Origin of the sequence: Lachnoclostridium sp. An118 (genome assembly GCF_002160985.1) — a bacterium.
Taxonomy (GTDB): Bacteria; Bacillota; Clostridia; order Lachnospirales; family Lachnospiraceae; genus Claveliimonas; species Claveliimonas stercoravium.
The window spans coordinates 1-54939 of sequence record NZ_NFLQ01000020.1 but is presented as its reverse complement, the minus strand read 5'-3'; the positions used below and the strand labels follow the sequence as shown (position 1 = coordinate 54939).

The window sequence follows — 54939 nt, the reverse complement described above, 5'->3', positions numbered from 1 at the left end:
CTTTTGTGTGCTGTCAAGGGTGGCGTGAGCTGCCATCAAACTTCATATCTGCGATTTTCAAGGTTCAATCGGAGCCTATTTTTTAGGCTTCGCTTTTTCATAACTTATTTGACACTACCAAAGTTTAAAAACCGATTTCTAGTTTCTTCCAACACACCTTCCTTTTTATCATAATAATCCATACTCAGCACAAGGGCCGCCGCATCGTCGATCCTGTGGACTGCCCGGCCCAGTTTTTTCAAAAGATGCTCCGAAATCCCCACCGAATACTGCTGCAGGATGCGCACCGCTTTCTTCTGTTCAGCCATAGGCGTAAACCGGTCTTCCAATGAGGCAATCGCCTTCTGCGCCGCTTCGTCATATGGTATGACAACCGTCACTTCTGCATTCTCGTCAATGACTTTATATTCTTTCCCGGCTGTTGCGAATGCCTGACACATACGGGGCATTCCGGCTTTTCCTTTATGTTTTCTCTCAAACTGTTTGCGGCCCGGCTCATTTCTTCCTAACAGCTCATCCAGGGTTGTCCCTAAGGACGGAATCGGATACTTTGTAGGAGCGGTCCCCGCATCGCGAAAAAATTCCTTATAGTATGCAGTCACGGATTTCTCGGAATCCAGAGAACCGTCAAACGCTGCAGGGTTCTCCTTAAAATAGTACAAAAACTTCCCTGCTGCCCCCTGCGCCCGGCTGATATCGTGAAGTTGCTTCAACTGTTCCACTTCATACGCCATTTTCACGATATAGACCTTTCCCATCTCTACTTCTTTATGGCGGTTGCAACGCCCCGCCGCCTGAACAATGCTGTCCAGCCCGGCCAGAGATCGGATCACACACCCAAAGGACACGTTCACCCCTGCCTCGATGAGCTGCGTGCTGACACAGATTACAGGTTCTTTATTTTGCAAATCCCGTTTCATCGCCTCCAACTCATCTTTTCTGTTTTTGGGACACATCCGGGTGCTTAGGTGATATAGTCTGCATGCTTCATCACAGGACCTGTTTAGCTCTTCGTAAATCTGTTTCGCACATCTGGTCGTATTGACAACGATCAGCACCGAACCGTATTTCCGAAAAGCCTTCAGCGCAAATCCGCTGATATCTTCTGGCTGCATACCGCCTTTTACCAAATCCGTCGCATCCTCGATTTCTACCCGTTTGAACGCAGCCGCGTATCTTTTGGACGAGCCCGCCATCTCCCCACAGCCGAACAGATTGTTTTCTTTCAATCGCGCAAGTGACGGCTGTGTCGCCGAGCACAGGACGACTGTTGTATGACAAAACGTAGTCAAGAAATTCACTGCCAAATGGAACAACTCCGTTCCTCTCACCGGAAATGCCTGCACCTCATCAAAAATAATCACGCTGTTGCACAGATTATACATTCTGCGGATACTGCTCTTTTGTCCAGAAAACAGAGTGTTCAACATCTGTACCGCCGTAGTGACGATCACAGGAGAATTCCAGTTTTCTGTCAGTTTCTTATAAACTATCTCCCTGTTTTCGTCTTCATAAAAGATATTGCAGTGATGCTCCAGCACAAACTCACTATTGCCCACCGCCTTTCGGATATCCTCTGCGTTCTGTTCCAGTATAGAATTGAATGGAGCTACATAAAAAATATGTTTCTTATGGTATTTCTGCGCATGGTAAAGGGCAAACCGAAGACTGCTGAATGTCTTTCCCGCTCCGGTGGGGACTGTCAGGCGGTACAGACTTTTCTCTTCATGTGCCGCCCGAAAGCATAGGTCCGATATCTCATCTCTATATACATTGAGCGGACTTTTCTTGCCTGATTCAGCTATCTCCTTCATGTGCGCTTCAAAATGCGCAATTGCCTCCTGCCAGATTTCCTGTGTCCTCTCCTCTGTGATCCGCTCCGGGTGGGACTCGTTCTGGCAGAAACATGCGGTGTCTGTCCAGTCACTGTCGATCAAAACAGACAATGTCAGTCTCTCAAACATTCCCAGATAGAAATCTTTGCTCCCACAGTCCTTCCCTCCAGCACTCTGCACAAAATCATCAATCTGTTTGCATATTTTTCTTAAATCTGCATGTGCTGCGGCAAGATATCTTACCAGACATTTTTTATCAATGATTTGAAAGTACCTCTGTCGTACCGTTTCAAAGTCAATCTCTTTCTCCCGCCTCTTTTCAAAAAGAGTGGTGCCTGTTTCCATCTCAATGCCATCCTGCAACCCGTGATGCGAATACACTGCCATCCCGATGAATTCAGATAGTGTCCCTCTACCTGTTATGTTCTCCAATACCCTTCCGCCGGCAGACGTATGGTCGATCATCTGTTTTCTTGCATTCTCGCCATTTTTCAGGACATCCTTCATATACGCATAGAATTCTTCACTCAGTTTTCCTGCATCATGGAGCAATGCTCCCGATATGACTATGTTTTTCAGGATTTCCAGGGGGCAGTTTCTTTCAGCCAACTCCTTTGTCCCCGAAAGATGCTCCTTTTCGCTTTGCGTTGCTCCGCTTTCCGAAACCACATGCGCAAGATATGGGTCATCCCCTAAAAAGACAGAATCTCTTAGTTCCTCGTAATCCATGATGATCACCCCCGTTTGCTTCCATAGCCAACAGCTAAATGGACATGCGAACATGTCCATTTAACGACTGCCTTGAATGTCTAATCCTCAATGCCTGCATTACTGCCAACTTGATGCCTTGTATGCTTGCATAGGAACTTTTATTTTTGTGCTTTTTATATATTTATTTCGTATATTTTTATATTTTTTATGCACTTTGTATAATTCTATCACATTATAAATCCACATACAAGAAGCTGATTAAAGCTAGGCGTAAATCCAGGTATAATATACTTCTGTCTAGCAACGAGGAAGCTTAAGGAGATTATCGTCCGGAGTAGAATTCGGTGTAGAACGAACATACTTCTCACCCTGCATACTGATAGCAGGCTGAAGAAACGGATAAGGGTAAATATTCACATAAATTGTTTTCGGGTGTTTCACGAGATGATCATGGATATCCTCTTTTGAGATAAATCTTTCCATCTCTTCCAGATAGATTGAATCGATCTCGCAAAGATCTTTAGAGTTGTTACATCCTGATTTCATTTTGATTTTACTAGCTTTCATTATAAAGCCCTCCTTTGATTAAATAAAATGTTAATAGGAATAGTGAGTTGAAAACTCGTTGGAAAATTTTGAAAGCTTGACAAATCAAGATGGAATGAACTAGAATAGTGGTGTTAGTTGTTTCTGTCAGTCCATCTGATTTGAAATAGCTTTTTCAAGTTCGAATGGACCGCCATCCATTCGAACTTGTTTTCTATTACGATAATATCACATCGTCTTTTCAAAATCAACATTAAATAAATATTTTTAAATAATTAAAAACATAAATTTATTTTATATTATTAATGATTTTTCTTGTAATCTTTTTTTCTATATGATATTTTTATAGCGTCGGGGTTTCTCCCGTGAGTTGAAAAATGTTTTTAATTATTTATTTTGCAGAAAAAGCGACAGGCTCATGCCTATCGCTTTTTCACATTCTCTCTATTTTTCCTTACACACCTGGAAAATATAAAACTTCAGATAATAGCTCTCATCCGCCGCCCACAGGATGGGGTGGTCCGGCGCCTGGGTCCGGAACTCCACCTGCCTGAGGCGCACATGGGCGCTTCTGGCCGCTTCCCGGATGGTCTTTGTGAACAGCTCAAAATCCATAAAATGGGAGCAGGAGCAGGTGGCCATAAAGCCACCTTCCTTCACCAGCTTCATGCCCCGGATGTTGATCTCCCGGTAGCCCTTCACCGCATTTTTGATGGAATTCCTGGACTTTGTGAAGGCCGGCGGATCCAGGATCACCACATCGTACTGCTCCTCTTTCTCCAGCAGGGAGGGGAGCAGGTCAAACACGTCTGCCTCCCGGAACTCCACCCGGTCTGAAAGCCCGTTGAGGGCTGCGTTCTCCCGGGCCTGGGCCACCGCAAGGCCGGAGGCGTCCACACCAAGGACGCTCTTTGCCCCGGCGACCCCCGCGTTCAGGGCAAAGGAGCCTGTGTGGGTGAAGCAGTCCAGCACCCGGGCGCCCCGGCACAGCTTCTGGATGGCCAGCCGATTGTATTTCTGATCCAGGAAAAATCCGGTCTTCTGCCCGTCCTTTACGTCCACGATGTATTTGACTCCATTCTCCTCAATATGGACAAAGGTGTCAAAGGGTTCACCGAGAAAGCCCTTTGTCTTCCTCATGCCCTCTTTTTCTCTCTCCTTTGCGTCGCTCCTCTCGTAGATGCCCCGGACCTCAACGCCGTCCTCTGCCAGGAGCTCCTTCAGCATAAAGAGAAGCTTTTCCTTGTACCTGTCCATCCCAAGAGCCAGACACTGGAAGACGAGCACGTCCGAAAACTTGTCCACCACCAGCCCCGGAAGGAAATCCGCCTCTCCGAAGACGATCCGGCAGCTTCCTGTGTCCACCGTCTTTTTCCGGTACTCCCAGGCATCCCGCAGGCGTTCCCGGAAAAACTCCTCATCGATCTCCTGGTCCGGGTTTCTCGTCAGCATCCGGATGCGTATTTTGGAGTGCATATTGATAAAGCCCCGTCCCATGGGATAGCCGTCAAAGTCATGGACCATCACAACATCCCCGTTCTCAAAGGCTCCTGTCACGCTGTCTATCTCATTGTCAAAAATCCAGGCGCCTCCCGCCTTCAGCGTGCGCCCTTCTCCCTTTTTCAGTACTGCTAATGCTAAACTCATATCTTTTCTCCTATACTCTCTGTCTTATACTTGGACCTGTACTCCTTTTTCTGTTTTCTGTCCATGTCATCATACCATATTTCCCCGCCTTTTTCACTCTGTATCAGAGGCGCGCATGTCAAAAATATGCCCGGGAGACAGGCATATCCGGGCTTGAGTTTTCCGACTGACAGAGCTATACTTATAGGCGGAAAATACAGCAGCTTCCCCTGCGGGAGATGCGGATACAAAAGGAGATGCGTTACATGTTAAACGAAAAAGTTGCAAAGCTGTTAAACGAGCAGGTAAACAAGGAATTCTATTCTGCCTACCTGTACCTGAGTTTTTCCAATTTCTATAAGGAGCTGGGGCTGGACGGATTTGCCAACTGGTACAATGTGCAGGCTCAGGAGGAGAGGGACCATGCCATGCTCTTCATCCAGTATATGCAGAACAATGACGTGCCCGTCACTCTGGAAGCCATCGACAAGCCGGACGCCGAGCTGAAGGAGAAAATGGACGCTCTCAAGGCGGGATACGCCCACGAGCAGTATGTGACCGGCCTCATCCACAATATCTATGAGGCTGCCTACGAGGTGAAGGACTTCCGCACCATGCAGTTCCTGGACTGGTTCGTCAAGGAGCAGGGCGAGGAGGAGACAAATGCAAGCGACCTGATCAAAAAGATGGAGCTCTTCGGGGACGATGCCAAGAGCCTCTATATGCTGGACCAGGAGCTGGGCGGACGCACCTACGCGGCTCCCTCACTGGTACTGTAATAAGTCCTGCGGCGGGAACCCAAGCCAGTGGCGGCACCTGCATACATGAGAGACAAGCCGTATAGAATGACAGACGGCGCAGCCTTTCCTTCCGGAAGGGTCTGCGCCGTCTGATTTTCTATTGTCTGCCGGGGCTATGTTCTTTCTCTTACTCTACTGCCCTTTTTACCATACATTCCTTCCTGTAGAACGCCACTCCGTATTTCAGGATATCCTGGTATCCCTCCTGGCGCAGTGACTCCTCATACTCCTGCTCCTCGATCTGCCTGAGAGCCTCGTCGCATTTTTCCTCAAGCCCGGAAAAGGTGTCGGCCACCTTGATTTCCAATATGACCGCCTTCCCTCTCACGCTTGGATACTTCAGCAGGATGTCCGGCCTTCCATTTCCCGACTCCCGGTTGGACAGGACAATATAGCTTCCGATATTTTTCAGCATTCCCGCAAGGAAGCCATGGTAATAGCTCTCCTGGTAGTCGTAGAAGCTGATCGTCTCCATCAGATTTTCGGACAGGATCCGGGACATCCTGTCTGTATCTCCCTCCAGGATGCTCTCATAGAGGGGCGTCAGCTCTTTTTTATCTGTCTTTTCCTCAAACCACCGCAGGACTGTCGTCTTGTAAATATAGCGGACCTCCCTGTTGGGAATGGCCATCTCAATGTAGATATTTTCCCCCTCCTGGTATTCGCTGATCTTCTTCAGGTAACCGGTAAAAAAGAGAAAATTCCACAGATTTTCCTGGGTAGAGTCTATGTCTTCATAGGTGATATCCTCATGGATGGGCTTGGTGATCGTCTTCCCTTCTATCAGCGCCTCTATCTCCTGCTTGACGGAGAGGTCCGCCCTCTCCACAAGGGAGCGCACAATGCTGTTGGAACTGGTGTTGGACCAGTAGGGCCTGGGGAGAGCCTGTCTGTCCCCGCAGCAGGACTTGACATAGCTGATCACACTCCACGGATTATACACCTCCGCATTGCCAAACTTGTAGCCGTCATACCACTGCTGCACGGTGTCCCGATTTTCCTCCAGCCCATAGAAGGACAAGAGCGCTTCCACCTCCGGCTGTGTGAAGCCAAAGTTTTCCCCGTAGAGGGCCGTCGTGATAGAATTGATCTCCAGGTTATTCAGCCCGGTAAAAATGCTTTCCCGGCTGATCCTCAGGCACCCCGTCACCACGGCAAACGCCAGATTGTCATTGGTCTTCAGGGCCGACTCGAACAGGGAGCGTATAATGCCGGTCATTTTCTCGTAAAATCCGGCAAAATAGGCATTTTCCAGAGGCACGTCGTACTCATCTATGAGAATGACCGTCCTCTCACCCTCTGAAATGCGCAGACACTCTGAGAGGAATTTAAGGGCGTCTGCATAATCGCTCTCCACCCCTCTCAAATCCCTTATGCGAAGGTATCTCTCCTTCTGAGCCTGTGTCAGCTTTCCGCTCTCCTCCACCTGCCGCCAGTGTCTGGCAAACTCGCTGCCCACTTCCTTTTTCAGCATCTCAAAGGACAGCTCACAGGACGGCTGCTTCATGGATTTAAGCGAAAGGCTGATGACCGGATATCTCCCCATGAAAGCCAGGTAGCGCTCCCCCGCCTCCATGATCTGAAGGCCGCGGAACAGCTCTGCCTGCCCCGGCATATCCTTTTCAAAGAAACACCGCAGCATACTCATGTTCAGCGTCTTCCCAAAGCGCCTCGGACGGGTAAAGAGATTGACCTCTCCCTTCATGTCCAGCAAATCCTTTATAAAAAGAGTTTTATCGATATAGTAATACTGTTCTTTTCTCAGCTTTTCAAAATCATCCACCCCGACAGGCAGCGGGCTCCATGTCATGACAAAACGCCTCCCTTCCGGATATAGTTCCATTCTACTACATCCAAAAGGGAGGCGCAATTCATAAAATACTTCCTCTACTGGGCTGTGCAGCTCACCGGCTCATATCCGGCTTCCTTCACCGCGTCCATCAGCACCTGGTCAGCCACGTCCTCTGCCATGGAGACAGTGGCTGTCTTCTTCTCCAGGTCCACCTGGGCGCTGTCCACACCTGCCACGCCCGCCAGGGCCTTCTCCACGTGCATCTTGCAGTGCTCACACATCATGCCTTCTACTACCAGTGTCTTTTTCATCGTTACCATTCCTTTCTCTTCTTGCTCTTCTTTTCTATCCACACCGGAGTCTCCCGGAATGTTCTCTGTCATAGAGTCTGTTTTCTCTGCGTCTTTCTCCGCTTTCTCCGGCCCGTCTGCCTGGTCTCCCAGGGCCGGCTTGAAGAACCGCAGCCGCAGCGCGTTGGTCACCACGCACACGGAGGAAAGACTCATGGCCGCGGAGCCGATCATAGGGCTTAAGCGCAGGCCAAAGGCCGGGAACAGGGCTCCCGCCGCCACCGGGATGCCGAGGATGTTGTAGAAAAATGCCCAGAACAGGTTCATGTGAATGTTCCTCACGACAGCTCTGCTCAGCTCAATGGCTGTCACCACATCCTGTAAGGAGTCCTTCATCAGCACCACGTCTGCCGAGTCAATGGCAATGTCCGTGCCGGCTCCGATGGCAATGCCAATATCCGCCCTTGTGAGGGCCGGGGCGTCGTTGATACCGTCTCCCACCATGGCCACCTTATGCCCCTTTTCCTGCCAGGAGCGGACGCAGGCCTCCTTCTCTGTAGGAAGCACGTCGGACACCGCCTCCGCAATGTCCAGCTCCTTTCGGATAGCCTCTGCCGTCACTTTGTTGTCACCTGTCAGCATGACCACGGTAAGGCCCATCTCTTTAAATTTCCGGATGGCCGCCCGGCTTGTTTCCCGGACCGTGTCAGCCACCGCGATGATACCCGCGGCCTGTCCGTCCCGCACAAAGAGGAGCGGCGTTTTCCCCTGGGAGGCATACTGCCCCATCTTCTCCCTCACCAAAGCCGTCTCCTGCTCAGGTCCCATTGCCTTTTCTTCTTCCATAAAGGCCAGGTTGCCGGCCAGCCAGGTCTTTCCGGAAATCCGGGCTGACACGCCCCGCCCCGTCCGGGCCTGGAAATCCTCTGCCTGAACTGAGGATACACCGTCTCCGTCTCCCTTCGCCTTCTCCACCACCGCCTGGGCCAGGGGATGTTCACTCCCCGCCTCCAGGGCAGCCGCCTGGGCCAGGAACTCCTCCGGGCTCATGGAGGGGTCCAGGACCTCTATGTCTGTCACCTCCGGGTGGCCGGAAGTGATGGTGCCGGTCTTATCCAGGATAACTGTGTCGATGGAGTGGAGATTTTCCAGGCTCTCCGCCGACTTGATGAGGATGCCGTACTCCGCCGCCTTTCCGGTACCCACCATGATAGCCACCGGGGTGGCAAGTCCCAGCGCGCAGGGGCAGGAGATGACGAGCACTGCAATGGCATTGGACAGGGCAAATTCAAAATCCTGTCCCGCCACGATCCACACGATGGCTGTCAGGATGGCGATGCCGATGACCACCGGCACGAAGATGCCGCTGACCTTGTCCGCCAGCCTGGCGATGGGCGCCTTTGAGTTTCCCGCCTCATCCACAAGCCGGATGATCTGGGAGAGGGTGGTGTCCTCCCCCACCTTGGACGCCCGGAAGCGGAAGGTGCCGTTCTTGTTGATGGTGGCCGAGATGACTGTGTCCCCGGGCATCTTTTCCACCGGGATACTCTCACCGGTGATGGCAGCCTGGTCCACATAGCCGGCTCCCTCTGTCACAACGCCGTCCACCGGGATGCTTTCTCCCGGCCGGATGACCACAATATCTCCGGCCGCCACCTGCTCGGCAGGCACGGTCATTTCCTGGCCGTTTTTGATGATAACCGCCGTCTTGGGGGCCAGGTCCACCAGCTTCCCGAGAGCGTCGGAGGTCTTTGACCTGGACCTTGCCTCCAGATATTTTCCCACTGTCACAAGGGTCAGGATCATAGCGGAGGACTCAAAGTACAGAGCATGGGCATACTCGTGGACCACCGCCATGTCCTGGTGTCCGAATCCCCAGGCCATGCGGTACATGGCAAAGAGGCCGTATACAAGAGAAGCCCCGGACCCGATGGCCACCAGGGAGTCCATATTGGGGGCCCGCTTTACCAGAGCTTTCAGTCCCACCTTGTAAAATTTACGGTTCAGCACCAGGATGGGCACGGTCAGGATGAGCTGCGTCAGGGCTGAGATCATGGCGTTCTCCATGCCGGTCAGGATCCCCGGCACAGGCAGGCCCATCATGGAGCCCATGGCCACATACATCAGGGGGAGCAACAGGGCGATGGAGGCCACAAGGCGCACCTTCATGCTATGCTGCTCCTCCCGGGCTCTGCTCTGGCGGACTTCCCACTCACTGCGGAAGCCTCCTCCTTTTGCGTCAGGCACGGCGTCCGCGGGGGAGGCTCCGTAGCCTATCCCCTCCACCGCCTGGGCGATGGCGGCGCTGTCCAGCTTCGTCTCATCGTAATCTACTGTCATCTGGCCTGACAGGAGGTTGACATTGACTTCCTCCACCCCATCCAGCTTCTGTACACACCGGGTTACATTGGCCTGGCAGGCTGCGCAGGTCATACCGGTGACGTTATATTTTTCTTTTTTCATTACCAGGGTCACCTACTTTCCTCGAACGATGTCTTTATACCCCCTATTGGTATTTCAGTGCTATTATATACCCCGGTACGGTGTATTGCAATATCTTTTCCGCATTTTTTCGAAAAACATTCTCATTTACCGTCTTCAGACTCCTTTTCTTCGGCAGGCCCGGCCGGCTCCGGTCGGCGCAGGCTCAGCACCCCATCCGCCAGAATCCTCACATCATCCAGTATATAATCAAAGGCACCTGCCTTATACAGGTTGACGACGAGAAGACCGATGGGCACGGCCAGGATCATCCACAGGATGCCTCCGGCCCGGTACCCCGCGTACAGGAGCACCAGGGTAAACAGAGGATTGAGCCCCATGCTGTCTCCTACCAGCTTGGGCTGGATCAGCTGCCGTACAAGCTGGGTCACTGCGTACAGTACCGCCAGAGCTACCACCCGCCTGTAGTCGCCGGTCAGGAGCTCATAGAGCGCCCACGGCAGGAGGGCGGTGCCTGTCCCGAAGAAGGGCAGGAAATCCAAAAAAGCGATGCCGATGGCCAGCAGGACGGAAAAATGCACGCCCATGATCCCAAAGCCCACCAGGAGTATTGCGAACACGACAGCCATGATCTTGAACTGAGCCTTAAAATACCCGCCCACCGCATACTTCAGGTTGTCTGTCACCATGGTCATCCTCTCCACGATAGGCTTGGGAAAAATCTTCTTGGCCCACAGGATGATATTTTCTCTGTCAGCAATGAAGAAATAGGCGGAGATGATGGTGACGATAAAGGAGATCAGGATAGAGGGGATGCGCTTGGCAAAATTCCCCGCCGCCGCCACCGTTGGCTCACTGATGCTGCTGATAATGCCGCTCATGGTCTCATCCAGATTGGCGGCAAAGGTATTCAGTCCCTCCTGCACATTTCCCGGAAGAAGCGCAAAAATCTGGGAGGTCCTCTCCCCGATCTGACGAAAGCCCTTCTCCAGGTCCCTGTACATGGACGGGAAATCCTGTATCAGAGAGCTGACCTCTCCCCATATCCTGCTGACTGCCAGGTAGATCAGCCCGATGCAGGCTGCCAGCACGGCTATGATGATGATGGCGGACCCCAGCTTTTTGATGATCTTCAGCCTCTTTTCAAGAAAGACCACCAGCGGGCTGGCAATAAAAGACAGGAACCAGCCTATCACAAAGGGCATGAAATAGAACAGCGCCTTCACGCCCACATAGATAAATAGGATTGTCCCGACCAGACTGAAGGCCAGGCTGACGATCACTTTCCAGTAGGGCCTGTTGTCCTTTGCGGCAGTCCCTTCATTTCTCCCCATTTTCTCCACCTCTCTTACCCTTTATTCTTCCTTTTCGCTGTCGAGAAGCTCTGTCTCCACAAGCTCCCATATCTCGTCCCTTCCCTGCTTTGTCACAGAAGAGAAGGGGATGATCCTTGTGCCTGGCACCAGCTTCAGCCCCTGCCGGAGCATCCTGACATGCTTGTCTATCTGGCTCCTCTTGAGCTTATCCTGCTTTGTGGCAATGATAATGGGATTGTAACCCTGGCTCACCACCCAGTCATACATCATCTTGTCATTTGCTGACGGCTCATGGCGGATGTCAATGAGGAGGAACACCGCCCGCAGCTGCTTTGAGCTGTGGAGATATCTCTCGATCATCTTTCCCCACTTTTCCTTCTCCTGCTGTGATACCTTTGCGTAGCCGTACCCCGGCAGGTCCACCAGATACAGCGCATCGTTGATATTGTAAAAATTGATGGTCTGGGTCTTTCCCGGTGTGGCCGAGATCCGGGCGAAGGACTTCCGGTTCATAAGCGCATTGATGAGGGAGGATTTCCCAACATTGGACTTCCCCGCAAATGCGATCTCCGGCTTGTCGTTCTCCGGGAGCGTACTGGTGATGCCGCACACTGTTTCCAGACTGATGTTTCTTATTACCATGATCTTCACCCTCTGCTTACTCTTTTACAAACGCTTCCTCGAGGACCTGCTCCATGCGGGACACGGGGATGATTTCCAATCCCTTTGTGATCTCCGGCGACAGCTCCTCCACATCCTTTTCATTTTCCTTTGGCACAAGCACGGTCTTCATGCCCGCGCTTCCCGCTGCCAGGAGTTTTTCCTTCAGGCCTCCGATGGGCAGGACCCTTCCCCGCAGGGTGATCTCCCCTGTCATGGCCACATCCGCCCGGACTTTCCGGCCAGTGACAGCGGAGAGCATGGCCGTGGCCATGGTGATGCCCGCCGAAGGTCCGTCCTTTGGAACAGCTCCCTCCGGAATGTGGATATGGAGGTCATGTTCCTCAAAGAAATCCTCCTCAATGCCGTATGTACTGCCGACAGAGCGGATATAGCTGATACCGGTGCGCGCGGACTCTTTCATCACGTCCCCAAGCTGTCCGGTGAGGATCAGCTCTCCTTTTCCGGGCATCACATTGACCTCGATCTGCAGGGTGTCGCCCCCCACGCTTGTCCAGGCAAGTCCCCGCACAATGCCCACCTCGTCTGTCAGATTGGCTTTCTGGTATGTATACTTCTCTTTTCCCAGATACTTGTGCAGATTTCCCTCTGTCACCCGGACCTTCTTCTTTTTCTCCTCCAGGATCTCCCTGGCCGCCTTCCTGCAGATGTTCCCTATTTCTCTCTCAAGCTGGCGAACGCCGGCCTCCTTTGTGTAATTCCGGGCTATCTTCCAGACAGCGCCCCTGCTGATGGTAAGCTGATCCTCTTTCAGGCCGTGCCTGCCGATCTGCTTGGGTATCAGATGCTCCATGGCGATGTGGAGCTTCTCGTTCTCTGTGTAGCTGGACACTTCAATGACTTCCATGCGGTCCAACAGAGGCCGCGGGATAGTCTGCAGAGTGTTGGCCGTGGTCACGAAAAGCACTTCCGAGAGATCCAGCGGCACTTCCAGATAGTGGTCCCGGAACCGGTAATTCTGCTCGCTGTCCAGCACCTCCAGAAGGGCGGAGAAGGTATCTCCCTTGTAGTCGTTGCTCACCTTGTCGATCTCGTCCAGCAGCATGAGGGGATTCTTCACCCCGGCGCTGCGGATGCCCGCCGCGATGCGCCCCGGCATGGCGCCCACGTATGTCTTCCTGTGGCCCCGGATCTCCGCCTCGTCCCGCACGCCTCCCAGTGAGATGCGAACATAAGGCTTCTTAAGCGCCCGGGCCAGGGACCTGGCGATGGAGGTCTTGCCGGTTCCCGGCGGTCCCACCAGGCAGAGGATGGGGCTCTCTCCCTTTCTTGTCAGAGCCCGCACAGCCAGAAATTCCAACACCCTCTCCTTCACCTGCTCCAGGCCGTAGTGATCCTCCTCCAGCACCTGCTTCGCGTAGGCAATGTCCCTGTGGTCCTCCGCAGCCTTGTCCCAGGGCATCTCCAGCATGGTCTCGATGTAGGTCCGTATCACACCGTTCTCTGCCGGGCTGTTCAGGGTGCTCTTGAAGCGGTTTATCTCCTTTTGCAGCTTCTCCTTCACCTCGTCGGGGGCCTGCAGCCTGTCTGCTGCCGCCTGGAACTCCTCTGCGTCGGAGATGGTGTTCTCCTCCCCCAGCTCCTCCCTGATGAGCTTCAGCTGCTCACGCAGGATATATTCCCTCTGGTTCTGGTCCACTCTCTCCCGCACCTTTGTCTGGATCTCCTCCTTGATGTTCATGATCTGCATCTCATTCACCAGTTTAAAGGCGAGCAGCTGGTACCGTTTCATGAGGTCCGTCTCCTCCAGGAGCTCCTGCAGGTCCCTCTGCTCCAGAGGCACATTGGCGGCGACCCAGTTCACCACCTTTGTCAGATCTGTGTACTCCTGCACCTGCTTCAGCATATCCTTGGGATATTTAGGCAGGCGGGCGGCATACTCCGCATAGATTTCTCTGAGTCCTCTGACCATGGCCTCCTGGCTCACCTGGTCCGCCGCAGCCTCCAGAGCCTCCTCCCCGCTGTCCGGGAGAGGGCTCACCAGGGCCCGCATGTAGGGCGTCTCAAATTCCACATTCTGGATGACCGCTCTCTCCTCCCCGGATATCAGGACCCGAAGAAGGTTCCTGGGCAGCTTGATGACCTGCCGGATGGCGGCGATGGTCCCCACCTGGTACAGGTCCTCCGCTGTCGGCTCCTCCACTTCTATATCTCTCTGGGCCGTCAGAAATATCTTCTGACCTTCCTCCTGCATGGCCTCCTCGATGGCCTCGATGGACCGCTCTCTGCTGACGTCAAAATGGGTCACCATCTCAGGCATCACCGTCATGCCCCGGAGCGCCACCATGGGGAGGCTCTTTATTTCTCTATCCGTCATTTTATCTTCTCCTGTCCTGTAGTTTTTCGAAGTCAAAAAAGCAGAAAGCGGGCGCAATCTCTCTTGCACCCGCCCCGCTCACGCGCCCTTACGCACTTTCAATTCTCAGGTCATCATGTCCGCAGATCGGCTTTCCTGTGCCGTTCACCACGGATTTGGTGATGCGGCATGTCTTCAGCGTCTCGTCAGATGGGGCATGATACATGGTATCCATCATGATATTTTCCATAATGGCACGGAGCCCTCTGGCTCCGGTCTTCCTCTTCAGGGAGGTATCCGCAATGGCCTCCAGGGCCTCCTGGTCAAAGGTCAGCTCCACCCCGTCCAGCTCCAGCATCTTCTGATACTGCTTGACAATGGCGCTCTTTGGCTCTGTCAGGATGCGGATCAGGGCATCACGGTCCAGCATCTCCAGGGATACCGTTACCGGGAGACGTCCCACCAGCTCGGGGATCAGTCCGAACTTCACCAGGTCCTGAGGAAGCACCTGCTTTAAGAGCCGGTCAATATCGTCCTCGTGGCCTGCGGCAATCTCCGCGTTAAAGCCGATGGACTTCTGGTCGATCCTCTTCTCGATGATCTTCTCCAGGCCCTCGAAGGCTCCCCCGCAGATAAACAGGATGTTGGTGGTGTCTATCTGTATCAGCTCCTGATGGGGATGTTTTCTCCCTCCCTGGGGCGGCACGTTTGCCACAGTGCCCTCGATGATCTTCAAAAGAGCCTGCTGCACGCCCTCTCCCGACACATCTCTCGTGATGGAGGGATTCTCCGATTTTCTTGTTATCTTGTCTATCTCGTCAATATAGATGATCCCGTACTCTGCCCTCTCGATATCTCCGTCAGCAGCCTGGATGATCTTCAGGAGGATATTCTCCACATCCTCGCCCACATAGCCCGCCTCTGTCAGGGCTGTGGCATCCGCAATGGCAAAGGGTACATTGAGGATCCTGGCCAGCGTCTGGGCCAGCAGCGTCTTGCCGCAGCCTGTGGGACCCAGCATGAGGATGTTGCTCTTCTTCAGCTCCACGCCCAGGTCCTTCTCGGCCATGATCCGTTTATAGTGATTATATACTGCAACAGACAATACCTTCTTTGCCTCCTCCTGGCCGATGACATACTCGTCCAGAAAGGCCTTTATCTCCTCCGGCTTCAACAGATTGATATCGTCAAAGGGATTGATATTTCTGGTGTTTTCATATTCAAATTCTTCTTCCATGATCTCGGCGCAAACATCAATGCACTCGTCGCAGATGTACACGCCGCTCGGTCCTGCGATCAGCTTGCGCACCTGTGACTGGGGCTTGTTGCAGAACGAGCATCTGATCTGGTCGTCATTTCTTCCTGCCATACTCTCACCTCATCTTATCGATTTTCAAAAGGCCGGAGGATACTCCCTGCGCTTCTCCGGTCCTTGAACACAAACGAAGGACCGGCATACCAGGAGGTTCTCTCCTGTGTATGCCCGCCCCCGGTCTTATTTACGGCTTACTATGATCTCATCTACTAATCCGTATGCCTTGGCCTCCTCAGCCGACATGAAATTATCGCGGTCCGTATCAGCACAGATGACCTCCAGCGGCTGCCCTGTGTTCTCCGCAAGGATCCTGTTCAGTGTATCCTTTGTCTTCTGGATATGCTGGGCTGCGATCTGGATCTCTGTCGCCTGACCCTGTGCTCCGCCGGAGGGCTGATGGATCATGATCTCCGAATGAGGCAGGGCAAAGCGCTTGCCCTTGGCTCCCCCGGCAAGGAGGAAGGAGCCCATGCTTGCCGCCATACCGATACAGTATGTGCACACATCGCATTTAATATACTGCATGGTATCGTAAATTGCCATTCCCGCTGTGACAGATCCCCCCGGGCTGTTGATGTAGAGATGGATGTCCTTCTCCGGGTCCTCAGCCTCCAGGAACATAAGCTGTGCCACGACCACACTGGCGGACACGTCTGTCACTTCCTCTCCAAGGAAGATGATCCTGTCTTTCAAAAGTCTGGAATAAATGTCGTAGGAGCGCTCTCCACGGCTGGTCTGTTCAATGACATAAGGTACTAAACTCATGCAAACTCCTCCTGTCTATATGCACGGCTGTCCGCTTACTCTGTAACTGCGTTCTCCACCAGGAAGGTCACTGCCTCCTGTACAGCCATGTCTTCTTTCATCTGTTTTTTCTCGTCTTCGCCCATGTACTCTTTCAGCTTGTCAGCCTCCATCTTGTACATCTCGGCCATCTTCTGGATCTCCTCATCCAGCTTCTCATCGCTGATCTCAATGTTCTCAGCCTTTGCAACAGCCTCCAGCACAAGGCGTGTCTGGATGCGGTCCACTGCCTGGGGCTTCAGGTCCTCAAGCATCTTGTCTGTTGTCTGTCCTGTGAACTGGCAGTACTGCTCCATAGTCAGACCCTGCTGCTGCATCCTTCTTGCGAAGTCGTCCAGCATCTGTCTTGCCTGTGTGTCGATCATGGCATCCGGGATCTCCATGGTTGCGTTGGCAACTGCCTGCTCTACAGCCTGGTTCTCCTGTTTTGTCTTTCCTTCAGACTCTTTCTGCTCTTTGATCTTTGCCTTGATGTCTGCCTTGTATTCATCCAATGTGTCAAACTCGGAAACTTCTGCCGCGAACTCATCGTCGATCTCCGGGAGCTCTTTTGCCTTGATCTCGTGGATCATGCATTTAAATACAGCTTCTTTGCCCTTCAGATCCTCTGCGTGATAGTCTTCCGGGAAAGTAACCTTCACTTCTTTCTCCTCGCCGGAGTTCACGCCAACAAGCTGCTCCTCAAATCCCGGGATAAAGGAACCGGAACCAATGGTCAGCGGATAGTTCTCTCCTTTTCCTCCCTCGAAGGCCTCGCCGTCAACAAATCCCTCGAAGTCGAGGATCACTTCGTCGCCATCCTGTACCGGACGGTCCTCAACTGTGATGGTCCTTGCGTTCTTCTCAGCCTCCTCCTGGAGCTTTGCGTCGATCTCCTTCTGTGTCACGCGGTTGGAAACCTTGTCAACCTTCAGTCCCTTGTACTCTCCAAGTGTCACCTCCGGTTTCACGGCAACTTCTGCTGTAAAGATAAACGGCTTGCCCTTCTCGATCTGCACGATATCGATCTTCGGCTGGGAAGCGATCTCCAGCTCGCACTCGTCGTAGGCGTCGGAATATGCCTTCGGGATCAGCGCGTTTGCAGCGTCATCATAAAAAATCTCAGCTCCGTACATTTTTTCGATCATCTGGCGCGGAACCTTGCCCTTACGGAAGCCCGGGATGCTGATCTTGGATTTCTGTTTATTGTAAGCAGTCTGAAGCGCTTTTTCCAGTTCTTCAGCAGAAACCTCGATGGTCAGCTTCGCCATGTTTTTCTCTAATTTCTCTACCTGTAAACTCATGAAAATATTCCTCCTGTTTCTAACCTGCCGTCGGCCCTCACAAAGCGCCCCTTCCAAAAAAGTATGCAAGGCAGGCACTTTTGCATACACTCATTTAAAGAGTATAACACAAACCCTGTAAAATAGCCAGCTTTATTTGAGATAAATAATCGACTCAGCCACTTCATCAGCCTTCAGCTTGTCGGACAGTACCTCCACCAGCTTCAGTCCGAAATCGATGGCCGTCCCCATCCCACGGCTGGTGATGATGTTCCCGTCCTGCACTACGGGCGCCTTGACAAGCACAGCCCCGGAGAGCTTCTCCTCAAAGGAGGGGTAGCATATGGCTCTCTTCCCTTTTAAGAGTCCCATATTTCCCAAAATACTGGGAGCCGCGCAGATAGCGCCCACATATTTTCCGCCTTCGCAGAAGGCTCTCACCACCTTCTTTACTCCCGGGTGCGCTTCCAGGTTCGCGGTGCCCGGCATGCCTCCCGGCAGGACTACCATGTCAAATTCTTCAAAATCCACTTCACCAAACAGGTCCTCTGTCTGCACGTTGATCCCGTGGGCGCCCGCCACCATATACTCATCCGATATGGAGACAGTGTCCACATATATCCTTGCGCGTCTGAGCAGGTCTACTGCCGTGAGCGCCTCAATCTCTTCAAAACCGTCCGCAAGTAACACTGCTGCTTTTTTCATTGCAATTCCTCCTCTTTTTTTCCATATTGTTATAGTAGCAGACTGCTTCTTAAAAAGCAATTCATTTACATTTTTCATTTCTTATGTTATCTTATTCATAGATTTACAGTAAGCGGCACCTCCGCCGGTGCCGCCTTGGAAAGGAGATCATATTTACTATGGAAATCGAGCGCAAATACCTCATCCCGGATATCCCCTCCGGCCTGGACATACAGAAGACCCGCCTCATCGAGCAGGGTTACCTGTGCACCTCTCCCGTGGTCCGCATACGGAGGGACAACGATGAATATTTCCTCACCTACAAATCCAAAGGTCTGATGGTGCGGGAGGAGTACAATCTCCCCCTGACCCGGGAGGCATATGAGCACCTGAAAGGGAAGATAGACGGGCGGCTCATCGAGAAGATCCGCCATGTCATCCCTCTGGAGGGAGGGCTGTCCATAGAGCTGGACATCTTCAAAGGAGACCTGGCCCCCCTCGTGCTGGCTGAGGTGGAATTCCCCACCAGAGAGATGGCTGAGGCATTCTGCCCGCCGGATTGGTTCGGAGAGGATGTGACTTTCTCTTCCCTCTACCACAACAGCACCTTAAGCCAGCTCTGACGAAAAGCAACAATCCGTTGCTTTTCGTCCGCAAAAAGTCACGATTAGTTGCATATAGAGCCATTGATCTGGTTACTTGCTATACTATGTGTTACAAAAAATCACGGAGGTACAGCAATGGCCGGCATCAATCATCTTGCAACCAATCTGAAATTTCTGCGGACCATGACCGGCAGGACCCAGGACGACCTGGCTGCCTGTCTGAGCATCTCCAGGCAGGCTTACTCCCATTATGAGACATCTAAAAGGACTCCTGACCTGGACGCCCTGCTGTGCCTTTCTGACCTGTATCATGTCTCTGTAGACGTACTCCTGGGAGTTGACCTGACTGCCCGCTCCGCGGAGTCCGCCGCAAAGGGCATGGTCATGGAGGATATCCCGTCTTACGGCGCAAAGGCTTCCGGAGAGGAGGCACGCCTTTTTCTGCTCACAAAAGAAGAAGCGGAATTTATCACTAAACTCCGCGTTCTCCCGTCATCGGAAAGGGAAAGGCTCCTTGCCCTCTCCGGTATCTTCTTTAAAAACCCCTGACCTGCCTTACTCAACAAGAGCGAGGGCGAAGCCTTCATGCACTGCGTTCATGGCCTCTTCTATGTCCTTCTCGTCAATCAGAACTGTGATGCGGATTTCTGATGTGGAGATCATGTTGATGTTGATGCGTGAATTGTAGAGCGACTCAAACATCTTCGCAGCCACACCCGGATTGCTCATCATACCTGCTCCCACAACGGAAATCTTCGCCACCTTGGCATTGTATGTGATCTCCTGGATGGTCAGGGCCTCCTTGTGCTCCTCCAGGACTTCCAGTGCGCGCTTCAGCTCGTCCTCAGCGACTGTGAAGGAGATATCTTTTGTCCCCTCTCTTCCGACAGACTGGAGGATGATATCCACATTGATATTGTTTGCGGCAAGTGTATTAAAGATCCTGAATGCGATGCCCGGCTTATCCTCCACGCCTATGACAGAGATCCTGGCTGTATTTTTGTCGGCTGCAACGCCTGTGATTAACATTTTTTCCATCTTTACTTTCTCCTTGATAATCGTTCCTTCACTGCGGTTCAGGCTGGACCTCACTACCAGCTCCACCCCGTATTTTTTCGCCATCTCCACGGACCGGTTGTGCAGCACCTTGGCTCCGAGTGTTGCCAGCTCCAGCATCTCATCGTAGGTGATGGCCTCCAGCTTTCTGGCTGTCTTCACGACTCTCGGGTCCGCAGTGTAAACCCCGTCCACATCTGTGTATATCTCACACTTGTCTGCGTGGAGGACAGCTGCCAGCGCCACTGCCGTGGTGTCGGATCCCCCTCTCCCCAGAGTGGTGATGTCCTCGTACTTGTTCACTCCCTGGAACCCGGTCACGATGACGATCTTGCGGGAGTCCAGCTCATGGCGGATCCGCTTTGTGTCAATGGATTTGAAACGGGCATTCCCGTAGCGGGATGTGGAGTTCATCTTCACCTGGAACGCGTTCAGGGAGACTGCCGGCACGTGCATGGCGTCCATGGCCATGGCCATCAGCGCCACTGACACCTGCTCCCCTGTCGTCATGAGCATATCCAGCTCCCTCTTTTTCGGCTCAGGATTGATGGTTTTCGCAAGGGAGATCAGGTCATCCGTGGTGTCTCCCATGGCGGACAGCACGACCACCACGTCGTGTCCCTCCCTGTAATCCTCAATGCAGCGCTGGGCCACATTGTAGATCCTGTCTTTATCAGCGACGGAAGTCCCGCCGAATTTCTTTACAATCAGCATCTTCTCTTCTCTCTTTCCTTTATCTTTCATCCAGCTCCAGCAGATGGTCTATCAGCCGGAAGCCCTTCGGCCAGACAAGGCCGCTGCGCCTGGCAGCGCTCTCCCCGTATGTATGGCCGCTGTTCCCCAGGAGGCGGCGGCTGTCATATATCATATAGGGGACCGGGTCCTTTGTGTGGGTCCTCACCCGGATGGGTGTGGGATGGTCCGGCAGCACCATGATCCGGTAATCCTCACCGGCCGCATCCAGCCTGCCTGTGATCCGCCCGATGACCCGGGCATCCAGATACTCGATAGCTTTTATCTTATCCCGGACGCTGCCCTGATGTCCCATCTCATCCGGCGCTTCCACATGGACGTAGGCAAAGTCATAGCCGTCCTCCAGCAGGGCCTTCACCGCCGCGTCCGCCTTCCCCTCATAGTTGGTGTCAAGCCCTCCGTTGGCTCCCTCCACGAGGATACGGTCCATCTGCGCACCTACAGCCAGCCCCTTCAGAAGGTCCACCGCCGAGATCATGACTCCCCTCTTCCCTGTCTTCCCCTCAAAGGAGGTGAGGGCAGGGCGGGTCCCTGCACCCCAGAACCAGGCGGAATTCGCCGGATGCAGTCCTCTCTTCTCCCTCTCCACATTGAGGGGATGGGAGGACAATATCTCATAGCTCTTCTCCATCATCTCACGCAGCACCGGATCCTGGGGCAGATAGTCACCTATCCGCTTTGTCAATATATCGTGGGGCGGCGTCAGCTCCATCACCTGTCCCTTGCTCCACACGAGGAGATGGCGGTAGCTGGTCCCCCTGTAAAAGGTGTAGCCCTCTCTGCCCAGCCCCTGACTCAGAGCCTCCAGGAGAACACCCGCATCCTCTGTAGATATCTCACTGGAGCTGTGATCCACCATATGTCTGTCCCCGTAGGAAGCCTCCTCACCGGACAGAGTCACCAGATTGCAGCGGAAGGACACGTCATCGTCCGCCATATCCACGCCTATGCTCAGGGCCTCCAGCGGAGAACGGCCCGTGTAGTATATCTTCGGGTCGTATCCCATGACGGACAGGTTGGCCGTGTCACTCCCCGGCGCCATGTCCTCCGGCACCATGGAGGCCGTCCCTATTTCCGCATCTGCGGCGAGCCGGTCCATCACAGGGGTGGAGGCCGCCTCCAGAGTTGTCTTTCCTCCCAGTTCCTCCAGCGGCCATCCCGCCATTCCATCTCCTAGAACAACTATATATTTCATCGCGTCTTCCTTTCTGATACAGGGAAACTACTCTTCCACGCGGATCATGCCAAGTATCTGCCCGTCAAACTGACCTGCCTTCTCCTCGTAGCTGCCCTCCGGCATCCTCTCTGTCACAAAGCCGAACTCGCCGGGCACACCCTCTGCCCGGACAAACTGCACCATGCCAAAGACTGATGCCACTCTATCCTGCAGCTCTTCCCGGCTGCCTTTCATACGGACAAAGAACCGGCGCTCCACATCCCTGCGGTCCTCGAGAGCCAGCTTCTCGCTGCTCCACATCACGCCCAGGTTCCGCTCCAGATTGCGGGCCTCCTCCACGATATCGCCCACCACAGCGCTGGCTGTGGGGAGCTTGCCGGCGCCGCTTCCGTAGAACATGGCGTCGCCCAGCATATTGCCGTGGACAAAGATGGAGTTGAAGACGCCGTTGATGGCAAAGAGAGGATGCTCCGCCCGCAGGAGGCAGGGCGCCACCATGGCGTTCAGCTTCTCTCCGTCTCTCTTGCATGTGGCCAGGAGCTTGATGGTCATGCCCATGGCTTTGGCGTACTTCATATCCTCCGCCGTGATCCTTGTGATGCCCTCACAGTAGATGTCCTCAAAATCCACCTGCTTTCCGGAGATGATGGAGGAGAGGATGGCGATCTTGCGGCAGGCGTCATAGCCCTCCACGTCCGCCTCCGGATTGCGCTCGGCGAACCCGTTGGCCTGAGCCTCCCTGAGCACCTCGTCATAGTCAGCACCCTCGTAGAACATCTTTGTCATCATATAGTTGGTCGTCCCGTTGAGGATACCTGTGATCTCCTCGATCACATCCCCGGTGAGGGAGGAGTGAAGGGGGCGCAGGATGGGTATCCCGCCGCCCACGCTGGCCTCAAAGAGGAAGTTCACATTCTTCTCCTTCGCGATCCTCAAAAGCTCCGCGCCGTGCTTTGCCACAAGGGCCTTGTTGGAAGTGGCCACGCTCTTTCCCGCCTCAAGGGAGCGCTTTACAAAGGTACAGGCAGGCTCAATGCCGCCCATGACCTCCACCACGATCCTCACTTCTTCGTCATTCACGATATCCTCAAAGTCGTGGGTGATAAGCTCCTGCACAGGGTCATCCGGGAAATCCCGCAGATCCAGCACATATTTGACGCGGAGCTCCTCGCCCAGCCGCTCATCGATGACTTTCTGATTGGTCCGGAGCACTTCCACTACGCCGGATCCCACTGTTCCATAACCAAGTACTGCTATCTTTACCATAATTCCTCCCTTTTACTGCTGTGCCTTTAAGTACGCGTTCATAAACGGATCCAGATCCCCGTCCAGGACGGCCGAGACATTGGCGCTCTCCTCCCCTGTCCGACGGTCCTTCACCAGTGTGTAGGGCTGCATGACATAGGACCGGATCTGATTCCCAAATCCTATTTCCTTCACCTCGCCCCGGATATCAGACACCTTCTCCGCCTGCTCCTGCTCCTTGAGGAGCTTGAGCTTGGCCTTCAGCATCTGCATCGCCTTCTCCTTATTGTGGTGCTGGGACCTCTCATTCTGGCACTGCACCACGATCCCCGTGGGCAGATGGGTGATGCGGATAGCCGACGATGTCTTGTTGACATGCTGGCCCCCTGCGCCGCTGGCGCGGTAGGTATCGATCTTCAGCTCATCGTCCGGGATCTCAATATCCCCCACATTGTCCTCCATGTCAGGTATGACATCGCAGGAGGCAAAAGAGGTCTGCCTCTTTCCCGCCGCATTAAAGGGGGAAATGCGCACAAGGCGGTGGACTCCCTTCTCTGACTTCAGATATCCGTAGGCATTCATGCCGTTCACCTCAAAGGTAACGTTCTTGATGCCCGCAATGTCTCCGTCCAGATAGTCCAGCACCTGGAGGCTGAATCCCTTCTTCTCCGCCCACCGGGTGTACATCCGGTAGAGCATGCCGGTCCAGTCGCAGGACTCCGTGCCCCCCTCCCCCGCGTGGAGGGTGACAATGGCGTTACACCCGTCATACTCTCCCGACAGCAGCGTCTGTATGCGCAGCTCCTCAAATCTTTCCGTAAACTGCTGCAGCTCCGAGGCGATCTCCGGGAGGACTGACTCGTCGCTCTCCTCCTCCGCCATCTCGATGAGCACCTCTATGTCCTCGTAGGCTCTCTGCAGCCCGTCCACAGTGTCCAGCAGGTCCTTCAGGTCCTTGAGCTCCTTCATCACATGCTGGGACTTCTCTGTGTCATCCCAGAATCCGGGCTCCTCGATCTTCCGTTCCAGCTCCTCTACCCGTTTCTCCTTGCCGGGGACGTCAAAGTGAATCCCTCATTCCGGCAAGAGGCTCCTCGTATGCACTCAGTTCGCTTTTATACTGATCCAGTACGACCACTTATCCTTCACCTCTTTCATTTCTATAATTCATCCGGCTGCCCTACGCGCTCTGTTTGCGCCCGCAGCACTGCTTATATTTCTTTCCGCTTCCGCAGGGGCAGGGATCGTTGGGATATATCTTCTTCTCCGCCCTCTTCTTGGGAGCTCTTGCGGACGTGTCGTCCTTGTTGGTCCCGGTCACCTTGGCCACCTGCTCTCTCTCCACCTTCTGCTCGATCTTGATGTGGAACAGCGTGCGGATGGTGTCCGCAGTGATGGCCTTCGTCATCTCGTCGAACATCTCGTAGCCAAGCATCTTGTACTCCACCTTCGGGTCACGCTGGCCATAGGCCTGCAGCCCGATTCCCTGACGGAGCTGGTCCATATCGTCGATGTGGTCCATCCACTTGGCGTCGATCACCTTCAGGAGGACAACCCGCTCCACTTCTCTTAAGTGCTCCGGCTCCGGGAACTCTGTCTCCTTCATCTCGTAGGCCTTGACAGCCTTCTCCTTCAGGAAATGCTTCAGCTTCTTCTGGTCCATCTTCTTCACATCTTCCAGGGTCACAGCCTCGATCATGGGGATGGTGTTCTTCAGCGTTACGTTCAGCTCGGTCAGATCCCAGTCCTCCGGTTCCTGGTCAGCAGAAATCTCCGTATCCACCATATTTTCCACATACTCGCTGATCATATGGTAGATGGAATCACGCATACTCTCCCCGTCCAGGACCTTGCGCCTCTCCTCATAGATGATCTCTCTCTGCTCGTTCATGACCTGGTCATATTCCAGCAGGTTTTTGCGGATACCGAAGTTGTTGCTCTCGATCTTCTCCTGGGCCTTCTCAATGGCGCTGGAGAGCATCTTGTGCTCGATCTGCTCTCCGTCCTCCACACCCAGGGCGTTGAACACGTTCATCAGACGCTCGGAGCCGAACAGCCGCATCAGATCATCTTCCAGAGAAATGTAGAATCTGGACTCGCCCGGGTCTCCCTGACGTCCGGAACGTCCCCTGAGCTGATTGTCGATACGGCGGGACTCATGCCGCTCTGTGCCGATGATCTTCAGCCCGCCGGCTGCCCTGGCCTCGTCGTCCAGCTTGATATCCGTACCACGGCCCGCCATGTTGGTAGCGATGGTGACCGCACCGTGCTGTCCTGCCTGGGCCACGATCTCCGCCTCCATCTCATGGAACTTGGCATTCAGCACATTGTGCTTGATGCCTCTCTTCTTCAGCATGCTGCTCAGATGCTCGGACACTTCGATGGTAATGGTTCCCACAAGGACAGGCTGCCCCTTTGCGTGGGCTCTCTCCACCTCGTCGCAGACAGCCCGGAATTTCTCCTTCTGGGTCTTGTAGACGGCATCCTCCATATCCACGCGGATCACCGGCATGTTGGTAGGTATCTCCACTACGTCCATGCCGTATATCTCGCGGAACTCTTTCTCCTCGGTCAGGGCAGTACCGGTCATACCGCTCTTCTTTGCGTATTTGTTGAACAGGTTCTGGAAGGTGATGGTGGCAAGTGTCTTGCTCTCCCGCTTCACCTTCACATGCTCCTTGGCCTCGATGGCCTGGTGGAGGCCATCAGAGTAGCGCCGTCCGGGCATGATACGGCCTGTGAACTCGTCCACGATGAGCACCTCATCATCCTTCACCACATAGTCCTGGTCGCGGAACATGAGGTTGTGGGCCCGCAGGGCCAGGATGATGTTGTGCTGGATCTCCAGGTTCTCCGGGTCTGCCAGGTTCTCGATGTGGAAGAATTTCTCCACCTTTTTGACGCCATCTTCCGTCAGATTGACGTTCTTTTCCTTCTCATTAACAATGAAGTCTCCGGTCTCCTCTATCTCCTCTCCCATGAGAGCGTTGATCTTGGAGAACTCTCCGCTGGCCTCTCCCTTTTCCAGCTGCCGGGCCAGGATATCGCAGGCCTCGTAGAGCTTTGTGGACTTTCCGCTCTGTCCGGAGATGATAAGAGGCGTCCTGGCCTCGTCGATGAGCACGGAGTCCACCTCGTCGATGATGGCAAACTTCAGCCCTCTCTGCACCAGCTGCTCCTTGTAGATCACCATGTTGTCGCGGAGGTAGTCAAAGCCCAGCTCGTTGTTTGTTACATAGGTGATGTCGCAGCCGTAGGCGGCCCGCCTCTCGTCGTTGTCCATGCCATTGAGGACAACTCCCACAGTCAGTCCCAGGAACTCGTGCACCTGTCCCATCCACTCCGCGTCACGCTTTGCCAGATAGTCGTTGACCGTCACGATGTGGACGCCCTCTCCCGTCAGTCCGTTCAGGTAGGCGGGCAGGGTGGAGACGAGGGTTTTTCCTTCACCTGTCTTCATCTCCGCGATACGTCCCTGGTGCAGGATGATACCGCCGATGAGCTGCACCCTGTAGTGGCGCATGCCCAGCACCCGGGCTGCGGCCTCTCTCACAACAGCAAAAGCCTCCGGAAGTATATCATCCAGAGTCTCTCCTTTTGAAAGACGCTCCTTAAATTCCCGCGTCTTGTCCTTCAGTTCACTGTCTGAGAGCTGCTTCATCTCCGGCTCCAGGGCCTCAATATGGTCAACAATGGGATAGATGCGCTTCAGCTCGTTCTGGCTGTGTGTACCGAATATTTTTTCTATTAAACCCATGGTATTGTATTACTCCTTATCCAAAAAATTACTCTATTCCACATTCTAACACTATCATCCGGTCAATTCAACATGTTTATAAAGTGTTCATAATGTTCACAGACCTGTCATATTTTCGCCTTTACCTGGCTTTGTCTGCCCCGCTGTAATTTTTCACTTCCTCGTAAGGGATGGTCCCGCCGTAGAGATCCAGGCCGCTGCCGATGGTAAAATCCAGTCTTCCTCCGCTCAGCTGCCGGAAACGCTCCAGCTCCTCCAGGCTGTTGATGCCGCCAGCATATGTAATCGGGATATTCTGGACAGATGCCAGCATCTCCACCAGAGCATCCTCCACACCTGATGCTTTTCCCTCCACGTCCACGCCGTGGACGAGGAATCCATCGCAGTACTCTCTCATCCAGTACAGGATTTCCTCCCCCAGCTGCACCTTTGTAAATCTCTGCCACCTGTCTGTCACGATATAGTACTTTCCGTCCTTCTTCCTGCAGCTCACATCCAGGACAACATGCCCGGCTCCCACTGCGGAAGCAAGCTTTTCCAGATTTTTCCACTGGACCTCACCGTCCTTGAACACATAGGATGTGACGATGACATGGCTGGCTCCCGCTTCTATATAAGAAGGGGCGTTCTCCGCAGTGACCCCGCCTCCGACCTGGAGTCCTCCCGGCCAGGCCTTAAGAGCATCCGCCGCCTGCCGCCTGTCCGCCTCGAAATAAGGGGAGGAGGGCGGATTGAGCAGGATCACATGTCCCCCCTTGAGATTGTCCCTGCGGAACAGGTCCGCATAGAAGGCCGCGGAGCGCTCGGAGACAAAATTTTCCTGCGCCCGGTCCCTCTCATCCTGCAGGCTCCCTCCTACGATCTGCTTCACTTTCCCATTATGTATATCGATGCACGGTCTGAATTTCATGGTCTTCCTCCTGCTATACTGCGTTCCATTCATCTGCCAAATGATAATACCACAGGCGGAAAGGAAATCCGCCTGTGGCTTCTTTCACTTTTTTTCATTAATTCTTGATATCTTCCATTCCGTCCCGGACTTCGTCAGCCATATCATCCGCCTCATCCCGGACCTCATCTCCCGCCTCGTCCAGGACTCCTTCCTCTCTTGTCCCGTCCGTGGCATCGTTCATGTTCTCATCCTCCTGCTTCACCGCTCCGTTGTCATTGCTGCCGCTCCCGCAGGCTGTCAGAGAGGCGAAGGACATCATGCATAAAAATAGAAGAAGGCCTCTTTTTAACTGTTTCATAGCAATCTCTCCCTTTCATTGTTTTCTCTAGATACTATCCGCAGTTAAAGCTGTTTTATGCGCGTCCCGGCAGGGGAATTTTTTCCTTTTTTCAGAGCTTTTCCGGGATCAGGCCGCTCCTGTAGGCAGCAAGGAGCTCGTTCAGGTCCCGTATCTGCGCCTTGAGCCCGCGCCCGATATCCGTGTCGCCCACCGTCTTCCTGGCCAGCGTCCTCTTCACCACAATGCTGTCAGAGTGGATGTCGCTCTCCTTCTCTATGGCTGCCTCCGTGGATTCAAAGGGCTCGTGGGCCGCCAGGATCAGGCCGTAGGAATTGTAGATGAGGGTGTAGCCGGCAATTCCCGTCTCCTTCTGGTAGGCTCTGGAAAATCCGCCGTCGATGACAAGCACCTTTCCCCCGCATTTGATGGGGCTCTCACCGGCCTTGGACTTGACCGGCACATGGCCGTTGATGATGTGGGACCCCTCCGACGGCAGTCCGAACTCCCGGAGGATCCGGTCCACTACCGCCTCGTCCTCCAGAAGCTCGTAGTAGGGATTTTTCTTCTCCCTGTGGGTCTCCTTCTCAGCCAGGAAATACCGCTCAAAGGTGGCCATCTTATCCTTGCCGAAGAGAGGGGAGTTCTCGTGGAGCCAAATATACCACATCATATCCTTCCCCCGCTCCCGCTCCTTTTTGTCCAGGGCAAAAAAGCCCTTTCTCACGTAGCTCTCCAGCACCTCGTAGAGCGCCTTCCCTTTATATGTCCGGCCGCAGACACGCACCGGCTTCAGAGTGCCGTCCTGGTTCAGGGGCACGCACCCGTGATAGAGCAGGTTCTGATTGTAGACCTTGTACAGCCCGCCCTTGCTCAGCAGAAAGCGCATGTGGGCCTGCAGCTTCTCACAGTGCAGGAAGGCCTTCTCCAGGCGGTCCATGATGTCCGCCTCCTCCGGCGAGAAGGCGTAGGGACGCGCGGGGTCCACTGTGGGAAAATTGCGGTCCAGGAGCTCATAGGTATGGCCGTCTATCTCGATGGTCCCGGCCTTGAAGTCAATATGGTGCAGGAGGTTTCTCTTCTCCAGCTTAAATCCGGGGTTCTTCCGGATGATCTGCCCCTCCGCCTTGAACTGGATGATGGAGATGGCCTTGTGCATCTTCATCTCCATCTCCTGCTCCCGGGCTGTGGCGCCGCCTCTTCCCTTCAGGGCAAAGCAGGAGCAGGGGTCGTCCCCGTAGGTGTCCATGGCAAAGGAGGCCAGGGGGAGCAGATTGATGCCGTAGCCGTCCTCCAGTATATCCAGGTTGCCGTACCTGGCGCAGATCCGGATCACATTGGCGATACAGCCTCTCTGTCCCGCCGCGGCTCCCATCCAGAGCACGTCATGGTTGCCCCACTGGATGTCCACCGAGTGATGCTCCATCAGCCGGTCCATGATAATGTGAGGGCCGGGTCCCCTGTCGTAGATATCCCCCACGATATGCAGATGATCCACCGTCAGCCGCTGTATGACACCGCTCAAAGCCACGATGAATTCCTCTGCTCTCTCCGTCTCGATGATACTGTTTATGATGGCGTTGTAGTAGAATTCCTTGTCCCGCAGGTCCGGCTTCTCCGTGATCAGCTCCTCTATCACGTAGGCAAAGTCCTCCGGCAGCGCCTTTCTCACCTTGGACCGGGTGTATTTGCTCATGGTACACTTGCACACCTCGATGAGGCGGTAGAGAGTGATCCTGTACCAGTCCTCCATGTTGGGCTCCGCTCTCCTTATGCGGTCCATCTTCTCCCTGGGGTAGTAGATGAGGGTGGCCAGGGACTGCTTGTCCCGGGCACTCAGGGTGTTGCCGAACACATCGCCTATCTTCCTCCGGATGGAGCCGGAGCCGTTTTTGAGGACGTGGGCAAATGCCTCGTACTCCCCGTGGATATCTGTCAGGAAATGCTCCGTGGCCTTGGGCAGGTTCAGGATGGCCTGCAGGTTGATGATCTCCGTGGACGCCTTGGCGATGGAGGGGTAAAGGTCTGAGAGTCTCTCCAGATATTTCAGCTTCAGTTCTTCCATATTCTATTTCCTCCGTAAGAGAGGGGAATCCCCCTGTTACAGCTGTATCACATCAGACATGTCGTAGCGTCCCGGTCCTTTGCCTGCCAGGAACTTGGCGGCGGCAACAGCCCCCTTGGCAAAGAGGGCCTTGGAGTAGGCTGTGTGTTTGAACTCGATGACCTCGTCCTCCCCGGCGAAGATCACCTCGTGCTCGCCCACGATAGTGCCTCCCCGGACGGCCGAGATGCCGATCTCATGGCTGTCTCTCTTCTTTCTCTGCCCGCTCCTGTCATAGACGTACTCGTAGTCCCCCTCCAGAGCTCCGTTCAGGGCGTCCGCAAGGGCAATGGCGGTGCCGCTGGGGGCGTCCACCTTCTGGTTGTGGTGCCGCTCTACGATCTCCATGTCAAACCCCTCCGGGGCCAGCACCTTCGCCGCATCCTGCAGCAGCTTCATGAGGAGGTTCACGCCCAGGGACATATTGGCGGACTTCAGGACCGCTGTTCTCCCTGCCGCCTCCTCCACTCTCTGGAGCTGTTCCCCGGAAAGGCCTGTGGTACACAGGACGACCGGCATCTGCTTTTCCTGGCACCAGTCAAGCAGATGGTCCACAGCCGCGGCATTTGAGAAGTCGATGACCACATCCGCCTCCACATCACACTCACTGATATCTCCGAAGACCGGATAATCATTCAGGGCCTGGGCCCTCGCATCCACGCCGGCCACGATCGCCAGCTCCGGGTCAGATTCGGCCAGCCTTGTGATGACCTGTCCCATTTTTCCATTGCATCCATGCATGATCACTTTTACCATAAGTTTTTCCTCCATGTTGTATATATGTCATTATTTACGCATATATATGCAGATATTATGCAAAAAGCAGAAAGGCCCCCTGCTCTTTTTCGCAGGAGACAGCCCTTCTGCCTCTGTCTGCCTTTTATGCAAGTTTGATACCGAAATCTCTCATAGCCTGTGCCAGACTCTTTTCGTGCTCCGGCGACAGCTCTGTCAGCGGCATGCGCAGTCCTCCGCACTCCATGCCCATCAGGTTGACAGCCTTCTTTACCGGGATGGGGTTCACTTCACAGAAGAGCTGCTCGATGAGCGGGATCGCCTTCAGCTGGAGCTCACAGGCGCCCTGCACATCCCCCGCAAAATACTTTGCACAGATATCATGCGTCTCCTTCGGAGCCACATTTGACAGGACTGAGATCACGCCTTTTCCGCCCAGGGACAGCAGGGGTACGATCTGGTCGTCATTGCCGGAATAGAGGTCGATATTCCCATCTGTCAGGCTCATGATCCTTGCCACCTGGCTGATATTGCCGGAGGCTTCCTTCACGCCCACGATATTGGGCACCTCCTTTACCAGAGTGGCCACTGTCTCCGGGGCAATGTTCAGTCCGGTCCGGCTGGCCACGCTGTACATGATGATGGGCGCCTTGGCCTCAGCGGCCACGGCCTTGTAGTGGGCGGTCAGTCCGCTCTGGGTAGCCTTGTTGTAGTAGGGGGTGACGATGAGCAGTCCGTCCACGCCATCCTCCACGGCCTCCTTTGACATATCGATGGTTGTATATGTAGCATTAGAGCCCGTGCCCGCGATCACAGGGAGGCGGTGCTTCGCCCGCTCCACCGCGAATTTGATACACTGCATATGCTCCTCTTCCGATAAAGTGGATGACTCCCCCGTCGTCCCGCAGATGATCAGGCTGTCCGTTCCATTCTCGCAATGGTAATCGATCAGCTCATCCAGTTTATCGAAATTCACGCTTCCGTCCTCATGAAACGGAGTAACCAGCGCTACTCCTGCACCTGTAAAAATAGCCATAGTCTTCCTCCTGCCCTTCAAAAAATTTATCTTTAAAAAGTGTATCATTATTCATTTCCAATGTCAATGGAACCCTGTCCTGTCCGCCATCCCGTTCCTCAGACATCCATGCATTCCAGCTTGCTCACAGACACCTCGTAGGCCGTCCTCTTCTCCGACTCGGTCTCCGACAGGCGCTTCACATACTCTCTGCTCTGGATCCGCCCCAGCACCTGCACATGTTCCCCCACCTCAAAAGAGGCCGCGAACCTGGCGTTCCTACCCCAGCAGATGCAGGGGATGTAATCAGACTTTCCGTAGGGACGGTTCACAGCCAGCAGAAGGTCCGCGATCTCCCTACCCAGGGGCGTCTTCCTGTAGACAGGCAGCTTACAGATATAGCCGTCCAGCAGGATGGTGTTGGTCTTGGCCCCGTCAGGCTCCTCGTCGATAAAGGACAGCTCCCGCACAAAGACAGACAGGATCAGCCGGTTCTTCTGCTCATCATGCCGGTTGTAGGACCGGAACTGGCCGCTGGCCATGATAAACTCTCCCGTGTAATCCCGGGTCACGTCCAACAGGCGCTCCGATATCATGAGCGGTATCCTGTCCTTGGAGCTGCTCAGGCGCCTCACCAGCACATCCACCATATAGAAGCCTTCCCCGAACACGGTGTGGCTGAACGTGAAGCCGGATGCGATCTGTCCCATAATGGTTACCTGGTTGTTTTCAATGATCTTATCTGACATGGTCTTAAATCTCCCTTCCTCTTGATCGTATTTTGATGCCTTTAGAGTCAATACCTAATCTATGCGGGAATTGCACATATTAGAACTATATTCCTTGTTTTTTTTTCGAAATATGGTACACTATTAAAGTTACAGAAAAAAAGTTTTAAATAAGAAGAGAAAAGGAAGATTTCATATGAAGACAAAACGCGAAGATGTGCGTAATATTGCGATCATCGCCCATGTTGACCATGGCAAGACAACACTTGTAGATGAACTTTTAAAGCAGAGCGGCGTGTTCCGCGAGAACCAGGAGGTGGCCGAGAGGGTCATGGACTCCAACGATATCGAGCGAGAACGTGGAATTACCATTCTCTCAAAAAATACAGCCGTCTTCTACAAGGGGACGAAGATCAATATCGTGGACACACCGGGACACGCGGACTTCGGAGGCGAGGTGGAGCGTGTCCTGAAAATGGTAAACGGAGTCATCCTTGTGGTAGATGCCTTTGAGGGGGCCATGCCCCAGACAAAATTCGTCCTGCGCAAGGCACTGGAACTGGACCTGCCGGTCATCGTCTGCATCAACAAGATCGACCGGCCGGAGGCCCGGCCCGCAGAGGTCATCGACGAGGTGCTGGAGCTTTTCATCGACCTGGACGCCTCCGAGGAACAGCTGGACTGCCCCTTCGTCTACGCCTCTGCAAGAGACGGCTACGCCATGCTGGACATGGAGGACAAGCCGGAGAACATGATACCTCTTTTCGAGACCATCCTGGACTACATCCCCGCCCCGGAGGGTGATCCTGAGGCCGAGACCCAGGTACTCATCAGCACCATCGATTACAACGAGTATGTGGGCCGTATCGGTATCGGCAAGGTGGACAACGGCACCATCCGCACGAACCAGGACGTGGTGGTGGTCAACCATCACGACCCGGAGCGCCGGGAGAAGGTGCGCATCAGCAGGCTCTATGAGTTTGACGGTCTCAGCCGGGTGGAGGTAAAAGAAGCCTCCATCGGCTCCATTGTGGCCATATCCGGCATCTCGGACCTGTCCATCGGGGATACTATCTGTTCACCGGAAAACCCCCGGGCCATCCCCTTCCAGAAGATCTCCGAGCCCACCATTGCCATGCAGTTCAAGGTCAATGACAGCCCCTTTGCAGGCAGGGAGGGAAAATACGTGACCTCCCGCCACATCCGCGACCGCCTGTTCCGGGAACTGAACACGGATGTCAGCCTCCGGGTGGAGGAGACCGAGGATATGGATACCCTCAAGGTTTCCGGAAGAGGCGAGCTCCATCTGTCGGTCCTCATCGAGAACATGCGGCGGGAGGGCTACGAGTTTGCTGTCAGCAAGGCGGAGGTCCTCTACAAGAAGGACGAGAACGGAAAGCTTCTGGAGCCCATGGAGCTGGCCTACATTGACGTGCCGGACGAGTTCACGGGCGTGGTCATCGAAAAGCTGGGGCAGAGAAAGGGAGAACTGCGCAGCATGGGCCCCATCGGCGGCAATTACACCAGGATGGAGTTCTCCATCCCCTCCAGGGGACTCATCGGATACCGGGGAGATTTCCTCACTGACACAAAGGGAAACGGGATCATGAACACGGCCTTTGACGGATACGCTCCCTACAAAGGGGACATCCAGTACAGGAAGCAGGGCTCTCTCATTGCCTACGAGACCGGAGAATCCGTCACCTACGGCCTGTACAGCGCCCAGGAGAGAGGCACCCTCTTTATCGGGCCGGGTGAGAAGGTGTACGCCGGGATGGTCATCGGCGAAAACGGCAAGACAGACGACATCGAGGTCAATGTCTGCAAGACAAAGCATCTCACCAACACCCGCTCCTCCAGCGCCGATGAGGCCCTGCGCCTGACACCGCCGCGGATACTCAGCCTGGAGCAGGCTCTGGATTTCATCGACACGGATGAGCTTCTCGAGGTGACTCCCGAGTCGCTGCGCATCCGCAAGAAGATCCTGGACCCCAAACTCCGCAAGAGGAGCAATAATAAATAATCATTCTGACCACAAGGAGCATTTATGGATTTTTTATGGTTTCTGGAGTCGCTGCGCACCCCTGCCGCAGACCGGATCATGCAGCTTATCACATGCCTGGGGGAGGAGACAGCCGTCATACTGGTGCTCTGTCTCCTCTACTGGTGCATCAGCAAGGAGCTGGCCCTTAAGATCAGCTTTGCCTACTTCCTGGCAGGGCTTGCCGTGCAGACGCTGAAGGTCACCTTTCGCATCCCCCGCCCCTGGGTGCTGGACCCTGCCTTTTCCCCTGTGGGGAGCGCGGTGCCGGCTGCCACGGGCTACTCCTTCCCCAGCGGCCACACCCAGAGCGCCGCCTGTCTCTATGGAACCCTGGGCCTGCGCTCCTCCCGAAAAGGCCTGCGATCCCTTTTCTTTGCCATGGTCCTGCTGGTGGGGCTTTCCCGCATGTACCTGGGCTGTCACACCCCCTGGGACGTGCTGGCCTCCCTGGCCGTCTCCGCCCTCTTTATCTGGCTGACAGACCGGCTCCTGCTCCGTCTCACATCCGGCCGCATAGCCCTGCGGCTCCTCTTTGCCCTTCTCCTGCTGGCCTGCCTGGGGGTCATCGTCTGTGCCCTTCTCCTGGTCAGGTGCGGCCTCCTTTCCCAGGCATACGCCGTGGACTGCTTTAAGGCCGCCGGGGCCGGCCTGGGATTTGCGGTGGGATGGTACCTGGAGACCACAAGGCTCCGTTTTCAGGTCACGGCTCCCCGCCTCTGGATGCAGGCCCTCAAATTTGCGGCGGGCATCTGCGGGATTTTTCTCCTGAACAGCTGCATTCCCCTCATCGCCGGCAAATGTGTGATTGCAAAAATCATAAAATACTTTATACTGGTATTATGGATCATGGTCATCTACCCTGCTCTGTTCAGCCGGGTGGTCCCGCCCTGTCCGAAAAAATAATACCCAAAGGAGAAGCCTATGAAAAAGTATTTTGCCGCCTTCCTCTCCCGCCTGGCCATGTTCATGGAATTTTTCATTTCCATCATGCTCGCAGTCGGCATCATCCTGCTGTGCCTGCGTCTGGCCAGCTCACTGATGTATATACCGGACCTGGACAAATATCCGAACTACGAGGATCTGCTCGAGGCCTGCTTCGAGCTCATCATCGGCGTGGAGCTGATACGGATGATGTACTACCACACGCCGGACACCGTATTTGAAGTGCTCCTCTTTGCCATCGCAAGGCAGATCATCATGGACCACTCTTCCGCCTTTTCCAGCCTGATCGGCGTGTGCGCCATCGCCGTCCTGTTCGCCACAAGGAAGTACCTCTTCTTCGGCTTCGATCTGGCGGACAAAAATCTGTTCCGGGGGTCGTCCCGGGTGCGGGTGGTAAACAAGCTCATGGGGTGCCAGATCCCACACGATACGGACGCCGAGACCCTGGAGGAGGTCCTCCGCGCCAGGTGCGCCGCCGAGGACATAGAGCCCAAGGAGGGTGCCTGCGTCTATTTTGAGGATACGGGGCTCCGGGTAGCCAAAATGCGTGACGGAAAAATTTCAAGAATTGAAGTAATACATGCTATACATTGACAGAAAAACATGCTATACTCGATATATCAGATAGAAATGAATTGTCCCACATTTTTGTCAGACATTATTTCTCCTGAAATCATATCGTAAAGGAGTTGGACAGCATGAAATTTATCATTAGTGGAAAAAACATCGAGATCACGCCCGGCTTAAAAGACACAGTCACACGCAAGCTCGGCAAGCTGGAGAGGTACTTTACTCCGGACACCGAGATCATCGTCACACTGAGTGTGGAAAAGGAACGCCAGAAGATTGAGGTGACCATCCCCGTAAAGGGAAACATTATCCGCTCCGAGCAGGTCAGCAGCGACATGTATGTATCTATTGATCTTGTGGAGGAAGTCATTGAGAGACAGCTCCGCAAATATAAAACCAAGCTCATCGCAAGGCATCAGGACGGAGGAAACTTCAAGCAGGAATTCTTCGATGAGGAAGACGCTCCCGAGAGCGACGAGGAAATCCAGATCGTCCGCACAAAACGCTTCGGCATCAAGCCCATGTACCCGGAGGACGCCTGCATCCAGATGGAGCTTCTGGGGCACGATTTCTTCGTGTTCTGCAATGCGGAGACCGACGAGGTAAATGTGGTATACAAAAGAAAGAACGGAACCTTCGGCCTGATCGAGCCGGAATTCCAGTAAATATCAGGTGAATATACAGGCAATCATACCGTTTCCTGCAGACAGGTCCTGGAATGCTCTCATTCCAGGACCTGTATTTTCCCCTCTATATCGCCGTAGAAGCACTTCCCTGCCTCCTCCAGCAGGGCTTTTCCATTTGTGCCGTCCGTCAGCTCCTCCTCAAGGGAGCCTCTCCTGTCCTCCGGCACCAGGGCTGTCAGCTCCACCTTCTCTGTGTAGGAGCTGTCCAGCACCGGTATCCCTCTTTCTCCCAGTATGTACTGTATTTTCCCCAATCCCGTGTAATCTGTTGTGATCTTCAGTTTAACCCCCTGTATCCTGGTTATGACCAGCGAGGAGGACAGTCCTTCCTTGGCCGCCCCCTGGTAGGCTCTCACAAGACCTCCTGTGCCGAGGAGAATGCCTCCAAAATATCGGGTCACCACCACCGCCGTGTCGTGGATGCCTTCTCCCAGGAGCACGTCCAGCATGGGCCTTCCCGCCGTGCCGCCGGGCTCCCCGTCATCGCTGTACCGCTGTATGTCCTGGTTGTCCCCTATGACGTAGGCGTAGCAGTTGTGCCTGGCGTCCCAGTACTTCTTTTTGACTGCCTCGATAAACTCCGCGGCCTCCTCCTCACTCTTTACCGGGCGTACCGTGGCGATAAATCTGGACTTTTTCTCAGTGATCTCACCTTCTCCGCCCCGGAATACCATTCTGTGCTCCAATTTGCCTTCCTCCACCTTCCTTGTTCGCTGTCACCTACTACTATAACGGATTTCTTAAGTTTTTCCTACCTAAATATGAACTTTTCATTTTTTTCTTTATTTCAATATGCATATTTGCTATAATGTCTAAAGTATGAAGGAGGCTGAATACATGAATTATGGAAAGAAAAAGGCTTCTAAAAGACAAAAGCAGATAACGTCGAAATCAACCATGCAGGGTAAGCGGGTCACTGTCCGGCTGCTGAAGGGTTTTATCCTGTGTGTTCTTGCTATATGTATCATCGGGATGATCGGCGGTCTGATCTTTGTCAAAAGGATCCTTGACAATTCACCGGATGTCACGCCGGATGATGTGCGGCCCAAGGGCTACACTACCATCGTCTACGCTGACGACGGCGCCACGGAGCTGGAGCGGTTCGTGGAAGCCGGCTCCAACCGCGAATACAAGTCTATCGACCAGATCCCCGTGGATCTGCAGCATGCGTTTGTAGCTATCGAGGACGAGCGCTTTTACGAGCACAACGGCATCGACCCCCAGGGTATCCTGCGTGCCGCCATTACGGGGATCACCTCCGGCGGCGACTTTTCACAGGGCGCCAGCACGCTGACCCAGCAGCTCATAAAGAACAACGTCTTTCCTGACTTTGTAAATGAGGAGACCTTTTATGACCGGCTGGAGAGAAAGATCCAGGAGCAGTTCCTGGCGCTGGACATTGAAAAGCAGATGTCCAAGGATGAGATCATGGAGGCATACCTGAACACCATCAACCTTGGACAGAACACCCTGGGCGTGCAGTCCGCCTCCAAGCGCTATTTCAACAAAGATGTGTCGGAGCTGACCCTCTCCGAGTGTGCGGTCCTTGCCAGCATCACCCAGAATCCGTCCCTGTACAACCCCATCACAAACCCCGAGGACAACGCCAGAAGGCGCACCGAGGTCCTGGACCGTATGCTGGACCAGGGGTACATCGACCAGGCGGCCTACGATGAGGCCGTGGCCGACGACGTGTACACAAGGATCCAGGCTGTCAATGCGGCCATCGGTGAGGATTCACCCTATTCCTATTTTGTAGACGCCCTCTCCGAGCAGGTCATCGATGACCTCATGTCCCGTCTGGGCTACACGGAGAGCCAGGCATACAACGCCCTCTACAGCGGCGGACTGACTATCATCTCTACCCAGAACACTACCATGCAGCAGATCTGCGACGAGGAGATGAACAATGACGCCAATTTCCCCTGGCTGAAGGAGTACGGCCTGTCCTACGCGCTGACCGTAACCCGGGCCGACGGCACCATCGAGAACTACGGCTCAGAGGCTGTGCAGAACTACCGGGCCAGCACCTACGGCGTGGATTCCGCTCTGACCTTCTCATCCGAGGAGCAGGCCAGAGCCATGGTGGAGGAGTGGAAGGCCACCATCGCCCGGGAGGGAGACACCTACGATGAGCGGATCACCATCACCCCACAGCCCCAGGCCTCTGTCACCATCATCGACCAGGCCACCGGGCAGATCAAGGCCATGGTTGGCGGCCGGGGTGCCAAGGAGACCAGCCAGAGCCTGAACAGAGCCTACCAGGGCTCACGCAGGCAGCCTGGCTCCTGCTTTAAGATCCTTGCCACCTACGCCCCCGCCCTGGACACGAACCAGATCACGCTGGCCTCTGTCTTTGACGACAAGCCCTGGCATTATTCCGACGGCACGGAATTCAAGAACGTGGGCAACAAATACTACGGCAATGTGACCGTCAGGGAGGCCATCGCGCAGTCCATGAACTCTGTGGCTGTGCAGACCATACAGCAGATCGGACCGCAGCTTGGCTATGAGTACGCAAAGAACAACTTTTCCATGAGCTCACTTGTGGAGAATGATATGTACGAGCCTATCGCTCTGGGCGGTCTTACCCACGGTGTGTACAACTATGAGCTGTGCGCCGCGTTCGCCTCCATCGCAAACGGCGGCGTGTACAACACACCTACCTTATACACAAAGATCCTGGACCACGACGGCAACGTGCTGATCGAGAACCCCACAGAGTCCCACCAGGCTGTCAAGGACAGCACGGCCGCTCTCCTCACAAGCGCCATGGAGAGCGTTGTGGAGGAGGGAAGCGGAAGCGCCGCAGCCCTGGGCAATATGCCGGTGGCCGGCAAGACCGGTACGGCGGACAACGACAAGGATATCTGGTTCTGCGGCTTTACCCCCTACTACACCTGTGCGGTGTGGGGCGGATATGACGATCCGAAATCCATGACCAACATTGACACCACTTTCCGTTTCCGCATCTGGAAATCCATCATGAGCCGCATCCATGCGGGTCTGGAGACCAAGCAGTTTGAGATGCCCACCTCCGTGGAGCAGAAGACCATCTGCACCGGGTCAGGAATGCTGGCAAGACCAGGTTGCCCCTCGAGAACAGAGTACTTTGCAACGGACAACGCGCCCACAGAGACCTGTACAGGGCACGCCTCTTCAGAACAGCCGGCAGACACTTCCGGAACAGATGGAAGCACAGATACCGGCACTACTACTGATCCCACGACACCTGGTGACGGCAGCACCACTACCGATCCAGGTACCGGTAACGGCGGTTCTACCACCGATCCGGGTACCGGCGGTGACGGCGGCAGCACTGATCCGGGTACCGGCGGCGATGACGGCGGCGGCAGCACTGATCCGGGTACCGGCGGCGAGAGCGGCGGTCAAGCTACCGGTTAAAAACAAAAAGCGAATCGAAAAAATCAGGTATGAATGTTTCGTTCATACCTGATTTTTTATTGCAGATCTGATATATAAAAACGTGATCAGAGGATCATCCTGGCAGCTCCGCAAATGCCTGCGTCGTTCCCCAGCGTAGCCAGCACGATCTTCGTGTCCTTGTTGGCAAAGAAGGTCTTCTCCTGGAAAGGTTTCTCTATAAAGGGCAGAAGGGCGGGGCCTGCATTGGAAACTCCTCCGCCGATAACGATCCTCTCCGGGTCTGTGATGACCGCCATATTGGCAAGGGCATGTCCCAGATAGGCGCCAAATTCTTCTGCGATCTCTGTTGCTATCCTGTCTCCTTTTTTTACTGCGTCAAAAACAGATTTTGCGCTCAGGTTCTTGCCCTCCAAAATGGTTTTCTCATGGGGCTTGGCAAGACGCAGTTTCGCAAGCCGGGCTATGCCTGTGGCGGACGCGTACTGCTCCAGACACCCGGTCTTGCCGCAGCCGCACTTTTCTGTCTCATTATAATTCACGCAGATATGTCCGATCTCTCCGCCTGCTCCATTGGCCCCCGCAATGATCTGTCCGTGGCAGATGACGCCGCCGCCCACGCCGGTTCCCAGGGTCACCATGATCATGTCGCTGCAGCCTTTTCCGGCCCCCAGCCACATCTCACCCAGGGCCGCCACATTGGCGTCGTTCCCTATCTCCGCCCGGATGCCCGGCAGCAGCTCCTCCATCTCTTTCTTGACATTCTTGTAGCCCCAGCCGATGTTGGCACTGTTCTTTACAACGCCCTCCCTGACCGGAGCCGGGACTCCTACGCCCACGCCCGCTGTCTCCACAGTGGAAATACCTTTTTCTTCCATCTTCCCGCGGATGGATGCCGCGATATCCGGGAGGACCTGCCTGCCCTCGTTCTCCGTGCGGGTCTTGATCTCCCACTTTTCATACAGGTCTCCCGTTGTGGAAAACAGTCCCATTTTCACTGTTGTCCCGCCAATGTCCACTCCAAAACAATACTTCATCTTCTGACTCCCTATTCCTTATATTTATTTCTTTGCAAGGTTTCTCTGCACCCGCTTGTACAGCTCTTCCGCCGCGTTGTAGCCCATCTTCTTCTGTCTGTAGTTGATGGCGGCTGTCTCCACGATGATGGAGAGATTCCGTCCCGGGCGGATGGGAAGCTGATGGCAGACAACCTTGTTGCCGAGGAACTCTGTGTACTGCTCCTCCATACCCAGCCTGTCGTACTTCTTCTCCCTGTCCCAGTCCTCCAGGGTGATGACAAGCTCGATATTCTGGGTCTCCCTGACGCTCTGCACGCCGTAGAGCATCTTGACATCCACGATACCAATACCCCGAAGCTCGATAAAATGCTTTGTCACATCCGGGGCAGTGCCTACCAGGGTGTCATCGCTGACCTTGCGGATCTCCACCACGTCATCGCTGACGAGACGATGCCCTCTTCTCACCAGCTCCAGCGCTGCCTCGCTCTTTCCGATGCCGCTCTCTCCCATGATCAGGACTCCCACGCCATACACGTCCACCAGCACACCGTGGATGGAGATACAGGGGGCCAGCTGCACGTTCAGCCAGCGGATCAGCTCCGCAGTGAAGGCGGATGTCTTCATCTCCGTGGAGAAGATAGGCACATCCAGCTCCAGCGCCTTCTCCAGCAGCTCCTTGTCCGGCTTCAGGTCCCGGCAGAAAATGATGCAGGGGATCTTGTAGGCAAGCAACGTCTCATAGACCCTGCGCTTTGTCTCCGGGTCCATCTGCTCCAAAAATGTATATTCCACATATCCGATGATCTGCACTCTCTCTGCGTCAAAATGGTCAAAAAAGCCCGTGAGCTGAAGAGCCGGTCTGTTGATATCCGGGACTTCCACATATTTGTCAGCCAGCCCCACGTCAGGAGTGAGATTTTTCAGGTCCATCTTCTCGACGACCTTCTGAATTTCTATTTTTGACATGTCTTATCTCCTTTTCTGTTTTTAGATACTACGACAAGTATAACACATCAGTGAAAAAACTTATACACCTCCTGTGCGGATTTTTCATTCATACTGGGCAGTTTTTTCAGCTCCTCCACATCAGCCCTCCGTATCTCGTCCAGGCTGGCAAAATGCTTCATCAGATCCCTGCGTCTCGCCGGGCCCACTCCGGGAATGTCGTCCAGTACCGAGTGGACCTGCTCCTTGTTGCGCAGCTTTCTGTGAAACTCTATGGCAAAACGGTGGGCCTCGTCCTGTATCCTTGTGATCAGCTTAAAGCCCTCCGAGCCCCGGTCGATGGAGAGCTCTTTTCCATTGTAGTACAGTCCCCTGGTGCGGTGATCATCGTCCTTCACCATGCCGCACACAGGTATGTGCAGATGGAGCTCCTCCAGCACCTGGAGGGCAATCCCCACCTGGCCTTTCCCGCCGTCCATGAGGATCAGGTCAGGGAAAGCGGTAAAGCTCCCCGCCTCCTTTCCCTCTTCCCTCTCCTCCAGGCCGTGGCGGAACCTCCTTGTCAGCACCTCTTTCATGCTGGCGTAGTCGTCAGGCCCCTGGACGCTCCTGATGCGGAACTTGCGGTAATCGTTTCTCTTGGGCTTTCCCTTCTCGTAGACGACCATGGAGCCCACGGAGGCAAAGCCGCTGATGTTGGAGATGTCGTAGGCCTCCATCCGGTTCAGGTCCTCCAGTCCCAGAAGGCGGGCGATCTCCTTCACAGCGCCGATGGTGCGGCCCTCCTCCCGCTTCAGCCTCTCCCTGTCCTTGCTCAGGACGAGTGCGGCGTTTTTTTCTGCCAGCTCCACCAGCTTCTCCTTGGTCCCCTTTTTGGGCACCCGGATATGCACTCTGTGTCCTCTCTTCTGGCTCAGCCACTCCTCCAGGACCTCGGCGTCCTCCACCTCGGTCTGTGTCATCAGCTCCGCCGGTATATAGGGTGTTCCGGCGTAAAACTGCTTGATAAAACTGGAGATGATATCCCCTGTGGTCTCGTCCCCGCTCAGTTTCAGATAGAAATGGTCCCTCCCTATCAGCCTGCCGCCCCGGATGAAAAAGACCTGCACCACCGCATCCTCCTTGTCCGTGGCCGCCGCCAGGATATCCCTGTCGTTTCCGGCCGTATCGGTGACCTTCTGCTTCTGGGCGATCTTCCTCACACTCCCCAGCAGCTCTCTGTACTCGATGGCCTTCTCAAACTCCAGCTCCTCGGAGGCCTTCATCATCTTCTCCTCCAGCTCCTTCAGGATAACGTCATAATTTCCTCCCAGGAACCGGAGCACTTCGTCTATGGAGCTTCTGTAGGCCTCCTGGGACACATACCCCTGACAGGGAGCGCCGCACTGATGGATATGGTAGTTCAGGCAGGGCCTCTCCTTCCCCGTATCTCTGGGGAGGCGCCTGTTGCAGCTCCTCACTTTGTAGAGCTTTCGTATCAGCTCGATAGTATCCTTGACAGCCCCGGCGCTTGTGTAGGGGCCAAAATATTTTGCCTTGTCCTTCACCATCCGCCTGGCCATCATGATCCGGGGGAAGGGCTCGTCCACCGTCACCTTTATAAAGGGATAGGCCTTGTCGTCCATGAGCATGGTATTGTATTTGGGCCTGTGCTCCTTAATGAGATTGCACTCCAGGACAAGGGCCTCCAGCTCCGAGTCTGTCACAATGTACTCAAAGCGGGTGATATGGGTCACCATCTGCTCGATCTTTACCCCCTTGCTCCGGCTGCTCTGGAAATACTGCCGTACACGGTTCTTCAGGCTGACAGCCTTCCCCACATAGATGATCTCGTCCTTCTCATCGTGCATCAGATACACGCCGGGCTTCCCCGGCAGCTTTTTCAGTTCTTCCTGTATATCAAAATTACTGTTTTCCATGGTCTCCATTATACTGTCCCGCACCAAAAAGGACAAGGGAAAATCTTCCCCTGTCCCAATGCTTTCATCTTATGCAAGCGTGTCCAGGATCGCTGTCATCTTCGAGACTGCAAAGTCCAGATCCTTCTCCCACTCCGGATTTCCCGTGTACCAGAGCTCTGTCACATACCGGCGGACCCCCAGCTCCCACGCCTTTTTAATGCCCGCCTCAAAGTCTACGTGACCGGTTCCATAGGGAATCTCGCGGAACTTGCCGGGTACGGTCTCCTTCAAATGCATGGACGTCAGACGTCCCCTCCCTGTCTCCAGATCCTCCAGGACATCCGTCCCGTATAAAACGGCCGCATTGGTGATATTGCCCAGATCCGGATAGACATTCAGATAAACCGAATCAACCCTTTTTACATAGTCCATCGCCTTACCCACCGTGTTCATGAGCTCGGTCTCCATAGTCTCAAAGCCCATAAGAATTCCCTTCGCCGCCGCCATATCGGCCGCTTTCCTGAGATTTTCAAGGAACAATCCGCGGGTCACCTCGCTGCCCTCCTCATAATATACGTCATAGCCGGCCAGCTGGATCACGCGGATTCCCAGGTCATCCGCCAGATCCAGCGCCTTCTCCATGATCTCCATCCCCCGCTCCCTGACTTCCTGCACGCTGCTTCCTATCGGATATCTCCGGTGTCCGCTGAGGCACATAGTGCGAATCGGGATCCCTGTCTCATACATGAGGGAGACCAGCTCCAGTCTATCCTCTCTGCTCATATCAAGCCGGGCCAGCTTTTCATCCGTCTCGTCAATGCTGATCTCAATAAAGTCATATCCCGCCTTTCCGGCGGCAAGCATTTTCTCCTTCCATGTCAGAGTTCCAGGCAGCGCCTTCTCGTATACTCCCAGTGTGTACGGTTTCATCAACATCACCTCACATTATTTTTCTCAATCATATCATCTTCCCTGCATTTTGTCCATGAAACAGTCCTGACACAGACCTGAAAAAGGGCTCCGCAGTCATTTTGCGGAGCCCTTGCTCATTTATGAAAACACACTATTCCTTTTCACTCTCTGCTGTTCCCGTCTCTTCCTCCACCGGCTTCATGGCGATGCGCGCCTCCTTCGGCTCCCCGCTGTCCTGCTCCTCGTCCGTCTCGGGCGTCCCCTCCACTTCGCGCAGGATCTTCATGAACTCCTTGCCTGTGATGGTCTCCTTCTCGATCAGGAAGGCCGCGATCCTGTCAAGAGCCTCCCTGTGCTCGCTCAGCAGCCTCTTGGCCTCCTCGTAGGCCCCCTTGAGCATCTTCATGACCTCCTGGTCAATCTCGGAGGCTGTCTCCTGGCCGCAGTTCAGGACCGGCCTTCCGTCCAGGTAGCGGCTCTGTATGGACTCAAGGCCGATCAGGCCGAATCGCTCGCTCATACCGTACTGGGTGATCATAGCCCGCGCGATGCTTGTGGCCTTCTCTATATCGTTGGAGGCCCCGGTGGTGACTGTGTCAAAGACGATCTCCTCGGCGGCCCGTCCTGCCAGCATGCCCACCAGCATGGCCTCCAGCTCCTTCTTCGTGTTCAGGAACTTCTCCTCCTCAGGCGTCTGCATGACATAGCCGAGAGCTCCCATGGTCCTGGGAACGATCGTGATCTTCTGCACCGGCTCCGCATGCTTCTCGAGAGCGCTCACAAGGGCGTGTCCCACCTCGTGGTAGGATACGATCCTCCTCTCCTCCTGGCTCATGATGCGGTCTTTCTTCTCCTTACCTACCAGCACCACTTCCACCGCCTCAAACAGGTCGCTCTGGGAGACAGCATTTCTCCCGTGCTTGACAGCATTGATGGCCGCCTCATTGATCATGTTGGCCAGGTCAGATCCCACGGCTCCGGACGTGGCCAGGGCAATGGCCTCCAGATCCACGGTCTCGTCCATGCGCACGTCCTTCGCATGGACCTTCAGCACGTCGATACGCCCCTTCAGGTCCGGACGCTCCACAATGATCCGTCTGTCAAAGCGCCCCGGGCGCAGGAGCGCCGGGTCCAGGATCTCCGGGCGGTTGGTGGCCGCCAGAAGAAGCAGTCCCTTGTTTGTGTCAAATCCGTCCATCTCCGCAAGGAGCTGGTTCAGTGTCTGCTCACGCTCATCGTTTCCTCCAAGCTGTGTGTCACGGCTCTTTCCGATGGCATCGATCTCATCGATGAAAATGATGCAGGGGGCCATCTGCTGGGCCTGCTTGAAAAGGTCGCGGACCCTGGAAGCGCCCACGCCCACGTACATCTCCACAAAGGCGGAACCGGAAAGAGAGAAAAACGGCACTTTCGCCTCCCCCGCCACCGCCTTGGCAAGCAGCGTCTTTCCTGTTCCCGGAGGCCCTACCAGAAGAGCTCCCTTGGGAAGCTTGGCTCCCACGCCTGTGTACTTGCCCGGGTTGTGGAGGAAATCCACCACTTCCTGGAGCGACTCCTTGGCCTCGTCCTGACCGGCCACATCCTTGAAGGTGACACCCGTCTCCTTCTCCACATACATCTTTGCGTTGCTCTTTCCAATGCCCATCATGCCGCCGCCCTTGGACATCTTCCTCGTGAACCACACGAAAAATCCAACAATGCAGGCAATAGGCAGGAACGTGAGGATGATGCTCAGCAGCATGGAGGATGTAGTGTCAGGTATCTCCTGGTTTACCTCCACCCCCGCCTCCAGCAGGCGGTCCACCAACTGGTCGTCATTGACGATGCCTGTGTAGTACTCCCTCTGCACGGCGTCATCCTTGCCCTGCTTGGCTGTGATATTGATCTGGCTGGCTCCTATATCAACCTTCTCGACTTCTCCGTCCTCTACCATTTTGATAAACCTGTTGTAGGAAATCTCCTCAGCACTGTTTACCCCCTGGAACTGGAACAGGACCAGCACGAGTATGGTAGTGATCAGGGTCACGATCAGGACAAAGGAAACACCCTGCCGGTTGTTCCGGTCCGGATCCTGGTTATTATTTCTGTTCTGATTATTCTGGTTGTCCATAGTTCTCCTCCTGTATATGCGCAGCGCCGGCAAAGCCAACGTTACCATATTATTATAAGTATCCCCTGTTTCAAAATCAATAAAAACATTATGAAAAGATTGTAAACTCGGGCTTTCTTGTAGTATACTTGTGAAGGAAATGTGTATTTATATTTACATATATCATGCAGAAGCTCATGCAGAAAACAAATGAAAGGAACTGACAAATGAAAATTGGATTTGACAACGAAAAATATCTTCACATGCAGTCCTCCCACATCCGTGAGAGGATTGACAAGTTTGGCGGTAAACTCTATCTGGAGTTCGGGGGAAAGCTCTTTGACGACTATCATGCCTCCCGGGTGCTGCCCGGGTTCGCACCGGACAGCAAGCTTCGGCTGCTGAAGCAGCTGGCAGACCAGGCAGAGATCGTCATTGTCATCAGCGCGGGGGACATTGAGAAGAACAAGGTGCGGGGAGATCTGGGCATCACCTACGACTCGGATGTGCTCCGTCTGCGGGATGAATTTATCCGCGCCGGACTCTATGTAGGGAGCGTTGTCATCACCCAGTACAGCGGACAGAGCAGCGCAGATCTCTTCAAAGCCCGCCTGGAACGCCTGGGCATCCGGGTATATCTTCACTATATGATTCCCGGTTACCCGGGAAATGTACCTCTTATCGTCAGCGACGATGGCTACGGTAAAAACGATTACATTGAAACCTCCCGCCCCCTTGTGGTCATCACGGCACCGGGCCCGGGGAGCGGCAAGATGGCCACCTGCCTCTCCCAGCTCTACCACGAGCACAAGAGAGGGGTACAGGCCGGCTATGCGAAATTCGAGACCTTCCCCATCTGGAACATTCCTCTGAAGCATCCGGTCAATCTGGCCTACGAGGCTGCCACGGCAGACCTCAACGATGTAAACATGATCGACCCCTTCCACCTGGAGGCCTACGGCGAAACAACGGTCAACTACAACAGGGACATTGAAATCTTTCCGGTCCTGCGCACTACCTTTGAGCGCATTTACGGGACAAGCCCCTACAAGTCCCCCACGGACATGGGCGTGAACATGGCAGGCAACTGCATCTGTGATGACGGAGCATGCCGCCAGGCCTCGCTCCAGGAGATCATCCGCCGCTACTACGACACCATGGACCGGTTCATCTCCGGCTCCTGCTCCGAGGAGGAGGTGTTCAAGCTCGAGATGCTCATGAACCAGGCCGGGATCACCGTCCACGACCGCCCTGTGGTCGATGCCGCCCTGAACCGCGCAGAGCAGACCGGCGCGCCGGCCGCCGCCCTGGAGCTCCCGGACGGAAGGATCGTCACCGGGAAGACCAGTGATCTGCTGGGCGCTGCTGCCGCTCTCCTCCTGAATGCCCTGAAGGAGCTGGCGGGCATTGACCACGCATGCCACGTCATCTCCCCGGAAGCCATCGAGCCCATCCAGAAGCTGAAGGTCAACTACCTGGGCAGCCACAATCCCCGCCTCCACACAGATGAGGTGCTCATCGCCCTCTCTGTCAGCGCCGCCACAGACAGGAACGCCCAGCTGGCACTGGAACAGCTTCCGAAACTGAACGGCTGCCAGCTACACACCTCTGTCATGGTCAGTCCAGTGGACATCAACATTTTCAAAAAATTGTTTATACAGGCAACTTTCGAGCCAAAATATGAAAAAAAGACTGTTTTTCAGGAAGAAAAGGGTATATAATAATTTTTTTAAAAGGAAATGGACCACAAGACATCAGACAGACAAAAGGAGGAAACTATGGCAGTAAAATATGTATTTGTGACAGGCGGTGTAGTATCAGGACTTGGCAAGGGTATCACAGCAGCGTCTCTTGGCAGGCTCCTGAAGGCAAGAGGATATACGGTGACCATGCAGAAGTTTGACCCCTATATCAATATTGACCCGGGAACTATGAACCCGGTACAGCACGGAGAAGTCTTTGTCACAGACGACGGGGCAGAGACAGACCTGGATCTGGGCCACTATGAGCGCTTTATCGACGAGAGCCTCACAAAGAATTCCAATGTGACCACAGGCAAGATTTACTGGTCTGTCCTTCAGAAGGAAAGGCGGGGCGATTTCGGCGGAGGCACCGTACAGGTGATCCCCCACATCACAAACGAGATCAAGAGCCGCTTTTACCGGAACCCTGTCGCAAAGGATACAGAAATTGCCATTATCGAGGTGGGCGGTACAGTAGGCGACATTGAGAGCCAGCCCTTCCTGGAGGCCATCCGGCAGTTCCAGCACGAGAAGGGCCGGGAAAATGTCATCCTCATCCACGTCACCCTCATCCCCTACCTGCGCGCGTCCCAGGAGATGAAGACAAAGCCCACCCAGGCCAGCGTAAAGGACCTGCAGGGCATGGGCATCCAGCCGGATATCATCGTGTGCCGCTCCGAGCATCCTCTGGACCAGGGCATCAAGGACAAGATCGCCCTATTCTGCAACGTGCCGGCAGACCACGTACTCCAGAACCTGGACGTGGAATACCTCTACGAGGCTCCCCTTGCCATGGAAAAGGAGCATCTTGCGGAGGTTGTCTGCGAGTCCCTCCATCTGGACTGTCCCGCCCCTGACCTGAAGGACTGGACAGAGATGGTGGATTACTTAAAGAGCCCCAACACGGATGTCACTGTGGCTCTCGTAGGAAAATATATCCAGCTCCACGATGCCTACATCAGTGTGGTGGAGGCTCTGAAACACGGGGGCATCTTCTCCCGCGCCACAGTCAATATAAAATGGATCGACTCAGAGACTGTCACTGCCGACAATGTGGAGGAGCTCCTGGGGGATGTCAGCGGCGTTCTCGTGCCCGGCGGCTTTGGAAGCCGGGGTATCGACGGCAAAATACTGGCCATCCGCTACGCCCGTGAGCACGGGGTTCCTTTCCTGGGCCTGTGCCTTGGCATGCAGCTTGCCATTGTGGAGTTTGCAAGGGACGTGGTGGGCTTCCGGGACGCCCACAGCGCTGAGCTCAACCCGGACACCACCCACCCGGTGATACACATCATGCCGGACCAGATCGGCATCGAGGATATCGGCGGTACCCTGCGGCTTGGCTCCTACCCGTGCGTGCTGGATAAGAGCTCCAAGGCCTACGCCCTCTACGGCAAGGAGGAGATACACGAGCGCCACCGCCATCGCTACGAGGTGAACAACGACTACCGGGATGACCTTACCTCACACGGCATGCTGCTCTCCGGCCTGTCGCCGGACGGGCGCATCGTGGAGATGGTGGAGATCCCCTCCCACCCCTGGTTCATCGCCACCCAGGCCCACCCGGAGCTGAAATCAAGGCCCAACAGGCCTCACCCGCTTTTCAAGGGCTTCGTGGAGGCTGCTCTGAAATACCAGGACGAACACTAAGACTGAAGAAGAGGCCGGAAATTCCGGCCTCTTCTTCTGCCAGTATATCTCTCTGTCTTTTACTACCCATCCAGCAAAAACTCACTCATCACATAGTTGCTGACATCGATGCCTTTCCTGGTCAGACGCAGCCTGTCTCCGGCAGTCTCCAGCAGCCCCTGGCGGCACAGCTCCTCTATGACCGTCCCGTAGATCTCCTCCATCTCTGTCTGGAATTCTTCCCGGAAACGGCGGCGGGATATTCCCTCCATCTTCCGCAGTCCCAGGAACATAAATTCCTCCATGGCATCCTTTCTGGTGAGGGTCACCGGCTCCTCCTCGCCGGACCAGCGTTTTCCTTCAAAGAAGGAGGCAGCTCCGTCCCCGATGCCAAGATACTCCCGGCGGTCCCAGTAGCCCAGATTGTGCCTGCACTCATATCCGGGCAGGGCATAATTGGAGATCTCGTAGCGGTGGTAGCCGTACTCTGACAGGATTTCCTCCGTCCTCTCATACATGCGCCGCTCCGTATCCTCATCCGGCAGCTCCTCCGCGTGCCCCCCGCTCCCGTATCTCTCATAGAAGGGCGTCCCCTCCTCGATGATAAGGCTGTAGGCAGAAATGTGGGCTGGCGGCGGGGTCAGTCCGGCCACCGTGCGCAGGGTCCTCTCCCAGCTCTCCTCTGTCTGGAAAGGAATAGCGGACATAAGATCCACATTCAGATTGAAAAATCCTGCCGCCACAGCCGCCTGGTACGTTTCTTTAAATTCTGCAAAGGTGTGGATCCGCCCCAGGGCTTCCAGCTCCCGGTCCTCCGCCGACTGGAGCCCTATGCTCAGACGGTTGATCCCCGCCTGCTTCCAGGCCGCCAGCTTTTCTTCCGTGACAGAGGCAGGTCCGCCTCCGGTCACCGTTCCCGGGTTGGCCTCCAGGGTGATCTCTGCATCTTCGTCCACCAGAAAAGCTTCACGGATAGCCGCAAAAATCTGAAGGATCTGTTCCCCTTCCAGGATCGATGGCGTTCCGCCGCCAATGAAAATGCTGACAACGTGATAAGCCTTTGCAGAGTCCGCATAGGAACGGATCTTTCCGCAAAGGCTGTCCACATACACCTGCCGCTCCCGCTGCGAGGCAGGGGCGGACAGGAAGTCGCAGTATTTACATTTTCTGACGCAGAACGGAATATGGATATATAATTCCAGTTCTTTCATCTGTTTCTCCTTTTATTTGTCATCCAGCTTCAGCACGCTCATAAAGGCTTTCTGGGGGATCTCCACATTGCCTACCTGGCGCATCCGCTTCTTTCCTTCTTTCTGCTTCTCCAGCAGCTTTCTCTTACGGCTGATATCTCCGCCGTAGCACTTGGCAAGCACGTCCTTGCGCAGAGCCTTGACAGTCTCCCTGGCAATGATCTTGCTTCCGATGGCAGCCTGGATAGGGATCTCAAAGAGCTGGCGCGGAATCTCTTCTTTGAGCTTCTCGCACATCCTCCGTCCCCTCTCGTAGGCGGTTCCCGCATGGACGATAAAGGACAGAGCGTCCACCTCTTCCCTGTTGATCAGGATATCCAGCTTCACAAGCTCGGACTGCTGGTATCCCAGCATCTCGTAGTCAAAGGAAGCATATCCCCTTGACCGGGATTTGAGGGCGTCGAAAAAGTCGTAGATGATCTCGTTCAGCGGCAGGTGGTAATGAAGCACCGCACGCTTCTCCTCAATGTACTCCATGCCCTGGTACTCGCCTCTTCTCTCCTGGCAGAGCTCCATGATGGAGCCGATATACTCGGACGTGACCATGATCTCCGCCTTCACCATGGGTTCCTCCATGTACTCGATCTCAGAGGGATCCGGCAGGTTGGACGGGTTGGTCAGTTCAATGACTTCGCCGCTTGTCTTATGCACTTTATAGACAACGCCCGGAGCCGTGGTCACAAGATCCAGGTTGTACTCTCTCTCCAGTCTCTCCTGGATGATCTCCAGGTGAAGAAGCCCCAGGAAACCGCAGCGGAAACCAAACCCAAGGGCAATCGACGTCTCCGGCTCAAACTGCAGGGAGGCATCGTTGAGCTGGAGTTTTTCCAGCGCATCTCTGAGGTCCGGATATTTGGCTCCGTCAGCGGGGTACATGCCGCAGTACACCATGGGCTGCACTTTTTTGTAGCCGGGAAGGGGCTCGCTGCAGGGACGTTCCGCATTTGTCACCGTGTCACCCACCCGGGTATCCTTTACATTCTTGAGGCTGGCTGTAAAATAGCCCACCATGCCGGCTTCCAGTTCCTCGCAGGGGATGAACTGCCCTGCTCCGAAATAGCCCACTTCCACCACTTCTGCCTTGGCGCCTGTCGCCATCATAAGGATAGGTGTTCCCTTGCGGATGGTCCCCTCCATGATCCGGCAGAAGACAATGACGCCTTTGTAGGAGTCGTACAGGGAGTCAAAGATCAGCGCCTGCAGGGGCGCTTTTGCATCCCCCGATGGAGCCGGGATCTTCTCCACGATCTGCTCCAGCACCTGGTCCACGTTCAGACCTGTTTTGGCGGATATGAGGGGGGCATCGTGTGCCTCGATCCCGATCACGTCCTCGATCTCCTCCATGACCCTCTCCGGCTCCGCACTCGGCAGGTCCACTTTGTTGATGACCGGCATCACATCCAGGTCGTGGTCCAGGGCCAGGTACACATTTGCCAGCGTCTGGGCCTCCACGCCCTGGGCCGCATCCACTACAAGGATGGCTCCGTCACAGGCAGCCAGACTCCGGGATACCTCGTAGTTAAAATCCACATGCCCCGGGGTATCGATAAGGTTAAAAATGTATTCGTGGCCATCCTTTGCTTTGTAGACGGTACGGACAGCCTGGGATTTGATGGTGATCCCTCTCTCCCTTTCCAGATCCATATTGTCCAGCACCTGGGACTGCATCTCACGGCTGGTGAGCAGTCCGGTCATCTCGATGATCCGGTCCGCCAGGGTGGATTTACCGTGGTCAATATGGGCGATAATACAAAAATTACGAATTCTGCTCTGTTCTATTGCTCCCACTTCTATCGTTCCTTCCATAGTAAGTAATGTTCCTGTCCAGCACAATATCATAGCATGTCCGGACACTCCTTTGCAAGCGCTAAGACTGCACGTATGCGCTGTATTTTACAATAAAGATCTCCACGCACATGGTGCTGTCCAGCCTTCCTGTCTTGGCAGCTTCTTCCATGTCCGCAGCATCCTCCAGTATGTTCCGGATCTGCTGCCCTGAAAATCCTTTGCTCTGGTCCATACATTTTCCGGCCACATAGGGGTGCAGTCCCGCGCTCTGGGCGATCTGCTGCCTGCCAAGCCCCTTTCTCATCAGCTCCTTCACCTCCAGCAGGATGCGGAACTGTCTGGTCAGAAGAGCCAGTATCCGAAGTGGCGGCTCCTTCAGCGCCACCAGGTCATAGTAGTAATCCAGCGCCTTTTTCTGCTGCTTTTTGGCCACAGCATCCACCATGTCAAAGATCCGGTTGGTGATCTGCGTGGTGCAGATGTCCTCCACGTCCTGTATGGTGATCTCATCCTTAAACGCAGTGTAGGAAAACAGCTTCTCCAGCTCCTTTTCCAGGTTCTCCATATCTGTCCCGGCCTTTGATATCAGATACCGGGCCGTGGACTCCTGGATCCTCTTGTTCTCCCTCTTCACAGCCGAGGCGATCCAGAGCAGGAGCGTCTTCTCGTCCTGCATACCCATCTCCACGATGCGCCCCTTCTCCTTTACAGCCTTGTATAATTTCCCCCTCTTGTCCACCTCTGTCTCGACAAAGAGGAAGATTACCGTCTCCGGCATAGTCTTGATGTAATCCGCCAGCTCCGGGGACGCAGTCTTGAAAAACCCGGAGTTCTCCACTACGATGAGCCTGTGGTCCGCAAAAAAGGGCATGGTCTCCGCCAGGTCTATGATCTCCGGGACACTGCTGTTCTTCCCTTCATAATAGGAATAGTTCATGGTGTCCCCCTCGGGGATGATAGCCTTTGTGAGCCGGGTTTTGTACTGCTTCTTCAGATAGGCCTCCTCCCCGTAAAGGAGATATACTCTTTGAAAATGTCCTGTCTTTATATCTTCATTTAAATTCTTCATAATGACTATTATAAGCGATTGGGCCCGGTCTTGACAAGGGAAGATGCCCTCTTGAGTTTCCGCAGAATTATCCCCTTAGATAAATCTACCGTATTTCGTTATCCACAACTTTCAAAAAATGGCCAAAATATAAGGAATCCTAATCCTTTTTGATGTAAAATTAAGCTA

Annotated in this window: 42 protein-coding genes; 10 read left to right on the top strand and 32 right to left on the bottom strand. The window is 54.5% G+C overall.

The genetic code is table 11. From position 1 onward, the window contains the following. Positions 1 to 104: 104 nt before the first annotated feature. The 3 genes from cas3 to B5E62_RS14320 all read right to left on the bottom strand — a co-directional run bounded on the left by cas3 (position 105) and on the right by B5E62_RS14320 (position 4739). Positions 105 to 2564: a CRISPR-associated helicase Cas3' gene (gene cas3 / locus B5E62_RS14330; protein WP_275532593.1), complete on the bottom strand. Its 2460-nt coding sequence runs from the start codon at positions 2562 to 2564 to the stop codon at positions 105 to 107. A 279-nt stretch (positions 2565 to 2843) separates the two neighbouring features. Then, on the bottom strand, positions 2844 to 3113 hold the full coding sequence (locus B5E62_RS14325; RefSeq protein WP_087175207.1) for a DUF3892 domain-containing protein: 270 nt from the start codon (positions 3111 to 3113) through the stop codon (positions 2844 to 2846). A 423-nt stretch (positions 3114 to 3536) separates the two neighbouring features. Continuing rightward, positions 3537 to 4739: a class I SAM-dependent rRNA methyltransferase gene (locus B5E62_RS14320; RefSeq protein WP_087175206.1), complete on the bottom strand. Its 1203-nt coding sequence runs from the start codon at positions 4737 to 4739 to the stop codon at positions 3537 to 3539. A gap of 245 nt (positions 4740 to 4984) precedes the next feature. Here B5E62_RS14320 and B5E62_RS14310 point away from each other — a divergent pair, with 245 nt between their 5' ends. Then, positions 4985 to 5497 (top strand): ferritin, encoded by a 513-nt coding sequence (locus B5E62_RS14310; RefSeq protein WP_087175204.1) that lies wholly within the window; start codon positions 4985 to 4987, stop codon positions 5495 to 5497. A gap of 148 nt (positions 5498 to 5645) precedes the next feature. Here B5E62_RS14310 and B5E62_RS14305 read toward each other — a convergent pair whose 3' ends face one another. From B5E62_RS14305 to B5E62_RS14265, 9 genes are all read right to left on the bottom strand, one after another. Beyond that, the gene (locus B5E62_RS14305) at positions 5646 to 7328 is read right to left on the bottom strand and encodes an AAA family ATPase (protein ID WP_087175203.1); all 1683 of its coding nucleotides are present in this window, start codon (positions 7326 to 7328) and stop codon (positions 5646 to 5648) included. Between the two features lie 77 nt (positions 7329 to 7405). Then, positions 7406 to 10063: a heavy metal translocating P-type ATPase gene (locus B5E62_RS14300; protein ID WP_087175202.1), complete on the bottom strand. Its 2658-nt coding sequence runs from the start codon at positions 10061 to 10063 to the stop codon at positions 7406 to 7408. 122 nt (positions 10064 to 10185) lie between these two features. Then, complete coding sequence (gene ytvI / locus B5E62_RS14295) at positions 10186 to 11376, bottom strand: sporulation integral membrane protein YtvI (protein WP_087175201.1); 1191 nt, start codon at positions 11374 to 11376, stop codon at positions 10186 to 10188. Between the two features lie 21 nt (positions 11377 to 11397). Then, a complete protein-coding gene (gene yihA, locus B5E62_RS14290) occupies positions 11398 to 12000 on the bottom strand; it encodes a ribosome biogenesis GTP-binding protein YihA/YsxC (RefSeq protein WP_087175200.1) in 603 nt (200 codons plus the stop codon). Positions 12001 to 12016: 16 nt separating this feature from the next. After that, on the bottom strand, positions 12017 to 14356 hold the full coding sequence (lon, locus tag B5E62_RS14285) for an endopeptidase La (protein WP_087175199.1): 2340 nt from the start codon (positions 14354 to 14356) through the stop codon (positions 12017 to 12019). A gap of 88 nt (positions 14357 to 14444) precedes the next feature. Next, positions 14445 to 15704 carry an ATP-dependent Clp protease ATP-binding subunit ClpX gene (gene clpX, locus B5E62_RS14280; RefSeq protein WP_087175198.1) on the bottom strand — a complete coding sequence of 420 codons (1260 nt, stop codon included), beginning with the start codon at positions 15702 to 15704 and terminating at the stop codon, positions 14445 to 14447. A 126-nt stretch (positions 15705 to 15830) separates the two neighbouring features. Then, on the bottom strand, positions 15831 to 16415 hold the full coding sequence (clpP, locus tag B5E62_RS14275; protein ID WP_087175197.1) for an ATP-dependent Clp endopeptidase proteolytic subunit ClpP: 585 nt from the start codon (positions 16413 to 16415) through the stop codon (positions 15831 to 15833). A gap of 35 nt (positions 16416 to 16450) precedes the next feature. After that, on the bottom strand, positions 16451 to 17737 hold the full coding sequence (gene tig, locus B5E62_RS14270) for a trigger factor (RefSeq protein ID WP_087175196.1): 1287 nt from the start codon (positions 17735 to 17737) through the stop codon (positions 16451 to 16453). A 132-nt stretch (positions 17738 to 17869) separates the two neighbouring features. Further along, positions 17870 to 18421 (bottom strand): DJ-1 family glyoxalase III, encoded by a 552-nt coding sequence (locus B5E62_RS14265; RefSeq protein ID WP_087175195.1) that lies wholly within the window; start codon positions 18419 to 18421, stop codon positions 17870 to 17872. A 158-nt stretch (positions 18422 to 18579) separates the two neighbouring features. Between B5E62_RS14265 and B5E62_RS14260 the strand changes: the two genes are divergently transcribed. Then, complete coding sequence (locus tag B5E62_RS14260) at positions 18580 to 19023, top strand: CYTH domain-containing protein (protein ID WP_087175194.1); 444 nt, start codon at positions 18580 to 18582, stop codon at positions 19021 to 19023. Positions 19024 to 19140: 117 nt separating this feature from the next. Continuing rightward, positions 19141 to 19554, top strand: coding sequence for a helix-turn-helix transcriptional regulator (locus B5E62_RS14255; protein ID WP_087175193.1), 414 nt, complete (start codon positions 19141 to 19143; stop codon positions 19552 to 19554). A gap of 6 nt (positions 19555 to 19560) precedes the next feature. Here B5E62_RS14255 and B5E62_RS14250 read toward each other — a convergent pair whose 3' ends face one another. From B5E62_RS14250 to B5E62_RS14200, 11 genes are all read right to left on the bottom strand, one after another. After that, positions 19561 to 20775 (bottom strand): aspartate kinase, encoded by a 1215-nt coding sequence (locus tag B5E62_RS14250; RefSeq protein ID WP_087175211.1) that lies wholly within the window; start codon positions 20773 to 20775, stop codon positions 19561 to 19563. Between the two features lie 19 nt (positions 20776 to 20794). Beyond that, complete coding sequence (locus tag B5E62_RS14245; protein ID WP_087175192.1) at positions 20795 to 22009, bottom strand: cofactor-independent phosphoglycerate mutase; 1215 nt, start codon at positions 22007 to 22009, stop codon at positions 20795 to 20797. Between the two features lie 27 nt (positions 22010 to 22036). Continuing rightward, positions 22037 to 23257 (bottom strand): homoserine dehydrogenase, encoded by a 1221-nt coding sequence (locus B5E62_RS14240; RefSeq protein WP_087175191.1) that lies wholly within the window; start codon positions 23255 to 23257, stop codon positions 22037 to 22039. A 12-nt stretch (positions 23258 to 23269) separates the two neighbouring features. Continuing rightward, positions 23270 to 24374 (bottom strand): peptide chain release factor 2 gene (gene prfB / locus B5E62_RS14235; RefSeq protein ID WP_143468876.1). Its coding sequence is split into 2 segments (ribosomal slippage): positions 23270 to 24298 and positions 24300 to 24374, totalling 1104 coding nucleotides; the frame shifts between segments, so codons are not numbered across the junction. A 42-nt stretch (positions 24375 to 24416) separates the two neighbouring features. Then, complete coding sequence (gene secA, locus B5E62_RS14230; protein ID WP_087175189.1) at positions 24417 to 26993, bottom strand: preprotein translocase subunit SecA; 2577 nt, start codon at positions 26991 to 26993, stop codon at positions 24417 to 24419. 121 nt (positions 26994 to 27114) lie between these two features. Further along, positions 27115 to 27903 (bottom strand): phosphoribosylformimino-5-aminoimidazole carboxamide ribotide isomerase, encoded by a 789-nt coding sequence (hisA, locus tag B5E62_RS14225; RefSeq protein ID WP_087175188.1) that lies wholly within the window; start codon positions 27901 to 27903, stop codon positions 27115 to 27117. 97 nt (positions 27904 to 28000) lie between these two features. Then, positions 28001 to 28243, bottom strand: a complete 243-nt coding sequence (locus B5E62_RS14220) for a hypothetical protein (RefSeq protein ID WP_143468875.1) — start codon at positions 28241 to 28243, stop codon at positions 28001 to 28003. A gap of 91 nt (positions 28244 to 28334) precedes the next feature. After that, positions 28335 to 30287 (bottom strand): fructose-1,6-bisphosphatase, encoded by a 1953-nt coding sequence (locus B5E62_RS14215; protein ID WP_087175186.1) that lies wholly within the window; start codon positions 30285 to 30287, stop codon positions 28335 to 28337. 36 nt (positions 30288 to 30323) lie between these two features. Beyond that, the gene (dapB, locus tag B5E62_RS14210; RefSeq protein WP_087175185.1) at positions 30324 to 31082 is read right to left on the bottom strand and encodes a 4-hydroxy-tetrahydrodipicolinate reductase; all 759 of its coding nucleotides are present in this window, start codon (positions 31080 to 31082) and stop codon (positions 30324 to 30326) included. 124 nt (positions 31083 to 31206) lie between these two features. Further along, positions 31207 to 32097 carry a 4-hydroxy-tetrahydrodipicolinate synthase gene (dapA, locus tag B5E62_RS14205; RefSeq protein ID WP_087175184.1) on the bottom strand — a complete coding sequence of 297 codons (891 nt, stop codon included), beginning with the start codon at positions 32095 to 32097 and terminating at the stop codon, positions 31207 to 31209. A gap of 98 nt (positions 32098 to 32195) precedes the next feature. Then, the gene (locus tag B5E62_RS14200) at positions 32196 to 32825 is read right to left on the bottom strand and encodes a single-stranded DNA-binding protein (RefSeq protein WP_087175183.1); all 630 of its coding nucleotides are present in this window, start codon (positions 32823 to 32825) and stop codon (positions 32196 to 32198) included. Between the two features lie 175 nt (positions 32826 to 33000). Here B5E62_RS14200 and typA point away from each other — a divergent pair, with 175 nt between their 5' ends. The 4 genes from typA to hpf all read left to right on the top strand — a co-directional run bounded on the left by typA (position 33001) and on the right by hpf (position 37025). Then, positions 33001 to 34827: a translational GTPase TypA gene (gene typA / locus B5E62_RS14195; protein WP_087175182.1), complete on the top strand. Its 1827-nt coding sequence runs from the start codon at positions 33001 to 33003 to the stop codon at positions 34825 to 34827. Between the two features lie 24 nt (positions 34828 to 34851). After that, entirely contained in the window at positions 34852 to 35751 is a 900-nt protein-coding gene (locus tag B5E62_RS14190) for a phosphatase PAP2 family protein (protein WP_087175181.1), read from the top strand. Between the two features lie 18 nt (positions 35752 to 35769). Next, a complete protein-coding gene (locus tag B5E62_RS14185; protein ID WP_087175180.1) occupies positions 35770 to 36384 on the top strand; it encodes a transporter in 615 nt (204 codons plus the stop codon). Between the two features lie 104 nt (positions 36385 to 36488). Continuing rightward, complete coding sequence (gene hpf / locus B5E62_RS14180; RefSeq protein WP_087175179.1) at positions 36489 to 37025, top strand: ribosome hibernation-promoting factor, HPF/YfiA family; 537 nt, start codon at positions 36489 to 36491, stop codon at positions 37023 to 37025. 59 nt (positions 37026 to 37084) lie between these two features. Here the strand turns inward: hpf and B5E62_RS14175 are convergent, their stop codons facing one another. Continuing rightward, positions 37085 to 37720, bottom strand: coding sequence for a YigZ family protein (locus B5E62_RS14175; protein WP_087175178.1), 636 nt, complete (start codon positions 37718 to 37720; stop codon positions 37085 to 37087). Positions 37721 to 37883: 163 nt separating this feature from the next. Between B5E62_RS14175 and B5E62_RS14170 the strand changes: the two genes are divergently transcribed. Continuing rightward, positions 37884 to 40451 carry a transglycosylase domain-containing protein gene (locus B5E62_RS14170; protein ID WP_087175177.1) on the top strand — a complete coding sequence of 856 codons (2568 nt, stop codon included), beginning with the start codon at positions 37884 to 37886 and terminating at the stop codon, positions 40449 to 40451. A gap of 86 nt (positions 40452 to 40537) precedes the next feature. On the opposite strand, the gene B5E62_RS14165 is transcribed toward B5E62_RS14170, so the two are convergent. From B5E62_RS14165 to ftsH, 5 genes are all read right to left on the bottom strand, one after another. Further along, positions 40538 to 41467 (bottom strand): ROK family glucokinase, encoded by a 930-nt coding sequence (locus B5E62_RS14165; RefSeq protein ID WP_087175176.1) that lies wholly within the window; start codon positions 41465 to 41467, stop codon positions 40538 to 40540. Between the two features lie 24 nt (positions 41468 to 41491). Further along, on the bottom strand, positions 41492 to 42415 hold the full coding sequence (gene hprK / locus B5E62_RS14160; protein WP_087175175.1) for an HPr(Ser) kinase/phosphatase: 924 nt from the start codon (positions 42413 to 42415) through the stop codon (positions 41492 to 41494). A 47-nt stretch (positions 42416 to 42462) separates the two neighbouring features. Beyond that, positions 42463 to 44313 (bottom strand): excinuclease ABC subunit UvrC, encoded by a 1851-nt coding sequence (gene uvrC / locus B5E62_RS14155; protein ID WP_087175210.1) that lies wholly within the window; start codon positions 44311 to 44313, stop codon positions 42463 to 42465. 69 nt (positions 44314 to 44382) lie between these two features. Then, positions 44383 to 45225, bottom strand: coding sequence for an L-ribulose-5-phosphate 3-epimerase (locus B5E62_RS14150; protein ID WP_087175174.1), 843 nt, complete (start codon positions 45223 to 45225; stop codon positions 44383 to 44385). A gap of 133 nt (positions 45226 to 45358) precedes the next feature. Further along, positions 45359 to 47317, bottom strand: a complete 1959-nt coding sequence (gene ftsH / locus B5E62_RS14145; protein WP_087175173.1) for an ATP-dependent zinc metalloprotease FtsH — start codon at positions 47315 to 47317, stop codon at positions 45359 to 45361. Between the two features lie 206 nt (positions 47318 to 47523). On the opposite strand from ftsH, the gene B5E62_RS14140 reads away from it, so the two are divergent. Both B5E62_RS14140 and B5E62_RS14135 read left to right on the top strand, forming a co-directional pair. Then, entirely contained in the window at positions 47524 to 49017 is a 1494-nt protein-coding gene (locus tag B5E62_RS14140) for a DUF1846 domain-containing protein (protein WP_087175172.1), read from the top strand. Between the two features lie 57 nt (positions 49018 to 49074). After that, a complete protein-coding gene (locus B5E62_RS14135) occupies positions 49075 to 50685 on the top strand; it encodes a CTP synthase (RefSeq protein WP_087175171.1) in 1611 nt (536 codons plus the stop codon). 62 nt (positions 50686 to 50747) lie between these two features. Here the strand turns inward: B5E62_RS14135 and hemW are convergent, their stop codons facing one another. The 3 genes from hemW to holA form a co-directional block, all read right to left on the bottom strand. Beyond that, a complete protein-coding gene (hemW, locus tag B5E62_RS14130) occupies positions 50748 to 51875 on the bottom strand; it encodes a radical SAM family heme chaperone HemW (RefSeq protein ID WP_087175170.1) in 1128 nt (375 codons plus the stop codon). A 12-nt stretch (positions 51876 to 51887) separates the two neighbouring features. Then, positions 51888 to 53702, bottom strand: coding sequence for a translation elongation factor 4 (lepA, locus tag B5E62_RS14125; protein ID WP_087175209.1), 1815 nt, complete (start codon positions 53700 to 53702; stop codon positions 51888 to 51890). Positions 53703 to 53781: 79 nt separating this feature from the next. Next, entirely contained in the window at positions 53782 to 54771 is a 990-nt protein-coding gene (gene holA, locus B5E62_RS14120) for a DNA polymerase III subunit delta (RefSeq protein WP_087175169.1), read from the bottom strand. Between the last annotated feature and the right edge of the window lie 168 nt (positions 54772 to 54939).

Coding starts and splice junctions, on each gene's coding strand:
- clpP (WP_087175197.1), bottom strand. CDS start 16,415: ATGAGTTTAGTACCTTATGTCATTGAACAGACCAGCCGTGGAGAGCGC.
- B5E62_RS14175 (WP_087175178.1), bottom strand. CDS start 37,720: ATGGTATTCCGGGGCGGAGAAGGTGAGATCACTGAGAAAAAGTCCAGA.
- clpX (WP_087175198.1), bottom strand. CDS start 15,704: ATGGCAGGAAGAAATGACGACCAGATCAGATGCTCGTTCTGCAACAAG.
- B5E62_RS14165 (WP_087175176.1), bottom strand. CDS start 41,467: ATGAAGTATTGTTTTGGAGTGGACATTGGCGGGACAACAGTGAAAATG.
- B5E62_RS14265 (WP_087175195.1), bottom strand. CDS start 18,421: ATGAAAAAAGCAGCAGTGTTACTTGCGGACGGTTTTGAAGAGATTGAG.
- hemW (WP_087175170.1), bottom strand. CDS start 51,875: ATGAAAGAACTGGAATTATATATCCATATTCCGTTCTGCGTCAGAAAA.
- B5E62_RS14135 (WP_087175171.1), top strand. CDS start 49,075: ATGGCAGTAAAATATGTATTTGTGACAGGCGGTGTAGTATCAGGACTT.
- B5E62_RS14305 (WP_087175203.1), bottom strand. CDS start 7,328: ATGACATGGAGCCCGCTGCCTGTCGGGGTGGATGATTTTGAAAAGCTG.
- B5E62_RS14190 (WP_087175181.1), top strand. CDS start 34,852: ATGGATTTTTTATGGTTTCTGGAGTCGCTGCGCACCCCTGCCGCAGAC.
- B5E62_RS14300 (WP_087175202.1), bottom strand. CDS start 10,063: ATGAAAAAAGAAAAATATAACGTCACCGGTATGACCTGCGCAGCCTGC.
- cas3 (WP_275532593.1), bottom strand. CDS start 2,564: ATGGATTACGAGGAACTAAGAGATTCTGTCTTTTTAGGGGATGACCCA.
- hprK (WP_087175175.1), bottom strand. CDS start 42,415: ATGTCAAAAATAGAAATTCAGAAGGTCGTCGAGAAGATGGACCTGAAA.
- B5E62_RS14140 (WP_087175172.1), top strand. CDS start 47,524: ATGAAAATTGGATTTGACAACGAAAAATATCTTCACATGCAGTCCTCC.
- B5E62_RS14325 (WP_087175207.1), bottom strand. CDS start 3,113: ATGAAAGCTAGTAAAATCAAAATGAAATCAGGATGTAACAACTCTAAA.
- B5E62_RS14170 (WP_087175177.1), top strand. CDS start 37,884: ATGAATTATGGAAAGAAAAAGGCTTCTAAAAGACAAAAGCAGATAACG.
- B5E62_RS14220 (WP_143468875.1), bottom strand. CDS start 28,243: ATGAAACAGTTAAAAAGAGGCCTTCTTCTATTTTTATGCATGATGTCC.
- B5E62_RS14250 (WP_087175211.1), bottom strand. CDS start 20,775: ATGCTGATTGTAAAGAAATTCGGCGGGACTTCCGTCGCTGATAAAGAC.
- dapB (WP_087175185.1), bottom strand. CDS start 31,082: ATGGTAAAAGTGATCATGCATGGATGCAATGGAAAAATGGGACAGGTC.
- B5E62_RS14150 (WP_087175174.1), bottom strand. CDS start 45,225: ATGAAACCGTACACACTGGGAGTATACGAGAAGGCGCTGCCTGGAACT.
- B5E62_RS14215 (WP_087175186.1), bottom strand. CDS start 30,287: ATGGAAGAACTGAAGCTGAAATATCTGGAGAGACTCTCAGACCTTTAC.
- ytvI (WP_087175201.1), bottom strand. CDS start 11,376: ATGGGGAGAAATGAAGGGACTGCCGCAAAGGACAACAGGCCCTACTGG.
- B5E62_RS14240 (WP_087175191.1), bottom strand. CDS start 23,257: ATGGTAAAGATAGCAGTACTTGGTTATGGAACAGTGGGATCCGGCGTA.
- typA (WP_087175182.1), top strand. CDS start 33,001: ATGAAGACAAAACGCGAAGATGTGCGTAATATTGCGATCATCGCCCAT.
- dapA (WP_087175184.1), bottom strand. CDS start 32,097: ATGGCTATTTTTACAGGTGCAGGAGTAGCGCTGGTTACTCCGTTTCAT.
- B5E62_RS14200 (WP_087175183.1), bottom strand. CDS start 32,825: ATGTCAGATAAGATCATTGAAAACAACCAGGTAACCATTATGGGACAG.
- B5E62_RS14255 (WP_087175193.1), top strand. CDS start 19,141: ATGGCCGGCATCAATCATCTTGCAACCAATCTGAAATTTCTGCGGACC.
- lon (WP_087175199.1), bottom strand. CDS start 14,356: ATGACGGATAGAGAAATAAAGAGCCTCCCCATGGTGGCGCTCCGGGGC.
- yihA (WP_087175200.1), bottom strand. CDS start 12,000: ATGGTAATAAGAAACATCAGTCTGGAAACAGTGTGCGGCATCACCAGT.
- hpf (WP_087175179.1), top strand. CDS start 36,489: ATGAAATTTATCATTAGTGGAAAAAACATCGAGATCACGCCCGGCTTA.
- B5E62_RS14260 (WP_087175194.1), top strand. CDS start 18,580: ATGGAAATCGAGCGCAAATACCTCATCCCGGATATCCCCTCCGGCCTG.
- B5E62_RS14245 (WP_087175192.1), bottom strand. CDS start 22,009: ATGAAATATATAGTTGTTCTAGGAGATGGAATGGCGGGATGGCCGCTG.
- tig (WP_087175196.1), bottom strand. CDS start 17,737: ATGAGTTTACAGGTAGAGAAATTAGAGAAAAACATGGCGAAGCTGACC.
- ftsH (WP_087175173.1), bottom strand. CDS start 47,317: ATGGACAACCAGAATAATCAGAACAGAAATAATAACCAGGATCCGGAC.
- secA (WP_087175189.1), bottom strand. CDS start 26,993: ATGGGTTTAATAGAAAAAATATTCGGTACACACAGCCAGAACGAGCTG.
- B5E62_RS14185 (WP_087175180.1), top strand. CDS start 35,770: ATGAAAAAGTATTTTGCCGCCTTCCTCTCCCGCCTGGCCATGTTCATG.
- hisA (WP_087175188.1), bottom strand. CDS start 27,903: ATGAAATTCAGACCGTGCATCGATATACATAATGGGAAAGTGAAGCAG.
- uvrC (WP_087175210.1), bottom strand. CDS start 44,313: ATGGAAAACAGTAATTTTGATATACAGGAAGAACTGAAAAAGCTGCCG.
- B5E62_RS14310 (WP_087175204.1), top strand. CDS start 4,985: ATGTTAAACGAAAAAGTTGCAAAGCTGTTAAACGAGCAGGTAAACAAG.
- holA (WP_087175169.1), bottom strand. CDS start 54,771: ATGAAGAATTTAAATGAAGATATAAAGACAGGACATTTTCAAAGAGTA.
- B5E62_RS14320 (WP_087175206.1), bottom strand. CDS start 4,739: ATGAGTTTAGCATTAGCAGTACTGAAAAAGGGAGAAGGGCGCACGCTG.